The following is a 56196-nucleotide window of genomic DNA, read 5'->3' on the forward strand; positions in this document are numbered from 1 at the left end:
CCGCCACCTACAGGCGGGCTTTCGTTTATCAGGATCGCCGACATGGGGCAGCTCTTAGGGCAGCTATCCGTCTACGCGATCGGCCTAAGCGGCCTTTTTCTGCTGATCGGCTACGTTATGATCCGCTTGAAAAAGCGCACCTGGCATATGCGCTTTATGCTTGTGGCCACGGCCTTTGCTGCATTGTTTTTGGTTTTCTACCTGCTCAAATGGGGCCTTTACGGAACCACGCGATACGCAGGTCCGGAGGCCTGGCGTCTGCCTTACTACGTTTTGCTCTTTCTGCACACCGTGCTGGCTGCGGCCAACGGCCCGATGGTTATCGTGCTCCTCGTGCACGCCTTTCGGGGCCGTTTTGAGCGGCACCGGCGCTTGGCCCGTTGGACTTTTCCGATATGGTTGTTTGTGGCCGTCTCGGGCTGGGTTATCTACTGGGTCCTGCAAGCTTACGGGGAGCCGGCCGGCGCGATCCGATTTTGAGCTCTTCTTTGCCCACTCGAGCACTCTGGTCGTATCTTGAGGCGTCATAGCGGAGGTGGCGGAATCCGGTAGACGCGCCAGACTTAGGATCTGGTGGCCTCCAGGCCGTGCGGGTTCGAGTCCCGCCCTCCGCACAATCGCCATCCCATCTGGGGAGCTGATCAGAAGCCATAAAGCGCGGTTCCCACGGGGCAGTGTAGGCAGCCGCCCTCCGAGCAAAAGCGACCAAAGAGGTGCTGTAGGGCCTGTGCGTCAGCCTCTGTTTGTGCGCTTAAGGGGGAATGCGCAAAGCGCCGGCTGATGCGGTTGTACCCCCTCAGCGGCACAGAGCGATATAGAGCAAGCAAGCGCGCAAACCAGTCGAGCGGCTGTGCCTCCTCGCGTAGCGCACACAGGGCCGGCAAGACGGCGTTTACCAACAGCACATCCAGGCGCTCTCGGCCAAGCCCAAGACGAGACGGCTGTCGCAGCCTAACGCCCCAGGTTCGATGTTCTTGCCAATACGCGGACACCGGTGTCTGCAGCAGCCGGCGTAGCGCCGGCAACCCCTGCTGCGCGGCCTGTTGCAAGCGCGGCGCAAAGGGCGCCTCCAGAAGACGTTCTGCGAGCGCGGCGGCCTGGGCGATGCGGGGCACGGGATGGTTAGCGGGCCGCACCCGAGCTGTGCGCCATAACGTGCCGGGTATGGGCTCCGGGAGGTCCGCAAGATGCTCCCAGGCGGCGCGTACAGCTTGGGCATAGGCATCAAGGCGAGCCTGCTCGGGATCCGGCAGCCAGCCCGCCACCCCGAAAAGCAACGCCTCGCGGCTTATGCGATCAGGTAGGCTCCTTAGCCGCTCCAGCGGAACCCTTTCGGCCAGCAGGCGCATAGGCTCTCGGTTGGCGGAGTATCCCAGGGCTTCGGCCAAGGCGCGCCAGAGCGCCTCATCCCAGGATGCTATCTGGCGTGTTCGGAGGCGCTCGCTATCGCGCCGAAACCGGGCTGTTTTGTCCAGCAGCCGCGCCCTCTGTAGCGTGTCCAGTATCCGACGCGCCTCTTCTGGCCGCAATCTGGCTAGCTCGGGCTTGCAGTAGGGGATCCGTTCCAGATCGGGATGCTCTAACGTTCGTAAAGAGGCAGGTGCTAGGGGTTGCAGCACAAGCTCAGGAAGCCGGGATCCGTCGGCTCGGTATAGAGCGCCTGTACACGGATCGGCCCGCCAGATGAGGTGCAAGATGACGGCGTTGTAGCGGGGGTCTTGGTGGTGTCCGTGTCGCACCCAGTCGGCCGATCGCCAGTGGAACTCAAGAGCGCCTGCCCAACGCTGCTCCCCTATGAACAGTTCGGCCCCCTCTATGTCTGGCCCTTGATCCGGATTGGGTCGGCCCAGCCGCACCACGCGCACGGGGAGGCCCTCTACGGTGCGAAGCGCATGCGTCTCGAAGGCGCCGTACAGCCAAAGCGCATGCAGCAGCCGCTCCGATGGGGCAGGTCGCATTTGCGAACATCCAGCGGACAGGACCTCGCGGTCCAGGCCGCCGTTACACCGATCGATGGGCCCAGAGCAGCTGGCGCAGTGTCTCGGCTTGCTTGCGGGCCTGTTCGGCGAAGTCCGGGCCCGAGCCCGCCTCCAGAACGCTCCGGCTCACGTTGATCAGGACGCAGCCTCCGCCGGCCGTTCCGTACCGAACGGCCTCGGCCAGGGCCCCGCCCTGGGCTCCTATGCCGGGGATGAGCAGCGGAAGCTCGGGGGCCTTGTGGCGCACGTTCCGGATCGCCTCCGGTTCCGTGGCGCCGACCACAAGCCCCAGGTTCAGGGATCGAGCGCGGGCCCAGGCGTTGACTTGGGCGGCCACCTCTTGGTAGAGGGAGTGTCCCGCTTGCAGGCGCTTTTCCTGTAGCGTCTGCGCCCCCGGATTTGACGTGCGGCAGAGCACGAAGACCGCTTTATCTGGGTAGGCCCAAAACGGTTCCAGGGCTTCAAGCCCCATATACGGGGAGGCCGTCACGGCATCCGCCCGCGGCATGCGCCCCAGGAGGGCTTGCGCGTAAAAGCGCGCGCTATGAGGGATATCGGCCCGCTTGGCGTCCAGGATCACCATCGGACCCGGTGGCACGCTCGATACGAGCGCCTCCAAGGCCGCCCAGCCCGCCGCTCCGTGCGCTTCATAGAAGGCCGTGTTGAACTTAAAGGCGCAGACCACTTCCTCCGTGGCGGCGATCAGGGCCGAAACAAACCGGTAGATGGCCTCTACGGGGTCGCGCTCCGGATGTAGCGCAGCCGGCAACCGTTCCGGATCCGGATCCAGGCCCACGCACAGAAGCGAGCGGCGGGCCTCCTGCAAGGCCCTTAGGCGATCCAGCCAGCTCATATGGAAAGCCATTCCGCGTTCAGGTACGGAACCAAGACCTCCGGCACGCGTACGCGTCCCTCCCGGGTCTGGTAATGCTCCAGAAGGGCCGCCACCACGCGCGGCAGGGCCAGACCGGAGCCGTTGAGTGTATGCACCAGACGGGGCCGGGATCCATCCCGGGGCCGAAAGCGCAGGTTCATGCGGCGGGCTTGAAAATCCTCGAAATTCGAGACGCTGGAGACCTCCAGCCATCGGCTCTGTGCAGGGCTCCAGACCTCCAGGTCGTACTTTTTGGCCGGCGTAAAGCCCAGATCGGCTGTGCACATAAGCAAAACCCGATAGGGAAGCCCAAGTAGCTGCAGCAGCCGTTCGGCGTCCTCTCGCAGGCTTTCCAGTTCCGCGTAGCTCTGTTCCGGATGCGCGATCCTAACCAGCTCGACCTTGTCGAACTGATGCAGCCGGTTAAGCCCCCGTACGTCTCGGCCGTAGGAGCCGGCCTCGCGTCGAAAGCAGGGCGTGTAGGCGCAAAGCCGTATAGGCAGGGCGTCCTCCTCCAGCAGCTCGTCTCGGTAGTAGTTCGTCAAGGGGACTTCGGCCGTGGGAACGAGGTAAAGCTCGTCGCGCTCGATTACGTACATCAGGTCCTCTTTGTCGGGAAGCTGGCCCGTGCCGCGGGCGCTGGAGGCGTTTACCAGCAGCGGGGGCTCCATCTCCAGATAGCCCCGCCGGGCCGCCTCGTCCAAGAAGAAGGCGATAAGCGCCCGCTGCAGACGGGCCCCCATGCCGACGTAAAACGGAAAGCCGGATCCCGACACCTTGGCTCCGCGGGCAAAATCGATGATCCCCAGCGCCTCGGCGATCTCCCAATGCGGCCGCAGCCCCTCAGAGGGGCGAGGGTCTCCCCAAATGCGCACGACCTGGTTGTCTGAGGCCGACCGCCCAACGGGCACCGAGGGGTGGGGGGGATTGGGGATCTGCAGCAGAAGCGCCTCTTGCTCGGATTCGATCGCCTGCAGGCGCTCTTCAAGCTGCCGGATGCAGTATTTGAGCTCCGCCGTCTGGGTCTTGATCGCGCTGGCCTCCTCTTGACGACTCTGCCCCATGAGCTGACCGATTTGTCGAGAGAGCGCATTCAGCTCAGCCCGCAGACGATCGGCCTCTGCTTGCAGGCGGCGCCGCTCCTCGTCCAAGCGCAGGATTTGATCCACCAGTGCCGGATCGCCGGCTTGCTTAAGCAAAACAGCCTGCCGGATCCGCTCTGGGTCTTGTCGCAACAGCCGAATATCGATCATGCTTTGCAGAACGGGCTATGCGGCCGCCAAGCTACACCTTTTGCCGCGGCTGGCGCAATCGGTTGCGATCCGATCGCGTCCCGCTGTACCTTTGTTCAGGATGCATAGCAAGCGAAGGTAGCAACATGAAGCCCGGTATCCATCCCGAGTACCGCGAAGTAACCGTGCACTGCATCTGCGGCAACAGCTTCAAGACACGCTCGACGGCCAAGCGGGACATCAAGGTCGAGATCTGCGCGGTCTGCCATCCGTTCTACACGGGTAAGCAAAAGTTCGTCGACACCGCAGGCCGCGTCGAGAAGTTCATGCGCAAATACGGCCAAGCTTACAACCCGCAGTAGGACATAAGCGTGTAGCGTGCACACAGGCGGGGCGGCCACATAAGGTCGCCTCTGTTTGTTTTTGGGCCGGAGCTCGGCGCATGACCCAGATCGTTTATCTCGTGGAGGATGCCCAAGTAGCGCGCCTGCTTCCGCTGGTGTGGACCCGACCTGTTTTCGAGCTGCGCGTGGGCGTGCGCACGCTCTGGGAGAAGCATCGTCGGCTCTGGGGGGGCGGTGTGGAGCTGCGGGCCTGGGTGCGGCCCTTCCTGGCGCCCTGGACCGAGCAAGCCTACGACATCGCGGCAAACCGGTGGAGGCCCGCGGATGTCATTTTTTGGGTGAACGCCCGCTGGATCCCCACAGAGACCCAGGTACGCGCCATGAGGGATGCGCGGGGGCCGCAGAGCTGGTGGTCGGGCTCGCAGTGGTTGGCTCTGCGCCTGGAAGGCGAGGCGCTGCTGAGGTGGGATCCCGAACAGGGGGACCCGAACAAGGCCTCCGAGGGATGGCCCCGCACCGATTGGGAGGGGGTTCAGCTCCTGCGGAGGCTAGGGGATGTGGTTTACGAAAGCGCGGCCGAGTTGACGCGAGAGCTCAGCGATTTCCCCCTAGGCCGCTTTGAGGGTCGAATGCACGCAGGCGCCCTTGGGCTTACACCGGAGCGCATATACCTGGCCCCCGGATCGGTGGTTTATCCGGGCGCGGTGCTCAATGCGGAATCCGGCCCGATCGTGGTCGACGAGGGGGCTGAGGTGGGAGAGTTAGCCGCCATCCGCGGGCCATGCTACATCGGCCCGCATACGCAGGTGCGTATGGGCGCGCGCCTGTATGGCGGCACAAGCATTGGGCCCGTCTGTAGGGTGGGGGGAGAGGTCGTGATGACGACTTTCCAGGGCTATGCCAACAAGGCCCACGACGGGCATCTGGGGCATGCCTGGATCGGCGCATGGGTCAATTTGGGGGCCGGCACGCAGAGCTCCAATCTCAAAAACGATTACCGGCCCGTGCGCATCTGGGATGCGCTCGAGGGTCGTTTTGTGGACACGGATCGGCAGTTTTTGGGGCTATTTGCTGCCGACCACGTCAAATCCGCCGTCGGAACCACGTTCAATACGGGCACGGTCGTGGGGGTGGGGGCCAACGTATTCGGGGCCGGTTTTCCCCGAACGGTCATCCCGTCGTTTAGCTGGGGAGGGGCGGCGGGCTTCAGCACCTATCCCCTGGACCGCTTTTTGGCCGCAGCCGAGCGCGTGCTTGCTCGTCGAAATCGCTCCCTATCGGAGGCGGACCGGGAGCTGTTGCGCTACGTCTACGAGGCCACACGCCCAGAGCGCACTTGGGAATCCTGATGCCGCGCCGATCTGCGATTCCACGTCCGGCGCCACAGGCGCCGATGCGCCAGTGGGCCTTATATGCGCTGCGGCGCGTAGCAGAAGAGGGGGCTTTCGCCGCCCGGTTGGCCGATGCCGAACGGCTTACGATCCCCCAACGCCCCCAAGTCACGGAGCTGGTTCAGGGGGCGCTGCGGTGGCGCCGCTATGTGGACTTTCTGCTGGCGCGCTGGTACCGTCGCGCCGATCGTCTGGAGCCCGCCGTGCGGGCCATGCTTTGGATCGGGCTATACGAGCTGCGTTTTACAAGCGCCCCGACCCCGGTCGTGGTGAACGCCTGGACTGAGATCGCTCGAGAGTATCTTCATGAAGGCGCAGCCAAGCTGGTGCACGCTCTGCTGCGCCGTGCCCTGCGCGAGCCGCGCTGGCCGGAGCCGGATGTCGAGGATGCCGTGCAGCGGCTCGGGATTCGGTATTCGTACCCGGATTGGATCGTAGAGGGCTGGCTGCGCTGCTGGGGGCGCGAGCGTACAGAGGCCTTGTTGCGCTGGGGTAACGAGCGGCCGCGTTTTGCTGTGCGCCTCAACCCCCGCCGGGTGCGCTCTTGGCAGGACCTGGGACTGTCTTCGGAGACGCTGGAGCGCCTGCGGCCGGAGCCCGTAGAGGGGTTAGAGCGGACCTTTTGGGTGCACGCTCTGGCGCCGCTTCGAGGTGCCCTTCTGCGAGGCATGCTCGCAGTACAGGATCCGGCCTCGGCTTGGGTGGTGCGGTTGTTGGATCCCCAACCCGGGGAGCGCATCTTGGACCTTTGCGCCGCCCCAGGAGGGAAAACCTTGCTCATTGCCGAGCTGATGGCCGATCAGGGGGAGGTTTGGGCTATAGAGGTTCACCCTGGTCGGTCGCGTTACCTGGAGGGCGCCGTCGGCCGGTATGGCGCCCGATGCGTGCGCGTGTTGCAGGCGGACGGTCGACGGTGGCGACAGGGGCTTTTCGACCGGGTTCTCGTAGACGCCCCCTGTACGGGCCTGGGTGTGCTCGCCAAGCGAGCCGATCTGCGCTGGGCGCGGCAGCCAGAGGATGTGCCTAAGCTGGTGGCTCTGCAGCGGGAGCTTTTGGAGAACGCCGCCCAACTCGTCCGGCCCGGCGGGGTGTTGTTGTACGCCACTTGCACGCTGTGGCCCGAGGAGAACGAAGAGCAGGTGCAGGCCTTTTTAGCCCGACATCCGGAGTTTACGCTGGAGTCCGCATGCGGCTGGGTGCCTGCCGGTTGGGTTCAGGAATCGGGCTGGATGGTGAGCTTTCCCCCCGATACGGGCGCCGATGGGGTTTTCGCTGCGCGGTTGCGCCGGCATCGCTAGGCGGGAATGGAGCGGCCCTCTTTGCTGTTGAAAGGCTCGGAAAGATTTTAGATTTTCGCTATTCGAAGGTGCATTTTGCGACGCCCCCGTTGGCCTCAGAGTGCGGAGGACGGCATGAGATGGTGGGAGCTGCTCTTTCGTTATAAAATGCGCGTGGGCATGCTGGCCTGGCTCTTTCACCGCATCAGCGGCCTGGCCCTCGTGGGCTACATTATTGTCCACGTCTACGGGCTTCGGACCCTAACGGATCGCGATCAATTCAACGCCCTGATCGCGGGTTATCATCATCCCCTCTTTCGGGTGCTGGAGATCTTCCTTTTGGCTGCTGTGACGTATCACGCGCTAAATGGGTTGCGGATCGTGCTCATTGATTTTCTGGGATGGTCTCCCCAGCAGAAACGGCTTTTCTGGACCCTTTCAGGAGCCGCGGTGCTCATCATCGGGCTGGGGGCCTATCCTATCTTGCGGATGTTCTTTTAAGGAGCGCACGAGACCATGAGGCATCTATATCAGCCCTCGCCACGTCCCCGGGCATTTTGGTGGTTTTTCCATCGGGTCTCGGGAAGCGTGCTTGTGATTATGCTCATCGTGCACTACTGGGTGCAGCATTATGATCCGGCCACGGCCACGATGACCTCCGAGCTGCTTTCTGAGGGGGAGCTACCCCGCTACGGAGAGGCCGCGCAAGCCCGCACGGGGCTAGTAGAGCCGACGCCATACGATCTGGTCATGGCCCGACTGGCCGATCCTGCTTATGCGTGGTTTTGGAAGACCTACAACCTGCTTTTTCTGCTCTTCGCCTTACATCATGGCTTTTACGGGCTCTCCAACATAATCGGAGACTATGTTCGCCACGACATGGCGCGGCTGCTGCTGACCGTGCTGGCCTGGTGTGTGGCTCTGTTTTTGCTCGTGGTTGGGGCCTATTCCGTGATCACGGCGGGCTGGAATTACACTCCCCCCAAGCCCGGCTGACATCCGAAAAGGGGGATAATCGGGTATGGCGGTCTTTGAGCATGAGGTCGTCGTAGTGGGCGCAGGGGGCGCGGGGCTCATGGCGGCTCGTTATGCCGCCGAGGGAGCCGATGTGGCCGTGCTTAGCAAGCTGCATCCGTTGCGCTCCCATACCGGGGCCGCTCAGGGCGGCATCTGCGCTGCTTTGGGCAACGAGGAAGAAGATCACTGGATTTGGCACGCCTTTGATACGGTCAAGGGCTCCGATTATCTGGGCGATCAGGACGCGATCGTGGTCATGTGCCAAGACGCGCCCCGGACCATCATCGAGCTGGAGCACGACGGCGTGCCGTTTTCCCGCACCCCAGATGGCAAGATCGCCCAGCGGCCCTTTGGCGGGCATACGCGCAACTTCGGGCAGGCCCCTGTACGCCGGGCCTGTTACGCGGCCGATCGAACGGGCCATGTGATCCTGCACACCCTCTATGAGCAGTGTCTGAAGCGCAAGGTGCGCTTCTATAATGAGTTTCAGGTGCTGGACTTGCTGATCAACCCCGATGGCGAGACGGCCGGTGTGGTGGCCTACGAGATTCGAACGGGTGAGATCCACACATTTCGCGCTAGGGCCGTTGTGCTCGCCACCGGCGGCTACGGCCGCGTCTACAAGACGACCTCAAACGCGCACGCCAACACGGGCGATGGGTTCGCCCTCGCCTTGCGAGCCGGCATCCCGCTAGAAGACATGGAGTTTGTGCAGTTTCACCCCACGGGCATGTACCGGCTGGGCATCCTCATCACGGAAGGTGCCCGCGGCGAGGGCGGCGTGCTGCGTAACCGCTATGGGGAGCGCTTCATGGAGCGCTACGCCCCGACGGTCAAGGATCTGGCCCCGCGCGATGTGATCAGCCGCTGTATCTACCAGGAAATCCGCGAGGGCCGCGGCATAGACGGCAAGGACTACGTGTATTTGGATCTCACCCACCTGAGCCTTAAGGAAATCGAAACGAAACTTCCCGAGATCGCCACGTTTTCGAAGATTTACCTCGGTATCGACCCGTCACGGCAGCCTGTGCCCGTGGCCCCCACCTGCCATTACGCCATGGGGGGCATTCCGACGGATGTGGACGGACGCGTCTACCGGTCCGTTCGGTTGCTAGACGGTCGAGACGGAAACTATCAGGACGCAAAGGGCCATTGGGTCACCCCGTCTTTTGAGCTAGAGTACGTTCCGGGCTTGTATGCGGCTGGAGAGGTGGCCTGTGTCTCCGTGCACGGCGCCAACCGGCTGGGCACCAACTCGCTACTGGATCTTGTGGTCTTCGGACGTCGAGTGGGCAAGGCCATTGTGCGCGAACTCGAAACAGGCGGGCGCAAGCTGCCTGCGCTTCCGGATAACCCCGAGCAGCGGGCTCGGCAGGTGTTGGAGGCTATCTTGAGCCGCACCGAGGGGGAGTCCGTGGCTCGGGTGCGGGCCGATCTGCAGCAGATGATGATGGATTACGTTTCCGTCTTCCGCACCGCCGAGACCTTGGAGAAGGCTCGCCAAGCGATCGCCGAGATACGCCAGCGGGCTGAGCGCGTGCGCATCGACGACCACGGCAAGCAGTTCAACACCGATCTTATGGAGGCCTGGGAGCTGCTGTCCTTGGTGGACGTAGCCGAATCGATTATCCACAGCGCCGAAGCCCGCACGGAAAGCCGCGGCGCCCACACCCGAGAAGACTATCCCAATCGGGACGATCAACGTTGGCTCAAGCACACGCTCTTTTACCGACACCCGGATCAGTCCACAGAGCTGCGCTATCGACCCGTGGTCATCTTGCCGGCGGAGCAGTATCCTTTCTTCCAGCCCAAGGAGCGCAAGTACTGATGGACAGCTGGTCGACGATGTCCCTGATCTGGGCCGTGGCCCTGAGCATTCTAGCTCTACATGGGGGGCGTCGGGCGTGGATGCGTTATCGCAACGGGGACTATGACTTGATTAGGCTTCTGGGCCTTTGGGGCGGATTGCTCCTGGGGTGTGCCCTCTTGTGGCTAGGCTACTGGACCATTCGCGGAGCCATCTGAAGGCGAGGAACGACCCATGCAGGTGACAGTCAAAATCAAGCGCTTCAATCCCGAGACCGACTCGGCGCCGCACTGGGCAACCTACCAGGTGCCGGCTGATCCCATGGATCGGGTTCTAGACCTGCTCAACTACATCAAATGGAACATCGACGGCACGCTCACGTATCGACGCTCCTGCGCCCATGGCGTATGTGGGTCCGACGCCATGCGGATCAACGGGGAGAACAAACTGGCCTGCTCCGTGCTCGTCAAGGACTTGGGCTCTGAGATCACCATCGAGCCTCTGCCCGTGCTTCCGGTGATCAAGGACCTGGTCGTAGACATGAGTGCTTTTTTCCGGAAGTACGAAGCCGTCAAGCCCTGGCTCATCAACGAAGACCCCCCGCCGGAGCGGGAGCGGCTGCAAAGCCCTCGGGAGCACGCCCTGATCGAAGAGGCCACCAAATGCATCCTGTGCGGGGCCTGCACCCAAAGCTGCCCTTCGACCTGGGCCGATCCCGACTACCTGGGCCCGGCCGCCCTGCTTAAGGCCTACCGGTTTGTGTTCGACTCCCGGGATCAGGGCGCGGAGGAGCGGCTGCGCATCGTCGACAGCAACGAAGGCCTCTGGAAGTGCTACACGATCTTCAACTGCGTGCAGGCCTGCCCGAAGGAGATCGACATCACGCGCTGGATCTCCGCGCTGAAGCGGCGCGCCGTCACCGCCCGCTATTGACCCGATCGTTCCTTGCTGCATTACTTGGAGTTGTCCAAAGACCTAATCTCAACCCACACCACTTGCCAGGCGCGCGTCCCTGAGAGGGCGACGCGCCTGTTTGTTTTCTTGACTTTCGCGGCCGTTTTCCGTAATTAGCGGCGCCCCGAAGATCTGCCGCATCCGAATCGGATGTTTTCGGAAAGCGCACACAGCGGGTCGCCTTCTGCTCGCAAAGCGGGATCGATCCGCAAGTGAGGATCTTCGGGTCGATTGGCGACGGCGTGCGGTTCTGCTGGGGTTTCTTGTGTCCCATTCCGAGCCGGGCAAGCCGCCGCAGAGGCACATCTACGGGAAGCGTCGCAACCAATGATGCGGTTAGCCGTTTTCGTATCCGGTCGCGGGTCGAATTTACGCGCCCTCTGGGGGGCTATTCGGTCAGGCTATGTACCGGCGGAGCTCGCTTGCGTGGTATCCGACCGGGCTTGCGCGGCCTTGGGCTGGGCCCAAGAGCAGGGCATTCCCGCTCATGTAGTGCCCTTTACGGAGGACGCAGAGGCCTTCGCCCAAGCCCTGCAGGCCGTGCTATGGCCCTACGGGGTTGAGGGCCTGGTTTTGGCTGGATATCTGCGGCCGATCCCCCCGGCCGTGGTCTCGGCCTATCGAGACCGGATCTTAAACGTGCATCCGGCCCTGCTGCCGGCCTTTGGCGGAAAGGGCTTCTACGGACGGCGCGTGCACGAGGCTGTGCTCGCCTCCGGGGTGCGCTGGACGGGGGTTACGGTGCACCTGGTAAACGAGGCCTACGATGCGGGTCCCATTGTAGTCCAGGAGCCCGTGCCCGTGCTGCCCGAGGATACGCCTGAGTCGCTGCAGGCGCGCGTGCAGGCTGTAGAGCATCGGCTGTTGCCGCTTGCCGTGCGTTGGCTAGCCCAGGGGCGTATTCGTTTGCAAAACGGACGGGTGCAGCTTCTACCTCCTGAGCCCGTTTTGGAGCAGGAGCTTCAGGTTCGACGGGCGTTGCTGTCCGTTTCCGACAAGACCGGTCTGCTGGAGCTGGCCCGTGCGCTGCAGGAGTTGGGCGTGGAGCTGCTCTCCACGGGGGGGACGGCGCGCGCACTGCGAGAGGCTGGCCTAGAGGTGACGCTCGTAGAGGCCTACACGGGCTGGCCGGAGATGCTCGGGGGGCGGGTTAAGAGCCTGCATCCGCAGCTGCACGCCGCGATTCTGGCCCGTCGGGATCAAGTGGCGGACCTAGAGGCGCTGGAACGCTGGGGGGTGGAATGCATAGATCTGGTGGTGGTCAATTTCTACCCGTTTCCGAAGGCGTCCGCTCAAGCCCTAGCGACGCAGGAGGAAGCGATAGAGCAAATAGATATCGGGGGGCCGGCCCTGGTGCGCGCGGCGGCCAAAAACCATCAATGGGTGGCCGTGCTGACCGACCCGGCTCAGTATGCGGAGATTCTGGAGGAGTTGCGCGCCTCCGGCGGGCGGCTTTCGCTTCGGACCCGAAAGCAACTGGCTCAGGCCGCTTTCGCCCGCACGGCGGCCTATGAGGCGGCTATAGCTCAGTACTTTGCACAAGAGCCATGGCCCACATGGTGGGCGCAGGCCTGGCCCTTGGCGCAACCGCTTCGCTACGGGGAAAACCCTCATCAGCGGGCGGCCTTTTACGGCGACATGGCCGCTTTTATCGAGTTGCTTCACGGGCGGGAGCTTTCGTACAACAACCTGCTCGACATCGACGCGGCGCTTCAGCTGGCTGAGGAGTTCGCCGAGGACGCGATGCTATGCGCCATCTTCAAGCACACCAACCCCTGTGGGGTGGCCTTGGGCGGCAGTGCGCGCCAGGCCTGGGAGCGGGCCCTGCGAGCCGACCCGCAGGCCCCGTTCGGGGGGATCGTGATTTTTACCCACCCCATAGACGACGAGGCGGCGCAGGCCGTAGATCAGCTGTTTACGGAGATTATCCTGGCGCCGGACTTTACGCCGGAGGCTCTGGAGCGACTAAAACAGAAGCGCCATCGTCGGCTCATTCGCTGGCGTCCGGCCCAGAGGCCCCGCTGGCAACTGCGCTCCGCGCTCGGGGGGGTGCTGGTGCAGGAGCGCGACACGGGCGCGGATGCGGACGTATCTTGGTGGGTTCCCACCCGGCGCCAGCCCACAGAGGCCGAATGGAGGGCGCTTCGGTTCGCCTGGCGCGTGGTGCGGCATGTAAAATCCAACGCGATCGTCGTGGCCGAGGAAGGGGCCACTTTGGGCATAGGGGCCGGCCAGATGTCCCGCGTTGACGCGGCGCGCTTGGCCGTCTGGAAGGCGCAGCAGGCCGGTTTCGCCCTTCGGGGTGCTGTGGCGGCTTCGGACGCCTTCTTCCCGTTTCCCGACGGTTTAGAGGTGCTAGCCGAAGCCGGTGTGCGGGCCGTCATACAGCCCGGCGGTTCGATTCGAGACGCCGAGGTGGTGGCGGCGGCCGATCGGATGGGGGTGGCGATGGTTTTCACCGGAACAAGACACTTCCGACACTGAAGGGACGTAGGCATGGGGTTGTTGGATTTTCTCTGGATCGACGTGGCTATCGACCTGGGTACGGCGAACACGTTGCTGTACGTGCGAGGCAAAGGTATCGTGCTTAATGAGCCCTCTATCGTGGCCGTACACCGCTCCACGCGCAAAGTGATCGCCATCGGTCATGAGGCCCTGCAGATGCACGAAAAGACCCACCCCGAGATCCAAACGATTCGGCCGCTGCGCGATGGGGTGATCGCGGATTTCGAGGTGGCCGAGCAGATGATCCGTGGGCTTATCCGCCGGGTTCAGAACCGATGGTACACGTCCACCCGCCGGATCGTGATCTGCGTGCCAAGCGGGATCACAGAGGTCGAAAAGCGCGCCGTGCGGGATTCGGCCGAGCAAGCCGGCGCGCGCGAAGTATACCTGATCGACGAGCCCATGGCGGCGGCCATCGGGATCGGGCTCAACGTGCACGAGCCCGTGGGGAATATGATCGTCGACATCGGGGGGGGTACGACCGAGATCGCTGTCATCGCCTTAAGTGGGATCGTCTTGGCGGAATCCATCCGCATTGGCGGTAACGAGCTCGATGAGGCCATCATCCAGTACTTCCGCAAGCACCACAGCTTGCTTATCGGAGAGCGCACAGCCGAACGCATCAAATGCGAAATCGGGTCCACCGTGGAATTGGATCCTGAGCTAGAGATCACGGTGCGGGGCCGAGATCTCATATACGGCATTCCCCGTACGCGTACGATTAGCTCCATCGATGTACGGGAGGCGATCCGGGAGCCCGTACAGGCCATCGTGGAGGCTGTGGTTCGTTCGCTAGAACGCACGCCCCCGGAGTTGGCGGCCGATATCGTAGAGCGCGGCATCATGCTCACCGGCGGGGGCGCCCTGCTAAGGGGGCTAGACCGACTCATCCGAGAACGTGTGCAGCTTCCGGTGCACGTGGCCGATGATCCCCTTACGGCCGTCGTGCGCGGAACGGGCAAGGTCTTGGATGACCTGGATACCTACGCCAAGGTCCTCTCGTAAGGCGTCTTCCCCATGGCAGGCTTCTGGCGCATCTGGGGGCGGATCCGCGACCACGTGTTGCTCGCGGTCCTGCTCAGCTTGAGCCTGCTTACGCTGTTGCATCAACAGAGCGAACAGCTTCGTTTGCTCCGTCTGTTGGCTTTAGGGGCCACGGCTTGGGTGCTCGATTACACGGATCGGGCTTTAGGGATCCTCCGGCTGGCCGGGGAAAATGAGCGGCTGCGCCAAGAAAACCTGCGCCTTTCAGGGGAGCTCAGCAAGCTTCGCACGGCGGAGGTGCTGTATCAACGCCTGGAGGGCTGGTGGCGGGCCCCCGATTCCCTGTTTCGCGCCTGGCCCGCCGTGCCGGCCCGTGTGGTGGGGAAGGATCTTACGGGCCTACACAACCGGCTTGTACTCGGCATCGGGCGCTCCTCTGGCGTTGAACCCGGCATGCCTGTCGTGACCCCCGAGGGGCTAGTGGGCAAAATCCTCGTAGTGGGGTCCCGTTATAGCTTAGCCCAGGCGTATTTGAACACGGACTGGCGCGTGAGCGCCGTGTTGATGCGGCAACGAGCCCTCGGTGTGGTGCGCTGGGATGGTCGTAGGCCCGATCGGCTGCTGCTTGATTACATCGTTCCGAGCGTAGAGGTGCGCCCCGGGGATTCGGTCTTGACCTCGGGTCTGAGTTTGGACTACCCGGCGGGGATTCTGATCGGGCGCGTGCATAGCGTGCGTGCTGATCCGCGTCGACCCTTTTGGCACATCGAGCTTGAACCCGCTGTACCGTTGTGGTCGCTTGAGGCGGTTTTCGTGCTGCGTTTTCGGGCCGATCCTGAGCGCGTGGCGATCGAACGCTCCGGATTTAGCGCAAGATGATCGCGCGTTGGTTGCGCTACATAGGGGGCCTTCTAGGGATCGGATTGGCGCAGGCGATCCTCTTAGAGCGCTTGATCCTCTGGGGGGCGGTGCCGGATGCGCTTTTGCTCCTGGTGGCCTGGGTGGCGCTTCGGCGGGGGCGACTAGAGGGTTTGCTGGTGGGGTTTATGGCGGGCCTGCTGCTTGATGCCATCCGCGACAGCTGGGGCCTGCAGATGTTCACCAAGACCCTTACCGGCTATCTTATCGGCCTCTATCCCATAGAAGACCGAGCGGGATTCGTCTTGCGCTCGCAGGAAGCCGCTTTAGTGGCGTTTTTGTCCGCCCTGCTGCATAATACGTTTTGGGTGGGGTTGTTGGCTCTTGGCCAGCCTGTGTCATTGGGTAGACTGGTTGGCTCGGTATGGCTAGGCGGAGCGCTGTATACGGCCCTCATAGCCTGGATCGGGTTTTTGTTCTGGAGGCCCCATCGTGTCGCCTAATCCCCCCATAGCGCCCGAACCCGTAAGTAGGCTTCGGCTGTTGCGGTTTGCCATACTGACCCTCATGGGCCTGCTTGCGCTGCGGCTTTTCTGGCTGCAGGCCATAGAGTACTGGCGACACGCGGAAAGTTCCCGTCGAACTACGCTGCGGGCCCAGCCGGTTGATCCTCCCCGGGGCACCCTGTATGATCGCAATGGGGTCGTGCTCGTCGATACGGAGCCGGCCTTTACGGTCACCCTTACGCCCGTTGACTTCGACACCCGGCAAATTCCAGGGCTGGCTCGTCTGCTAGGGGTGCCGGATTCGCTCCTCTGGGCTCGCTATCGGCAGGCGCGCGCTTATAGCCTCTATCGCCCCTCTCGCTTGCTTCGGGATCTCGACGCCCGGCAATTCGCCCGGCTGCAGGAGAACCTATATCGCTTCCCCGGTATTGATCTGCAGGTGGAGACCCGTCGCCGGTATCCGGCCGGTGTCCGGGGGGCGCACGTATTCGGGTACGTCCGGGAGATTTCGGCCGGGGAGCTGGCCCGGCGCCGGCCCGTATACCAGATGGGCGACCTGATAGGGCATACAGGCCTGGAGCGGTTTTACGAGGCCGAGCTGCGCGGACAGCGGGGCCAACACCTGGTGCTGGTAAACGCCTTGGGTCAGGCTATAGGACCTTATCGGGAGGGCGGTGAGGATGTGCCCCCGCAAAGCGGATTTGACCTGGAACTGGGTCTAGACGCCAACCTGCAGGCGCTGGCCGAGTCGCTCATGACCGGGCGTCAGGGCGCGGTAGTAGCTATAGACCCCCAGAACGGAGAGATACTGGCGCTCGTTTCCAGTCCGGATTTCGATCCGAAGGCGCTTACCGGTGTGGTAGACCCCTCGCTTTGGAGAGACCTCAACACGGATCCGGCGCGGCCCTTGTTCAATCGGGCCATTCAGGCCGAGCAACCTCCCGGTTCCACGTTCAAGCCTTTTATGGCTTTACTGGCGTTGCAAGAGGGGATAATTACGCCGCAAACGACCGTACGCTGTGGAGGGGGGTTCTACTTCGGCCGCTTTTTCCGTTGTTACGGCGGCGCTCACGGGCCCGTGAACGCGCAGCGCGCCGTGCAGGTCTCCTGCAACACGTTCTTCTACTGGCTGATGACCCGCCTAAACCTGCAGCGCTGGCATTGGTACGGCCGGCAGTTCGGCTTCGGTCGGCCCACGGGCATCGACCTGCCCGGAGAGCGGGGCGGTGTGCTGCCGGATAGCGCCTACTTTAACCGCCTCTACGGGCCAGGCCGCTGGACGATGGGCTACCTGATCAGCCTCGGTATCGGCCAAGGCAACCTGACCGTTACACCCCTGCAGATGGCGGCCTACTGCGCGGCCCTGGCCAACGGGGGCTGGTACTACACCCCTCATGTGGTGCGTCGGATGCGCAATCCGCAAACCGGACAAGAACGCCTTTGGCGTGAAGCGCCCAGGCGTATACCCATAGATTCGACCTATATAGCGCTTATTCGAGAGGGTATGCGTCTGGCCGTGGAGGCCGGAACCGGAAGGGCCGCGCGCGTGCCCGGGATCGCGGTCGCGGGCAAAACGGGCACGGCGCAGAACCCTCATGGGCGCGATCACGCCTGGTTTATCGGCTTTGCCCCGTTTGAGAAGCCCCGCATCGCCGTAGCCGTGTTGGTGGAGAACGCTGGCTTCGGTGGGGTTCACGCCGCCCCGATCGCGCGGGCGCTTTTTGAGCGCTATCTTCGAACCCGGTCTGTTCGGCCGCAGACGGTCAGCCGTCCGCTCAGCTTGCGCTAGGGGCTCCCTATATGGGCTCTCTTTCCAAGCGCTCCTGGATGCCTGGATGGGCCTGGTACGCCGTGCCGGGTGCGGCTCTGCTGCTCATCCTGTGGGGGCTTTTGGCGATCTACAGCACCACACACGGGGTCGCCGCCGAACATTTGAGCCCGATCCTGAGGGCTAACTTTGAGCGGCAGCTGCTCTGGTTCGTCCTAGCCCTGCTTTTGGTGGGTTTCGTTTTCTTGCTCCCGGAGGAGGCCTACTACCAGCTAGCCTATCCGATCTATGGGGTTACGCTGCTGTTGGTCGCGGCCACGGTGCTATGGGGGCGAGAGGTCAACGGCGCCAAATCGTGGCTCTACTTCGGTCCAGTGGGCATCCAGCCGGGCGAGTTCATGAAGATCGGCACCCTCTTGGCCATGGCCCGTTATCTGAGCGGGCTTCGACAGCGCAACACGTTCGTTTCCTTTGCGCGCCTCCGGCCCCGGGCGCACTGGCTACAGCGCTACTATCCGCTGATGGGGCGGTTGCGCGATGGGATGCTGCCCGTATTGTTGGTGCTGGCGCCCGTAATACTACTCATCGCACAAAACGATACGGGCACGGCCCTCGTCTTTCTCATCCTCATCCCCGCCCTGCTTTTCGGCTCGGGCCTGTCTTTGGGCGTTACGGTATCCATGATCATCCCTGTCTTGGTGCTCTATCTGGGGTTGCTTGATCTCCGCATAGCCACGGGGGTGGCGATAGGGGGCGCGCTGCTTGTGGGGATGCTCGAACGGGATCGCCGCCTGGTGTTCTTCGGGGCTTTATTCAACGGGACCGCCCTGGCCGGCGTCTTTGCGCTGCCTTATCTGCTCAAACCGCATCAGGTAGCCCGACTGGAGGCCTTTGTGAACCCGGAGCTTGACCCGCGCGGGGCGGGCTGGAACGTGCTTCAGGCGCAGATGGCCATTGGCTCCGGTGGCATATGGGGTAAGGGCTTCCTCCAAGGGGCTCAGACGCAGGCGGGGTTTGTGCCGGCTCAGTCGACGGACTTCATCCTCTCCGTAATCGGGGAGGAGTTTGGTCTTGTGGGCACTTTGAGCGTTTTGGCGCTCTACGCCGTATTGTTGCTGGGTTTGCTCCATATGGTCGAACGGGGAGGCTGGTTCACGCGTCTGGTTGGCATCGGGGTGGTGAGCTTGCTGCTTGTGCACATCGTGATCAACGTGGGCATGAACACGGGTCTAATGCCCGTTATCGGAGTCCCGCTGCCGTTTGTCAGCTACGGGGGCTCGGCGCTGCTGACGAACATGTTTCTGGTTGCGCTCATCATGCGCCTGTATCGGGAGCATCAGCAGCGGCTGCGGTTTCGCCAGCTGTAGGTTTGCTCGGCCTTCGAGCGAAGACGTAATTTCCGCACATCAAAAGCAAGGGGACGTGTTCGATCATGAAAGTCAGCATCGTAGGGGCCGGCAACGTGGGGGCTACGGTGGCCGACGTGCTAGCCCGTATGGATCTGGTCCAAGAGGTCGTGCTCGTGGACATCAAAGAGGGGCTACCCCAAGGCAAGGCGCTCGACATCGCGCAAAGTGGCCCGATTGCGGGCTTTGACACCCGTCTTATCGGCACGCAAGACTACGGCCCCACGGAGGGCTCGAACATCTGTGTCATCACGGCGGGCCTGCCCCGCAGGCCCGGTATGAGCCGGGACGATCTACTGGACGCCAACTCGCGCATCGTACAAGAGGTCACGGAAAACCTCGTGCGGCGCTCTCCGGATGCGATCCTGATCGTCGTTTCCAATCCGCTGGACGTCATGACCTACGTGGCCTACGAGACGAGCGGCTTTGAACCTCAGCGGGTCTTCGGTATGGCCGGGGTCTTGGATACGGCCCGCTACCGGGCCTTCATCGCCGAGGCCCTCAAGGTTTCGGTGCGCGACGTTCAGGCGCTCCTGCTGGGAGGGCACGGGGATACGATGGTTCCCCTGCCCCGTTATACAAGCGTGGCGGGGATCCCGGTAACGGAGCTGTTAGATGAACGGACCCTGGCCCAGATCGTGGAACGCACCCGATACGGCGGCGGGGAGATCGTAAACCTGCTGGGCACCAGCGCCTGGTACGCCCCTGGAACGGCCGTGGTCGAGATGATCGAGGCCATCATCAAGGACAGCAACCGGATTCTGCCCGTCGCGGCCTGGTTAACGGGTCAGTACGGGATCCGCGACCTCTTCCTCGGGGTCCCTGTCAAGCTCGGCCGAGGAGGCATCAAGGAGGTGATCGAACTCAAGCTGACCGAAGAGGAGCGGAGGCTTTTGCATCGATCGGCCGAACATGTTCGCGAGCTCCTGGAAGCCTATAAACGCATTGCCGCGACGCGGACGTAGGCCCTTCACCAAGCCGCTGAGGCCTCGGCTAAGCGCGGACGGTGTCTTGCTATTTAAGGGAGCAGGCCATGAAGAGCATACGCTACGGTGCCTGGTTGCTAGCAGCCCTTCTGGGGCTGGGTTGCGGAAAGACCGAAAAGCCGTATTTCTCCGGCTCCATCGGGGCCACCTGGACTTACGACGTCTACAGCTTTCGGCAGGCCAACGAGGCCGATCGCACCAAAACGGGAGAGCGCACCACGCAGAACGCAGCTGAGGTCTCCATCGGCGGGCGCTCGGCTATCTTGCAGCGCAATGTTACGGGTTCGGCTGTAGACACGACGTACGTGCACCTGGATGGGGATGGCAACCTCTGGCGCTACTACCGCAGCCCTCGAGAGGTACTAGGAGCCCTGACCGCCTCGATTCGCGTCACGGGAGGTTTCAGCCCTAGCTGGCAGCCCTTTATCCGTTGGGATGCCGGGGCCTCTGGCTATAGCTTTTTCCCGTCAGGGCCCTACCAGGTGCAGGGCGTCCTGAGCGGGCTCAGCTTCACGGGCACTTTACAGGTCAACTCCACCGGCCGCCAGGTGGGCATCGAAACCGTCACAGTGCCAGCTGGCACGTTTCGCGATGCGGCCAAGTTTGTGCTCAACGCCGCCCTGCAGGGCAACCTGCAGTCGCCCGCGGGCCCGATAAACGTCACCGTACCCGTTACGATCACCGTTTGGGTCGCCCGGGGGGCGGGGATCATACGCCAAAGGACAGATCCCATTACGGTTTTCACCGAAACCCTGGCGGGCACCATTTGGGAGCTACGTTCCGTATCGGGCTTTTAGCTGCTTTCAGGGGCCGGAAGCGCGAAAAAAAGCAGCCGCTGAGGGTGTCCCTCGTACACGCCAAAGTTCTCGCATAGCAGCCAGCCGCCCCACCACGGGCTTTGGGGCGTACGGAAGACGAGCTCTAGCTCCCGCAGCTGAGGCCCGATTTCGGCCGTCGAACCGGGCCAAGGTCGGTAAGGGGCGGGGCCAACGAAGAGCAACACGCTCGATTCAACGGGTCGGATGAGATGAAACGGATTAAGCGGCGGTTGCACACAAGAGCTCGTAGCTGCGCATCGGATGCGTAGCCGCACGATGGCCCAGAGGCTGCCTGGCTGAGGCCTCCAAGGGCCTCCGCCCTCTACGGGCAGGGCGCGTTCAGTCAGTTCTAAGCCGATCACGCTGAACTCCCAGCCGTTATAGAGCCGAACGGAGCTTCCCACAGGCAGAGCCGTATCCGGTAGAAGCCCCTCCAGACCGGGATGCTTAGTGCCCAGGTACACAAGCGCTACAGGTCGCAGCTCCGTGTAGCGGGTAAAGGGAAACAGGGGGGAAACCCCCTCTCGGAAGCTTCCAAGCCGCAGATATATCGGAACGTAGCCACTGCGCACGGCGAAACGCACCCGCATGCGGCGCTCCCATCCTGGGGGCTCTTGTCCTGTCGTCCCGGGTATGCCTGGCTGACCGTCCACCTGCCCATTCCATAGGGCCCGGAAAAGGCCCCTACCGGGGTCAAATACCACAAGCATGAGCCCGATTCCTTGGTTAGAGCCAGCGGGAAAGAAAAAGGGGTTCATCCAACCTTCTCCGGCCTCCGGACCAAGCCGACGCAGCGTGACGGAAACCTCCACATGGGGTCCGGTCAGGGATACGTGTTCGATTCGGATCACGTAAGCCCCTATACGCGTCGGCGCCTCCCGAGGCAGGCGCGGCAGGGATTGCACCTCCTGAAACTCTAGCTCCGCCTCTAAGAGCGCGGGGTCGCTTTCCGGCTCTACGAGTGGCGTTACGCGATCGCAGGCGCTGGCGACGAGAGCCAATAGCAGGTATCCGAGGCGCTTCATAGGCGGATTCTCCTCAACTAGATATCCAAAAACAATTATCCGGAAGCTCAGCGCGTCAAGCGTTCGGCAAAAAGACCGGGTCTTTTCGGTTGCGCTTCTATCGCGAGTGCGGGCAAATTCGATCCGTCATGTGCCAAAACGATTCCGCAAGCTAGCCGCCCGAGCGCGCAAGGCACACCCCATATCCAGGTAGATCGCGGACGAACGCTCTCGATGTCGGATTTTTGCAAAACTAGACAGAGAATGTCTCGGTTGCTCAGTTTTCCGTAGGCACTGCGAATGGCGAGGTGCGATGGTGCCCGCCTTCCTTTAGGATTTGGCAGCATAGGCCGGTTGAAGGGAAACGCTCCGTTTGTGAAGTCGGTATGATCGTGGCCGTTACGGGCGCCACAGGGCTAGTGGGCTCCCACGTGGTTCGGGCGCTTCTGCGCAGGGGGCTAAAGGTGCGCGCCCTCGTTCGCCGTCCGGATCGCCTGGATGTGCTCTCCGATTGCCTTTCTTCCGTGGAGTTCGTCCCCGGAGACATAGAGGATCCAGAGGCTCTGCGGGCGTTGCTCAGGGAAGCCGACGCGGCTGTGCATGCGGCGGCCCTGGTGGCTTTTCATCCGCGCTGGCGGGCGCAGATGCGGCGCGTAAACGTGCGCGGCACCGCTTGTCTTGTCGACGTCGCCCTGCAGACCGGGCTTAAGCGGTTGGTGCATCTCAGTTCCGTGGCCGCCCTGGGGCTTCCAGAGGATGAGGAGCCGATCGATGGCGCGTTACGTTTCGGATTTCCCGCATGGTCCTCGTATTACGGCTACACGAAATACCTAGCTGAGCTTGAGGTGTATCGGGGCATCGCCGAGGGGCTTCCGGCCGTCCTGCTGAATCCGGCTTTGGTTTTCGGACCAGGGCGCATCCGCGAGGGGACAGGACGGCTCTTTTGGGCCCTCCATCGGGGTTGGATTCGTTGCTATCCTCCGGGCCGGGTCGCCTCCGTAGACGCCCGGGATGTGGCCGAGGCCGTCTGCTTGGCCCTGGAGAAAGGCACGGTAGGCCGCCGCTACGTGCTGTCGGCGCAAGAGCAGTCGTTTCGAGAGCTTTTGGCGGAGATCGCCCACGCGCTAGGACGGCCTGTGCCTGAGCGCCCCATAGGGGCGCACGCGCTGCGCTGGCTCGGCTGGATTGGGGAGGCATGGGGGTGGATTAGCCCCAAGCCCGTAGGACTGACGCGAGAGATCGCGCAGGCCGCTTGTCGGACCCCACGCTACGACGTTCGAATGGCTCAAGAGGAACTGGGGGTGGTCTTCCGCCCCTTTTCCGAAACCGCGGCCGATACCGTAGCGCATTACCGAACCACAGGGCAGCTTTAGGCGCGATCGCGCACCCGAGATGCCTATTTGCCGAACGCCTCAACAAGCAGGGATCACGTCCATATGGCCTCACGCGTTCACAAATCGCCTGCGCACCCCGAATCCGCAAGCGCTCGCACCTTGGCCACGTATATCAACGCCGGCACAAGCCGGGAAAAGATCCCCGTGCTCATCTTCGAAGACCCCCATCAGATGGCCGTGCAGGTCGCCAAGAAGATCGTGCGCTTGATCGAGGAGAAACGCGCCGTCGGCGACTGGGCTGTCCTGGGTCTGCCCACCGGCAGCACCCCCATCGGGGTTTATCAGGAGCTTGTGCGCCTGCACCGGGAGGAGGGCGTGGACTTCTCGAACGTCGTCACGTTCAACCTAGACGAATACTACCCGATGCACCCCGACTCGCTGCAGAGCTACCACCGCTTTATGTGGGAGAACCTCTTTGAGCATCTCGATATCCCCCCCGATCAGATCTTCATCCCGCGAGGGGATATTCCGCGCGAGGCCGTCGAGGAACACTGTCAGTGGTATGAGCGCATGATCCGCAAATACGGCGGGCTGGATCTGGTGCTGTTGGGCATCGGCCGCTCCGGGCATATCGGCTTCAACGAGCCCGGATCGGACCGTTCCACGCGCACGCGCCTGGTCGTACTCGATGAGATCACGCGCAAGGACGCTGCCAGCGACTTCTTCGGAGCTGAAAACGTGCCCCGAGAGGCCATCACCATGGGGGTGGGTACGATCCTGGAGGCCCGCGAGGTTATCCTCATGGCCACCGGGGAACACAAGGCGGCCATCATCCAGCGCGCGGTTGAGGGGGAGATCTCCCGTCAAGTGCCGGCCTCCTTCCTGCAGGAGCATCCGAGCGCGTTCGTCTACGTCGACCGGGCGGCTGCCGCGGAGCTGACGCGCGTCAAGACCCCCTGGCTCGTCATGGACGTACCGTGGGACGATGCGTTGGCCAAGCGAGCCGTGATCTGGCTCTCCAAGCAGGTGGGCAAGCCCATCTTGCATCTGGAGAGCGCCGATTTCTACAACCACCACCTGCACGCCCTCGTGCACCGCTACGGGGACGTGGACCGGCTCTGTCTGCGGATTTACGAAGACCTCCGGAGCCGGATCTACTACGCCGACCGGCTGCCGAAGCGCAAGCGCTTGATCGTTTTTAGCCCCCATCCCGATGACGACGTCATCTCCATGGGCGGCACGCTGCGCAAGCTCGTCGAAAACCATAACACCGTGGTCGTGGCCTACATGACCAACGGCAGCGTGGCTGTTTTCGACAACGACGTGCGCCGGCATCTGCGCTTCGTGGAGATGGCCTCTGGCATACTGGGCATCACGGGCGAAGCCCTAGAGCGCCTGCGCCGGGAGCGAGATCGGATCTTCGAGTTTTTCCGCCGCAAGCGGCCCGGGGAGGTAGACCTGCCCGAGGTGCAGGCCCTGAAGGCCTACATCCGATACTCGGAAGCCATCGCGGCCCTGGAGACGATCGGTTTGGGCCCAGAAGCGGCTCGCTTTCTGGACATGCCGTTTTACAAGACCGGTCAGGTGCGCAAGCTCCCGATCAGCCAAGCCGACATCGCGATCGTACTGGGCCTTCTGCGAGAGCTGGAGCCATATGCGATCTTCGTCGCAGGCGATCTTTCCGATCCCCACGGCACCCATCGGATGTGCTATAACGCCATCATGGCCGCCCTGGAGCAGTACGAGGCCGCAGGGTACGCCCGCCCCCAGGTCTGGCTCTATCGAGGCGCCTGGCAGGAGTGGGGGTTGGAGGAGGCGACCGTGTTCGTGCCCATGTCGAAATCCGAGCTAGAGTGGAAAATCGAGGCCATCTTTAAACACGAAAGCCAAAAAGATCGGGCTATGTTCCCGGGCGCTTACGATGATCGGGAGTTCTGGCAGCGTGCGCGCGATCGCAACCAGGGCACGGCCCGTGAGCTGGATCAGCTGGGCTTGCCGGCCTTCTACGCCGTGGAGGCCTTCCTTGTGCAAGGCCTCTAGTTTCCTTGACTTTACGCGCCGAAGCCGGCTATTTTTGCGCGCTCTCTTTATAGGCAGCCGGAGTCGCGGTGCAGATGCATAAGACATATCAAGCCAGGCCAGGCGAAGTGGAGCGCAAATGGTACCTAGTCGACGCCGAAGGCAAGACCCTGGGTCGCCTGGCCAGTCGGATCGCGGCGATTCTGCGGGGCAAGCATAAGCCCCAATATACGCCCCACGTGGATGTCGGCGATTTCGTGGTCGTTATCAATGCCGATAAGATCCGGCTCACGGGTCGGAAGTGGACGCAGAAGCTCTATTGGCGTCACAGCGGCTATCCCGGTGGGGTGAAAACGGAGACGGCGCGGGACCTGGCGCAGCGGCGGCCGGAGCGGCTCTTGGAGCTTGCTGTCCGCGGGATGCTGCCCAACACGGTTTTGGGGCGGGCGCAGTTTCGGAAACTGAAAGTGTACGCCGGGCCGGTCCATCCGCATCAAGCCCAGCAGCCGGAACGGATCGAACTGTGAGGGGGCCATTATGGCGTTGATCCAATATCAGGCCGTTGGCAGACGCAAGACGAGCACAGCACGCGTGTATCTGCGGCCCGGCACGGGGCAGATCACGGTCAACAAGCGCCCCTTTGAGGTGTACTTCCCCCTTGCTTGGCATCGGGAAGAGGTCCTGCAACCGCTCAAGTTAACCGGCACACTGGGCCAGTTCGATATAACGGCGACCATCCGCGGCGGGGGCACGACCGGACAGGTCGGTGCGATGCGCTTGGGCATCGCGCGCGCCTTGGTGCGGTACAACGAAGCCTTCCAGGAGCCCCTGCGCAACGCAGGTCTGCTCACCCGTGATCCGCGCATGGTGGAGCGCAAGAAGTACGGCCAACCCAAGGCCCGCAAGCGCTTCCAGTTCAGCAAGCGGTAAAAGGCGCTTTCCCGCATACAACCTCTGCCTGGGCGCATTCAGCTGGATGTGCAGGCGGAGAGCACACATACGTCTGGACCGCCGCGGTGGAGTGTCCCGCCTCGGGGCGGGATGGCCGGGCGGGAGGAAGGGCGTAGAGGCGAAACTCCAAACCGAAAGGATGGGTCATGAGCGTTGTTGCCGAACCCCGCGCGCATCGGGTCAGCCTGGAGGAGCTTCTACAAGCGGGCTGTCATTTTGGGCACTTGACGCGCAGGTGGAATCCCAAGATGCGCGACTTTATCCTCATGGAGCGCAACGGGATCCACATCATCGATCTGCATCGCACGCAGCAGTTGCTCGACGAAGCCTACGAGGCCGTTGTCGAAATTGTCAAATCAGGCAAGCAAGTCCTGTTTGTGGGCACCAAAAAACAGGCCCAAGAGATTATCCGCCGTGAGGCCGAGCGCTGCGGCATGCCTTACGTCGTGGAGCGCTGGCTGGGGGGTATGCTTACGAACTTTGCCACCATCCGGCGTGCTATCAAGCGCATGGAGCTGATCGCCCGCATGGAGACCGACGGAACCTTCGAGAGCATCACCAAAAAGGAGCGCCTGATGCTCATCCGGGAGCGCGAAAAGCTCGAGAAGGTCTTCGCCGGCGTGGCGGAGATGACCCGGCTTCCCGGCGGTGTTTTCGTCGTCGACACCAAACGCGAACACATCGCCGTATCCGAAGCAAACCGGCTGGGCATTCCCGTCATCGCCATGGTGGACACCAACAGCGATCCAGAGCTCATCGACTACCCCATTCCCTCCAACGACGATGCGGCCCGGGCCATTGAGCTCATCACGCGTTTGATCGCGGATGCCGTCTTAGAGGGTCAGGCCGCGCGCAAGCGGGAGGAGGCCATCGCCCGTGCCGAGCGCAGCAAGCGCGCCACGGGACGGGATAAGGCCGGGGCCGAGTCGGATATGCCCGAAAACGAGGGATCTTCGCTATGATCACCGCTGCGGACGTAAAACGACTCCGGGACCTGACCGGAGCTGGGATGATGGACTGCAAACAAGCCCTCGAAGAAGCAGGGGGCGACATCCAGAAGGCCATCGAGATTTTGCGCAAAAAGGGCCAAAAAGTGGCCGCTAAGCGCGCCGAACGCGTGGCCTCCGAGGGGGTTGTGGTGGCTCGGGTCAGCCCGGACGGCAAGCGAGGGGTTTTGGTGGAGGTGAACTGCGAGACCGATTTCGTGGCCCGCAGCGAGGACTTTGTGTGCTTTGCCGATCGCGTGGCGGAGCTCGCGCTGGCCCACGCGCCTGCGGATCTGGAGGCCCTGCAGGCCCTATCCTATGGGGAGGGGCGCACGGTGGCCGAAGCGCTACACGAACTCGTAGGCAAAATAGGCGAAAAGATCGAGATCGCCCGCTTCACCGTACTCCAAGCTCAGGGCGTGCTGGTGGCCTACGTGCACCCGGGCAATAAGCTGGCCGTTCTGGTGGACATCGAGGCCAGCGGGGAGCTGCTTCAGAGCTTGGGCCGCGACATGGCCATGCAGGTGGCCGCGATGAACCCGGTGGCCCTGGACCGGGAGTCTGTGCCCGCCGAGATCCGGGAGCGGGAGCTGGAGATCGCCCGGGAGCAGGCCCGGGCCGAAGGCAAGCCTGAGGCCATTGTGGAGCGCATCGCCCAGGGGAAGCTGGAGAAGTTCTACAAGGAGCATGTGCTTCTAGAACAGCCCTTCATCAAAGACGGGGAAAAGACGGTATCTGAGGTGCTGCGTGCGCACACAGGGGCGCGCTTGTTCCGCTTCGTGCGCTACATGCTCGGTGAGCGCCAACTAGGCTAAGGCTTCCGTTTCAGGATGAGGCGACCCCCGAAAGGTCGCCTTTTTTGTAGCCTTCGAAGGTGGTCTTTCTCAGGGGCAACACGCTATTTTCCCCGCTGGAGGCAGGCTATGGGCTCGTTGCGGTACCGCCGGATCCTGCTTAAGCTCAGTGGTGAGGCCCTCATGGGCCAGCAAGGATACGGCATCGATCCGGAGATGCTGAGGCGCTTCGCACACGAAATCTACGAAGTGCACGCCTTGGGTTGTCAGGTGGCCGTCGTCATCGGAGGAGGCAACATCTTCCGGGGAAGCCAGGCTCAAGCCCTCGGCATGGATCGCGTGCAAGGGGATTACATGGGCATGCTGGCCACGGTGATCAACGCCATGGCCCTGCAAGATGCGCTGGAAAAGCTAGGCGTGCACACGCGCCTGCAGTCGGCTATCAAGATGGAGCAGATCGCCGAGCCCTTCATCCGCCGGCGCGCCATCCGACACCTGGAAAAGGGTCGGGTAGTGCTCTTCGGCGCCGGCACAGGCAATCCATATTTCACAACGGATACGGCCGCAAGCCTGCGCGCTATGGAGATCCGAGCTGAGGTGATCCTCAAGGGGACCCGGGTGGACGGGATTTACGATGCCGATCCGGAGCGGAATCCGGCAGCTGTGCGCTTTGAGCGGATCTCCGGCGCGGATGTGATCCGGTTGGGCTTGGAGGTGATGGACCTGACGGCTTTCACCTTGTGCCGGGAAAACAATATTCCGATCATCGTCTTTAATATGCATGTACCCGGCAACCTGCGTCGCATTGTGCAGGGTGATTCCGTAGGTTCGCTCGTCTACTGGGGCGAGCCGACCCCGGTACTGTAAAGACTAGTTTTAGAGGAGGCCGGAGTATGCTGCCGCTTCCGGAAAACGCCTCGGCGGTGCTGCGGAACGCCGAAGAGCACATGAAGAAGACCTTGCAACACCTGCAGCATGAGTTGCTGCATATCCGAGCCGGTAAGGCCACACCAGAGCTGTTAGACGGCATCAGGGTCGAGTACTACGGCACCTCCATGGCGATCCAGCAGCTGGCCAGTATCTCTACCCCCGATGCGCGGCTGATCGTGGTGCAGCCTTGGGACAAAGGTGCCATCACGGCCATCGAACGGGCCATCCAGAGCTCCGGCCTGGGGCTGAATCCCTCTAATGACGGCAATGTGATCCGCATTCCCATCCCGCCGTTGACGGAAGAACGGCGTCGTGAGCTCGTTAAGCGGGTCAAGCGCATCGGCGAAGATGCCAAGGTGGCCGTGCGCAATATTCGGCGCGAGGCCATCGAGGAGGTGCGCGCACTGCAGAAAGAGGCCCATCTGCCCGAAGATCTGCGGTATGCGGCCGAAGAGGAGATCCAGAAGCTCACCAACCGCTACATCGAACGCATCGATCAGCTGTTAGCAGCTAAGGAAAAGGAGATCCTGGAAGTCTAACTTCCCCAAGGATCCAACCAGGGGGCAGGCGCGCTCGTGCCCTCGTTGATTTCGCAAAGCGCCCTATGGCAGAATTTGTACACCTGCACTTGCATACGCAGTACAGCCTACTCGATGGCGCCTCTCGGATCGAAGACCTTATGCTTCGGGCCGCGGAACTGGGCATGCGGGCCGTAGCCATCACGGATCACGGCAACCTATTCGGCATCCCGGAGTTCGTCGCTGCGGCCAAGGCCCGTGGCATCCGCCCCATACTGGGCTGCGAGTTTTATTTGGGACAAAAAAGCCGCTTCGATAAGACCGATAAAATCCGCTATCATCAAGTGCTGTGGGCCAAAAACGCGCAGGGCTACCGCAACCTGGTGCGTCTGGCTACGCTGGCGTATCTAGAGGGGTACTACTACAAGCCCCGCATCGATAAAGAGCTGCTGCGCGAGTGCCGGGAGGGCCTGGTGGCGAGCACCTGCTGCCTGCAAGGCGAGATCCCCCAAACGATCCTGCGCCACGGAGAAGAGGAGGCCCGGAAGGTTTTTGAATGGTGGCTGAATCTTTTCGGAGAGGATTTTTACGTCGAGCTGCAACGGCACGGGATTCCGGAGCAGGAGCGGGTAAACGAGGTGCTTCTGCGCTGGGCGCGCGATTACGGGGTGCCCGTGATCGCCACCAACGACGTACACTACATCCGGCCCGAAGATCACGACGCGCAAGACGTGCTTCTGGCGCTGCAGACGGGCAAGGATCTGCACGATCCCAATCGGCTGCGTTTCGAACAGCGCGAATTCTATTTCAAAAGCCCGGAGGAGATGGCCAGGCTATTCCAGGACGTACCGGAGGCGCTGGAAAACACGCTGCGCCTGGCCGAGTCCTGCACCTTCGAGCTCCGCTTCGGGGATGTGCTGCTGCCGTATTACGAGCTTCCTCCGGGGTTTCGGAGCATGGACGCGTATCTGGAGCATTTGGCCTTCGAGGGCGCCCGCCGTCGTTATGGGGAGATTACTCCGGAGATTGCGGAGCGCCTCCGCTATGAACTCAAGGTCATCAGCCAGATGGGCTATGCGGGCTACTTTTTGATCGTGCAGGACCTGACCAACGAAGCCCGCCGCCGAGGCGTTTGGGTGGGGCCTGGACGCGGTTCGGCTGCGGGATCGCTTGTGGCTTATGTCATCGGGATTACGAACGTCGATCCGCTGCGCTACGATCTGCTCTTTGAGCGTTTCCTCAACCCCGAACGCGTCTCGATGCCTGACATCGACATCGATTTCGACGATCGGGGACGGCAGCTGGTCATCGATTACGTGGTGGAAAAGTACGGACGGAATTCAGTCTGTCAAATCATCACCTTTGGCACCATGGGCGCGCGCGGCGCCATACGCGATGTGGGCCGCGTGCTGGGGTTAAGTCCCAAGCAAGTGGATGCGATCGCCAAACTCGTTCCCGAGGGGCCCAAGGTCTCGTTGCGCCAAGCTCTACAAGAGGTCCCTGAACTGGCCCAAATGGCCAACGGGCCGGATCCCACGCTGCGCAAGCTGTTTCAATTCGCTCAGGTGCTGGAGGGCTCTCCGCGTCATACGGGGGTGCACGCAGCGGGCGTGATCATCGCCCCTGGGGATCTCATGGAGTACGTGCCCTTATATCGGGCCGAAGGCGGGGTCGTGACCACCCAGTTTGAGGGAGCCTGGGTCGAACAGTTCGGCCTGCTTAAGATGGATTTTTTGGGGCTGGATACGCTGACGATTCTCAAAAACGCCGTGGCCATGATCCGGGAAAACCACGGCGTTGCGATCGATCTGGATCGCATTCCCCTGGACGATCCCAAGACCTACGCGCTCTTTCAGCGCGGCGAGACGATCGCCGTCTTCCAATTTGAATCCGAGGGCATGCGCCGCTACCTGCGCGAGCTCAAGCCCACCTGCATCGACGATCTCATCGCCATGAACGCGCTCTACCGGCCAGGGCCCATGGATTACATCCCCGTCTACATCCGCCGCAAACACGGCCTGGAGCCGGTTGAGTATCTGCACCCCATGCTAGAGCCCATTTTGCGGCCTACCTACGGGATCGCTGTCTATCAGGAGCAGATCATGCGCATTGCGCAGGTCATGGCCGGCTACAGCTTGGGACAGGCCGATCTGCTTCGGCGCGCGATGGGCAAGAAAAAGCCCGAGGAGATGGCGCAGCATCGGGATCTCTTTGTGCGTGGGGCCATGGAACGGGGCGTAGACCGGGAGACGGCGCTGCGCGTCTTCGAGATGATGGAAAAATTCGCCGGCTACGGCTTCAACAAAAGCCATGCGGCGGCCTATGCCATTTTGGCCTATCAGACCGCGTATCTGAAAGCGCATTATCCCGCGGAGTTTATGGCAGCTGCCCTTACGGCCGAAATCGGAAAAGCCGATCGCATCGCCTTCTTGCTCGAAGAGTGCCGCCGCATGGGCCTGGAGATCCTGCCTCCCTCTGTAAACACAAGCCGGGCGCACTTCTCCGTGCAGCGCGGCGCTATCCGCTTCGGGTTGGCCGCCATCAAGGGGGTAGGGGAGAGCGCGGTGGAGGCGATCCTGGAGGCCCGCTCCCGAGGCGGGCCGTTTCGGACACTGTTTGAATTTTGCCGCCGCGTCGATCTGCGCTCGGTCAACCGGCGTTGCCTGGAGGCCCTCATCGTAGCCGGAGCCATGGACGAACTAGAGGGCACGCGGGCGCAGAAACTAGAGGCGGTGGAGGCCGCCATTCGCTATGCGCAGCGCGTCCAAGAGGCCCAACTGGTCGGCCAAAATAGCCTCTTTGAGGCCCCCAACGGCGAATCTGGTCTGATGCCGCCTGAGCCCCCCTTGCCGGCCCTTCTTCGAGACTGGAGCATCATGGAAAGGCTACGTCGGGAGCGCGAGCTACTGGGGTTTTACCTGTCGGGGCATCCTTTGCATCGCTATCAGGATGAAGCCCGGGCGCTAGCCACGGCTTTCTTCGGACAGCCGGATGGCATCCAGGACGGACAGAAAGTGCGCGTCGTGGGCATCGTTGTCGAAGTCCAGCGTCGCACAGACCGCCGGGGCAACCCCATGGCGTTCGTTACGCTAGAGGATCTGACGGGCTCCGGAGAGGTCATCTGCTTCGCCGAAGCCTTTCATAAATACCAGGCCTATCTAGAACTCGACCAGGTATTGGTCGTCCTCGGTATTGCCGACACCCAGACGGGTGCGCTTAAGATCCGCGTCCTGGAGATCTGGCCGATCGCCTTAGCCCGCGATACCCTCATCGAGGGCGTGGTACTGCATCTTGGGCTTGATCAGCTCGCAGAACCTCTCGTGGAGGACCTATACGCCGTTTGTCAGCGCTACCCCGGTCAGCGTCGGTTGGAGTTTCTGTTGCATTGCCCCGAGCGATCCCGACCGCAGCGGCTGCGTGCCCGGCGCGTGCTTATCGATCCCGTCCCCGAGCTAGTGGCCGAGTTGCGCCAGCTGCTGCCGTCCGAATCCATCCAGCTTCTGGTTCGGACCAACGGCCTGTAGAGATTGCGCTTGCCCGGCCCCTCAGCTACCTTGTGCCGGTTACCGGAGGAGGCGCGCTATGCGGTCTAGGATGTACCCGTGGCTTGTTGCACTCTTGTGGGCAGGCCCCTCGGCTTGGGCGCAGGGCGATGCGAGCCTGGCGCGTCTGGAGCGCGAAATCGCTCGTCTGGCCTCCATAGCCGGAGGGCGAGTGGGGGTGGCGGCCGTGCACATCGAGACCGGTCGTTGGGTCGCGCTCAACCCGCAGGAGCGCTTCCCGATGGCCAGCACCTACAAGGTCCCCATCGCGATCGCGCTCTTAGAGCGGGTCGATCGCGGAGAGCTGCGGCTTGATGCGCTGGTGCCGATCGACACATCGGACGTAAGCCCCGGATCCGGCACGTTGGCCGATCTGTTTCAGCACCCCGGCGTGGCGCTTTCGGTGCGCAACCACCTAGAGCTCATGATGCTCATCAGCGACAACACGGCCACCGACGTATGCCTGCGCCTAGTCGGCGGCCCCGAGGCCGTAACCGAGCGCCTGCGCGCCTGGGGGATCGAGGGAATCGGCGTGCACCGGCCCACCAAGCGGCTAATCGCCGATTGGCTCGGGCTGGAGGATCAAACCGCGCCTTGGTCTATAGCGCGTTTTCGCAGCGCGCAGGCCCGCCTGAGCCCAGAGGCGCGCCAGGCGGCCGCGGCGCGCTTCGATGCGGACGAACGCGACACGGCCACCCCTGTGGCCATGGCCGAGCTGCTGCGTAAGCTTTTTCTGGGGCACTTCTTAAGCCCGGGCAGCACCGCCTTGTTGTTGGACATCATGTACCGGTGCCGAACGGGTCCGAACCGGCTTCTTGGGCTACTGCCTGCGGGCACGCGCGTGGCGCACAAGACGGGCACCATCGGGGGTACGCTAAATGATGTGGGCATCATCGCCCTGCCCGACGGGGCCGGACACGTGGCCATCGCCGTCTTTATCAAGTCCTCCGACCGGGACACGGCCACGCGCGAGCGGGCCATAGCCGAGATCGCCCGAGCCGTGCACGATTATTTTCTGTTTGTGCGCCCCTAAAGCCGAGAGGTCCGCTATGGGAGAGCTGGAGCGCGCCCTGCGCACGGGCGATCTTACCCTGCTTGTGGTGGGCTTGGTCATCGGATCGGGCATTTTTCTGGTCCCCGGTGTGGTCCTGCAGCAGGTCGGAGGATACGCGGGATTGGCGCTCGTTGTGTGGATAGCAGGGGGGCTGCTTTCGCTTTTGGGCGCCCTTACGTACGGTGAGCTCAGCGTTCGGCATCCGCAGGCCGGAGGGCTGTACGCGCACCTGCGCCAAGCTTTCGGGCCCCTTGTGGCTTTTCTGTACGGATGGACGCTGCTACTGGCTATCGCCTCTGGGGCGCTGGCCACGCTTGCGGTGGCCTTTGGGGAGTATCTGGCCCACCTGGTACCGTTGGGTGCGCTCGGGCAGAAGGTGGCGGCCGCCGGGCTCATCCTGTGCGTGACGGCCGTCAACGTGCGCGGGGTACGGCATGGAGCCCGGTTGCAGAACGGCACCACGCTCTTTAAAATCGCCTCCCTACTGGGCCTAAGCCTGCTTCTGTTGTGGCTCTCAGAGGGCTCAGGGCTTAGGGAGCAGCGTGCACAGTGGTGGCCCGCCACCTGGGATCCGGCCTGGCTTAGCGGGGCCGGACTAGGTCTGATTGGTGTCCTATGGGCTTACGAGGGCTGGCAGTATGGAACCTTTAGCGCCGGGGAGGTCCGAAACCCCCGGTGCGCTTTTCCGCGGGCCTTCAGCGTGGGGCTTCTTGTGCTTATCGCGCTCTATAGCCTGGCCAACTTGGCCTATCTTGCCGCCCTGGGCTCGGCGCGCATGGGGGGCTCTGTGAGCGTGGCTGCCGAGGCCGTATCCCACGTATGGAGCCCCGCGGCCGGCCGTTGGGTGGCCCTGGCCATTCTCGTCTCCATTCTGGGCGCGGCCAACGGGCTCGTGCTTACGGCTTCACGCGTCTACTACGCCATGGCTCGAGACGGGTTGCTTTTCGCCTGGCTCGGTTGGGTGCATGTGCGATACCGTACGCCGGTTCCGGCGCTTTTGGTGAGCTCAGCCTGGTCTCTGCTGCTGGCCCTGCTGGGCACTTTCGAGACCCTCTTGACCTATGTTGTCTTTTCGGGCTGGCTCTTCTACGGGCTGGGGGCGCTAAGCCTATTTGCGTATCGACGTCGGGATCGGTCGAAGCCTTCGGAGGCTGTTTATCGGGTGCCGGTATATCCGTGGACGCCCGTGCTTTTCGCGCTAGCCGCATTAGGGATTGTGCTCAATACGCTTTTGGCCCGGCCCGCTCAAGGGGCGGTGGGGCTGTTGATCGTCGCCACAGGCCTGCCCGTATACGGGCTCTGGCGCTGGCGCGCCCGCCGAGTTGCGGCTTCCGCCGAGCCTGAGGCTTCCCGGTGAGCTCACTGGCTGGCAGGAAAGGGGGATACAATGGACCACTACGCGGCCTACCGTCGGTTGCGCTTTGAGCGGCCCGAAGAGGGGATTCTGGAGGTGATCTTGGACGTTCCGGGTCGGCTCAACGCCGCGGATGCCGAGCTGCATCGGGAGCTGGCCTACGTTTGGCGCGCGATCGACGAAGACCCCCGTGTTCGGGCCGTGATCGTGCGCGGCCAAGGGGGGGCTTTTTCCGCCGGCGGGGACTATACGCTTATCGAGTCCATGATGCAGGACTACGGCACGCTGGTGCGGGTTTGGAGGGAGGCTCGGGATCTGGTCTACAACGTGATCAACTGCTCAAAGCCTATCGTCTCGGCCATCGAGGGCCCCTGCGTGGGCGCCGGTTTGGCGGTGGCCCTGCTGGCCGATGTTTCGATCGCGGGGCGTTCTGCCCGCATGCTGGACGGACATCTTCGCCTGGGCGTGGCCGCGGGCGATCACGCTGTGCTGATTTGGCCGCTTTTGGTCGGAATGGCCAAGGCCAAGTACTACTTGCTTCTAAACGAGCCCATATCGGGGGAGGAGGCTGAGCGTATGGGCTTGGTATCCCGATGCGTAGACGACGACCGGGTCTACGAGGTGGCGCTTGAAGTGGCGCGGCGCTTGGCCCAAGCCAGCCCCACGGCCGTGCGGTGGACGAAGTACGCCCTTAACAACTGGCTGCGGCTTTTCGGGCCGGCCTTTGACACCTCACTTGCCCTGGAATTTCTGGGCTTCCTGGGCCCGGATGCTCGTGAGGGGCTCAACGCGTTGCGCGAAAAGCGGCCCCCCCGTTTCGAGCGGGAGGTGCCGCTTTAACGGAGGGCCTCCTCAAACCAGACGGCGAGTTGAAAGCCCGCTCCCGCTAGCCCCGCGTTCTGCATGTTTGCGATCAGCGCCACCACCACGCTCGTTTCGGGCCGCAGCAGCAAAATGGCGCTTCCGCCCACGGCCCCGCCCGTATGCCAGACCGTGCGGCGTCCTGCGCGTTCCCCGGTGGACCAGCCGATCCCGTAACCCGTGGGCCGGCCGTCGCGGGTGCGTTGCGAGCTGAAGAGCAACTCCACGGTCTGCGGCCGAAGCAGACGGCCTTCGAGAAGCCCGGAGCCGAAGCGCACCAGATCCTCGGCTGTGGACAGAAAGCCGCCTCCGGCCCACTTGACCGAATTATCCACATACGGGGCGTTGAGAATTCGGCCCAGGGAGTCGCGCACGTAAAAACGAGCCCGGCCCAGGATGAGGCTGTCCGTGTGTTCGGCTACCGTATAGCGCATGCCGAGGGGCTCGAAGACGCGTCGGCGCATGAGGCCCAGGAACTCCTCGCCTGAGGCACCCTCGATGACGGCGCTTAGCAGGTTCCAGCCGTAGCTGGAATAGCTATACCGGGTGCCGGGTTCAAAGAGCAGGCTGTCGTCCTGAAAGACGCTAAGCGCCTCCAAGACGCTGCGGTAGCGGCGGCTGCTCAGAAACTCTTGACCCCGATAGTGCCGGATCCCGGCCAGGTGCCCGGCCACCTGACGGACCGTAATGGGCCAGCGTTTGCGCGGAAAGGAGGGCACGTAGCGCTGCACCTCAGCGTCTAGGTCCAGCCGCCCCTGCTCCCAAAGTAGCCCCAATGCGGCCGAGGTAAGGGCCTTCGATACGCTGGCCACCCGAAAGCGCGTGCTGGGCCAGACGGGAACGCGGTTTTCCAGGTCCGCCCAGCCAAAGCCCTCCGACCACACGATGCGTCCCCGGATGGCCACGGCCACCTGTAGTCCCGGTATGGCCCGATCCCGCATAAGCGCAAGGAGCGAATCGCGCGCCCGTTCTATTACGGGCGCAAACCGGCCCTCGACGGCCGGCGCTTGCGCCAGCGGCAGCGCCTGCTGCGCCGACACCCGAAAGGCGACCCCAAGCAAAAACAGCAGCGCCAAAACCCTCTTCAACATGGCGGTCCTCCTCTGCCATGGCCGTGTCGCGTCGCTAGACTCCAGATAACGCCTGCTCCAGGTCCGCTATGAGGTCCTCAGGATGCTCGATTCCGACCGAAAGCCGCAGCAGGTTTTCCGGTGCGCGCGTGCCGGGCCCTTCAATTGAAGCGCGATGTTCGATTAGGCTCTCTACCCCGCCCAGGCTAGTGGCGCGGATAAACAGGCGCGTGCGCGCCGCCACGGCCAAGGCCTCCTCGGCTGAGCCGCGCACCAGAAAAGCGACCATGCCTCCGAAGCCGCCTGCCATTTGGCGTTTGGCGACCTCATGCCCCGGATGGCTCTCGAGGCCCGGGTAGAAGACGGCCTCCACCCGCGGGTGGGCGCAAAGAAAGCGGGCCACGGCCAGGGCGTTTGCCGAGTGCGCGCGCACGCGATAGGGCAACGTTCGGATGCCCCGCAGCAGCAGCCAGCAATCAAACGGTGAGGGCACGGCCCCGCCCTGGATTTGGATAAAGCGGATGCGTTCAAAAAACGCATCCGCTTCGCGCGCGATGACGGCGCCCCCCGTTACGTCGGAATGGCCGCCGATGTACTTCGTTGTGGCGTGCACGACGAGGTCTACCCCGAATTCCAGCGGACGCTGCAACACGGGTGTGGCCCAGGTGTTGTCGCATGCGACGCGGGCTCCAATCTGGTGGGCGATGCGCACCGTTTCGGCGATGTCCGTGATGCGCAGCAAGGGATTTGAAGGGGTCTCCACCCATACCAGGCGCGTATTGGGCCGCAAGGCGGCGCGCAGCGCATCCGGATCCCAGACGTCGGCGAATGTAACCGCTAGCTTCCAGTCCACAAAAAGCCCGCGCAGCAGTTTCGCCGTGCCGTGGTAGACGTCTTGGGGCACGACGACGTGGTCTCCGGCCTGAAGGGCCTGGAAGACGGCCATAATGGCCGCCATGCCCGAGGAGAAGACGGCCGCTATTGAGCCGCCCTCAAGCTGGGCTAAGGCCTCCTCAAGCTGAACCCGATTGGGATTGTTCAGGCGGCTGTAGATGTACCCATGCGGAAAGGAGCCGTCTGGGGCTCGTTCAAAGGTCGTCGACAAGTATATGGGTGGAACCACCGCCCCTGTCGTGGGGTCTGGATGTAGGCCTGCGTGTACGGCCAGCGTCTCTAAGCGCATTTTGGGTTTCCCGTTTCTCTAAAGGCACCGCTTACGGGCGGCGGTAGGTGATCCGATAGATCGCGCCCGCGTGATCATCGGAGACCAGAAGCGAGCCGTCAGGCATCACGAGCACGTCCACAGGCCGGCCCCAAACGGAGCCATCCGGCCCCAGCCAGCCCTCCGCGAAGACCTCGTAGGAAACGGCTCGATTGCCCTCCAGACGCACAAGCGTAAGGCGGTACCCGATGGGGGTGCTGCGGTTCCAGGATCCGTGCTCGGCGATGAAGATCTGATTGCGGTATTCGGCCGGAAACAGGGAGCCGGTGTAGAAGCGCATACCTAAGGCGGCCACATGAGGGCCCAACTCTTGAACCGGGGGCACGAAGGCCGAACAAGGCCGCCTGCGCCCGTATTCGGGGTCCGAGATGTTGCGGCCGTGGCAATACGGATAGCCAAAATGCAGGCCCGGACCCGGGGCTCGGTTGAGCTCATCTGGGGGTAGATCGTCGCCCATCCAATCCCGGCCGTTGTCCGTAAACCAGAGCTCCCGCGTTACGGGATGCCAGTCGAAACCGACCGTGTTGCGCACCCCGCGGGCGAAAACCTCCACGTTCGATCCATCCGGATCCATGCGCAGAATCGTGGCATATGGGTCCTCGCGCTCGCAGATGTTGCAGGGGGCGCCTACGGGAACGTAGAGTTTCCCGTCGGGCCCGAAGGCGATGAATTTCCAGCCGTGATGGCGATCCGAAGGCAGTTTATCCGTCACCACCACGGGCTGAGGGGGGTTCTCGAGGCGGTTTTCGATGTTGTCGAAGCGCAGGATCCGGTTGACCTCGGCCACGTAAAGGGAGCCGTCGCGAAAGGCCACCCCGTTGGGCATGTTGAGCCCCTGGGCGATTGTGTAGACGCGATCGGCACGGCCGTCGCGGTTTTCGTCCACCACGGCGTAGACCCGGCCGGCGGTTCGGGTGCCCACAAACAGGATCCCGCGAGGGCTTAAGACCATGGAGCGGGCGTTAGGCAAGTTGTCGGCGAAAACGCTGATCACAAATCCAGAAGGAAGCTTGATACGCTCAAGGGGAAGCCTAGAGGCGGTCTGCCTTTGTGGATCCTCCCCTCCGGAGGAGGGGGCGGAATCAGGGGCACAGTGGCAGCCGATTCCGAAGCTCACAATCCAGCTAAGCAACAGCATGCATCGCACTCCTATGTGGTTCGCGGCACGCACGGCATAGATGGTACACAATCACGCCTTATGGCGCAACGTCGGTTTCTTCATTCGAGGACCAGACAGAAAAGCACGCGGCGGTTTTGGGCGTAATAAAGCCGGCCCCGCCGAAGCAGACACGCATCGGATTCAGGAGCGCGGACCTCGTGCGAGATCTGATCGCTCCAGAGCCGCCTTCCATGCGGACCGTCCCAAACCTCCAGCCAGGTGCCCCGGTCCGCTCGAAACGCGACCCCAATCCACCAGCGTCCCCAAGAGAGCGCCTCCAAATGCCCCGGATCCGCCTCCAGGAGGAACGGGGCTTGGAGCACGGGCTCGGGAAAGCAGGCATCCTGATGCGAAACCGGGGGTTTCGCCTCCGGCCGCAGCGCCTCCACGAGGCGACGATCCGAACCGAGGGCACGCCGGAGCCGGCCGCTAGCCGGATCGAGAAGCTCGTAGAGCAGCTCAAGCCCCTGACGACGATATGCGCAGAGCCCCTGTTCGGGATGCCAAAACAGCAAGCTATGCGCAGCCGAACGCCAGCGCTCTCGCCCCGTCTCGAGCTCAAGCGCGATCAGACCGCGGTGCTCAGGCAGCCTCGGGTCGGCATAACCGTGCACGAGCACCAGGTTCTCGCCTACGGCCTCTAGGCCCAGCCACCACGGCTCTTCCGGGTTCTGCCATCTCCAGCGCAGTTGGCCGGTTTCGGCCTCCAGAGCGACCAGGTGCGCCGTCTTGCGCTCTGGATCCCGGACCTCGGCGATCAAGAAGGACCCTTCGAAGGCGATCCGCCACAGGCGGGCGCCGCTATCGAAGCTCCAATATCGCATGGTCCGAGACTAGAGGCAGGCCAAGAGGGCTTTAACGCAGTCGTTCGTATATGGCGCGCCCGATCACGGCGGGGCTGCGCACAACCGTGACTCCGGCCGCTTCGAGAGCGGCCATTTTTTCGGCCGCTGTTCCGGAGCCTCCGGAGATGATCGCGCCCGCATGCCCCATGCGCCGGCCCGGTGGGGCCGTCTGGCCGGCTATGAAGGCCACGACGGGTTTGCTTACGTGTTCGCGTATGAAGGCCGCGGCTTCTTCTTCGGCCGTCCCCCCGATTTCGCCGATCAGCACGATCCCCTCGGTTTCGGGATCCTGTTCGAAAAGCGCAAGCGCATCGACAAACCGGGTGCCGATTACGGGGTCGCCGCCGATGCCGATGCAAGTCGACTGGCCCAGTCCAAGCTGAGTGAGCTGATAGACGGCCTCGTAGGTGAGCGTGCCGCTGCGGCTGACGACCCCGATGGAGCCGGGTTGGTGGATAAAGCCCGGCATGATGCCGACTTTGGCTTTGCCGGGGGAGATCACGCCTGGACAGTTGGGCCCGACTAGCCGCACACCGCGCTTGCGCACGTACTCATAGGCCCTGAGCATATCCCGGGTTGGGATCCCCTCGGTGATGCAGACAATGAGCGCGATGCCTGCATCGGCGGCCTCCATGATGGCATCGGCCGCAAACGCCGGAGGCACGAAGATGATCGACGTGTTGGCGCCCTCCTGGCGGACGGCTTCGTAGACGGTGTTGTAGACCGGTCGCTCCAGGTGCCGTGTACCCCCTTTACCGGGGGTGACCCCGGCGACGACCTGGGTGCCGTACTCGATCATCTGTTGGGCGTGAAAAGTCGCTTCCCGTCCCGTAAAGCCCTGTACGAGAAGGCGGGTTTGCTCGGAGACCAGTATGCTCATGAACCGCGCACCCCCTTTTTTAGGCCGGCTCCGAATATACGGCCCCTGCTGAGCGAGGGCCAAGTGTGGCCCCCTGGGAGCAGACGGAGAGCAGATGGGCAAGGGGCAAATCCGGATCTCCCAGATTCGCAAGCAGTCCTTCAAGCGCCGCTAGCAGCGCTTTCATGTCCAGGCCCCGGTAGGAGCTTGGCGCCTGAGCCAGCCGAGCTCGGCTTCTGGTGAAAAGGGTGTAAGCTCCCTTCGGGTTGCCTCGCTGAAGATGCAGGCAACCTGCCGCCAGCTGCGCCCAGCCCTTCCAGAGCGCGCGCTCCGGTTCCCGGGCCGAGCGCCAGCCCCTCTCCCAAGCTTCGTGCGCCTCCAAGAAGGCTTCTTTTAGGAAACACGACAGGCCCTCTTGCCAGTATGCCTCTAAAGTATCCATCATTTAGCAGGCCAAGAGGCGCTTGAGGTATCGGCTCCGCTCTCGGCTGGCGATAAGCTCCCGACCGTCGAGTAACACAACTTTCAGGCGGCCGCTAAACCAGGGAATGAGCTCCCGGATTGCATCCAGCCGCACCAAAGCGGAGCGGCTGATGCGCAGGAATCGCTCCGGATCCAGACGCGCCTCCAGTTGCTCCAAGGAGCTGCGCAGCAGGTATCGGCGCTCTGGGGTGTACAGGTACGTCAGTCCGTCGTGAACTTCCACGGAGAGCACCTCCTGCAACGACACCAAGACCAGGCGGTTGCGGTAGGGCACCGCCAAATGCTGAGGGGCGGGGGAGGCGGAGGGCCGGCGCTGATGCGCCTGCACGAACAGCCGGGCCCGCTCTAGGGCCTCCGAGAGGGCGCGCAGCTCGACGGGCTTAAGCACGTAATCGAGGGCTCGGACCTGAAAGGCGCGCAGGGCGTAATCGGGGTAGGCCGTAACGAAGATCACGTACGGCGGGCGGGCCATTTGCGCGCGCAGGCGTTCTGCCAAGGCCAGACCGTCTTGCTCCGGCAGCTGAATGTCCAGCAAGATCACATCAACCGGTTTTTGCTCAAGCAGGCGGAGTGCCTCCTCGGCGTCGGCCGCTTCGGAGACGAGCTCCACGGCCTGCATACGGCTTAGCAGCCGACGCAAGCGATGTCGGGCCGGCTCTTCGTCCTCCACGATCAACACGCGCAGCGGATTCGGCTCCATGGCCGCTCTCCTCCAACGGACGAGGCAGGCGCAGGCGCGCGCACGTGCCTTCGGCGTGGCTGTCGAACTCCAGAAGGCCAGCCAGGCCGTACAGATGCGCCAAGCGCTGGGCCAAGTTGGTTAAACCCGTGCCGAAAAAATCGGTTCGGTCTGGCTCAAAGCCCGAAATGCCCGGCCCGGTATCCGAGACCTCCACCCAGAGTGCCTCTCCGTCAATCCAGGCGCGAAGGCGCACCGTTCCCCCACAAGCCTGACGGGCAACCCCATGCTGCACGGCGTTTTCTACAAGCGTCTGCACGGCCAGCGTGGGCACGGGCCAATCGAGGGCCTCGGTCGCGATATCGTATTCGACGCGCAGCCGCCGGCCCAGGCGCGTACGCTCTATGTCCAGGTAGCTGGTGACCAGCTCCAGTTCCGTCTCCAGGGGTACGAGCGCCTGTCCGGCGTGTTCGAGCACATGGCGGAACAAGTGCGCCAGGCGCTCGACAGTGGCCTCGGCCTCTTGCGGGCGGTCCTCGATGAGCGCCGCAATCGTGTTGAGCGTGTTGAATAGAAAATGCGGATTGATGCGCGCGCGCAAGGCGGCCAGCTCCGCTTCGGCCGTGCGGCGCACCAGGGCTCGTTCGCGTTCCAGAAAGGCCCATCGCTCAGCGGCTTGCGCTATATAGGCTGCCCAGGCGCGGGCTCGCTCTATGTCGTCCAGGTTGAACACGCGCCTCCGGCGGCCCAAGGCGAGCAGGCCCCAGGTCTGGTTTTCGGTTCCTATCGGCACAAGCAGGCCCGTGTGGCGCGCCTCCAGAGCGCGTTCAAGCTCCCCAGGCAGATGAGATCGCGGCAGCACCGGAGAGGGCATCCAGAGGCCGTCTTGGGGGGTGGTCCTGTAAAGCGCGCGCCAAAATGACTCCGGGCCTGGGTCCGAGGGCCAACCTTGCAAGATCGCGGGGCGCTCTGGAGGAAAAAGAGCCAGGGCGGCCCAGGGGGTTTCGAAGAGTTCTGCGCTGGTGCGCGCGGCCTCCTCAGCCATCCGGGCCAGATCCCCGTAACGACTCAAGGCTTCGCCAGAGCGGCGCAGGCGTGCCCAGTAGGCGCGCTCATCGGCCAGCAGCGTTCGTTCCAACACCCGATAGGCGATCGGAGCGATCGTGGCCAGCGCCGCAGCCGCTAGCCAGTCCCTGGCCGGCACGGGCAGGGGGCCAGAGGGGTCCCAAAATCCGCGCAGCAAACTATAGCCCCACAGCCCTACAAGGAGCGTCCCCAGGCCCGCTACGGCTCGGCGCATCACCACGGATACAGGTCCGTACTTAAGGGTGCTATAGGTGAGCAGCAGTACGGGAAACAGGCTCAATACCTGCACCAATAGCACAAGCCCCACGGTGAACCGATCGGTCGTGTAGGCTACTTCGGGTAGTATCCCCAAAACGGCCATGAGGGCTAGCAGACACAGGGCCAAAAACAACCCCGTGCCCATGCGGCTCATCCAGCCCGGGCCGGGCTCTAATGGGGGCCCCATGAGCAGAAGTCCTGAGGCTCCCATCATGTACGCGCTTACACACAGCAGCAGAGAGGCGGTGAGGGTGTTGATCGTAAACCCCCCTGGCCAGCCGCTGAAAAAAGCCGCGCTAAACAAGAGCCCTGCATAGAGGCTCGGTGGGACAAAGCTCCACAGGCTTAAGGGAAGGGGAACGGGCCACACGGTCCGCGCTGCACGCCAGAGCAGAAGGCTCGGAAAGGCGAGCCAACCCAGTACGGCTAGAAACGTTAGCCCGGGCAGCAGGGCCGGCGTAGGACCCTCAAGGGGTCCCCAAAGGGACAGGAGCAGGATGCGAGCGGTGTTGCCGCCAAACCACAGCGCTCCGAGCGCGATCAGGCCTACGTCGATCCAGTGGCGGCGGTTGCGCCAGGCCAACGGCAGCAGGATGAACAATCCAACCCCGTGCACCAAGAAGCCGAATCCAAACCCCCATCCGGCTGCCGCCCACAGCACAGGATCGATGGGATACAGCAAAGCGGGATACTCGGTGATGCGCACGGTAACGGAGAACAGGCGCTCTCCTCGAAGCAACTCGTACAAGACCTCTGAGCCCGGCTTAATGCCCCGTATCGCCTGGTCTACCGCTTCGAGACTAAAGAGGGCGCGGCCTTGTATGCGCACCAACCGATCGCCTGCTCGGATGCCGGCCCGGTCCGCGGGTCCGCCGGGAAACACAAAACCCGCCTCCGGACCTCGGCCTTGGTCGCGCCAGTGCACCCAGTCGTAGCCGCGCGTCTGGGGAAAGTGCGGCTCCCCAAAGGCGCGAAAGCGAGCCCAGTCCAGCCCGATCTGATACAAGGGCACCAGGGCCCAGGCCGGCACCAAAAGCAACACAAGTTTTGCTGCGGTCGCGCGGGCCACGAACGCAAAGTACGCCCCTAAACCCAAAAAGCCAATCCGGCAATCGCGCCCTTGTTTGCCCCGTCCGCTTTAGGCAGCTAATTTTGGCGTTCCTGACATGACGGCTCGCGACGCCTATATCAAGGCCTATCTTGAGCTGCTGGTGGAGCGCTACAATCGGCCGGAGTTCATCGGATCAGACCCCGTAGCTTGCGTGCACGCCTTTGATGATCCCCGAGATCAAGAAATCATAGGGCTCTTCGCGGCCCTTTTCGCCTGGGGGCGGCGCGATGTGGTTTTGCGCAAGCTCTTTGAGCTCTGTGAGCGCCTGAACCTAGCCCCTCGTTGGTATGCGCTCACCTTCGAGCGGCATGAGGGGGAGAGCTTGCGGGGCTTTGTCCATCGTACGTGGTCGGAACACGATCTGTGCGCGTTCTGGCGAGGTTTAGGTCGGATCCTGCGGCGTTATGGATCCCTGGAAGCCGCCTTTTACGCGGGCTACGAGCCACAGGCTCCTACCGTGGAGGGAGCCCTAGAGCGCTTCATCGGCCTTCTGGAGCAAGAGGTGGGCAGAAACGCAAGGCGGCACCTGAGGCGTCCTTCAGAGGGCTCCAGCTGTAAGCGTCTCAACTTGTATCTGCGCTGGATGGTGCGTCGGGATCGCATCGTGGATCTGGGCATTTGGGCTGAGGTAAATCCAGCACAGCTCATCATACCCCTCGACGTGCATGTGGGCCGCGTGGCTCGGGCCCTGGGCCTGTTAAGGCGCAAAAGCACCGACTGGCGTGCGGCCCGAGAGTTGACCGAGCGCTTGCGCGTCTTTGATCCGGAAGATCCAGTGCGGTATGATTTCGCGCTGTTTGGTCTGGGGGTGTTCCGGGAGCCCCTGCCTGATCTAGAGGGCGCTATGGCATGAAGCGCGCGCCGCTTTGGGTGCTGTTTCTGACGGTGCTCATCGACCTGATCGGCTTTGGGATTGTGCTACCCCTTTTACCTTTTTACGCCCGTCGGTATGGGGCGAGCGAACTTGAGATTGGCCTTCTGTATAGCGTCTATTCCCTGATGCAGTTTCTGTTCGGGCCTCTCTGGGGTAGGCTCTCAGACCGGATCGGCCGTCGGACCGTGATCTTGGTTAGCGTAGCGGGATCGGTGGGCTCATATCTGCTTTTTTCGTGGGCGCGTTCGGTGGAGCTGTTGTTTTTGGCCCGCCTCTTCGCCGGTGTGGCGGGTGCCAACCTAGCCGTTGCGCAGGCTTATATCGCCGACGTGACCCCGCCGGAGGCGCGTGCCCAAAACATGGCCTTAATCGGCGCCGCTTTCGGCCTGGGTTTCGTGTTAGGGCCTGCTATCAGCGGCACCTTTATGCCCCTGGGTTACGCGGTGCCCCCGCTTATCGCGGCTGGGCTTGCCGCTATAAACTGGCTGATGGCTTTTCTCCTGCTTCCGGAGCCGGAACGCCGTACGGACCTTCCGGAACAGCATCGCCTGCCGGCGCTCAAAAGCCTTGGCGGGCTTTTGCGTCGGCCCCGGCTGGGGCCCCTGCTTGGGGGTGCATTTCTGCTTTCCTTCGCGCAGGCCAACATGTACGGGATCTTCCCCCTGCTGGGCTCTGAGGTGTTGGGCCTTGATGAGCGTCAGGTGAGTTACCTGTTCATGTACTTGGGCCTGCTTTCGGTGTTCGTACAGGGGGTCTTGGTGCGCGTGCTCGTCCGGCGTCTGGCGGATCGACATCTTTTCTATTACGGAGTTGGGATGAGTGCGGTGGGATACGCGCTGTTGCCTCTTTGGCATGATCTAGCGGGCGCTTTGCTCCTGTTGGGCCTCCTTGCAGTCGGCAGCTTGGCCGTGCCCGCTCTAAGCGGCCTTATCTCGCGCTCGGCGGGTCCTCAAGAGCAGGGACTAGTCCTCGGCGTAGCGCAAAGCCTAGGCAGCCTGGGCCGCACTTTGGGACCTGCCTGGGGAGGCCTATGCTACGGTCTGCATCACGGCCTGCCGTTCTGGAGCGCCGCGGGTGTCTTGGTGTTTGCCTTGGTGCTCAACCGGTCCCTTTTCAGAATCTCACACCCCCCATCCGTCTCGCGTTCCGATATATGAAGGATCGCCGCTTGACCCGATTGCGTCGGTACCTCCTTACGGGGCTTTTGGTGTTGGCCCCGACGGTGATCACGTATCTCGTGTTGCGCTTTCTGTACGAGACCCTGGAGGGGCTACTCGGCCCGAGCCTGCGTCGGCTGCTCGGGGTGGAATTGCCCGGAATCGGCATCCTGGGTCTGTTTTTATCGGTGCTGTTGCTGGGCGCTTTTGTCTCGCGCGTCGTAGGCTATAGCCTTTTTCAGTGGTGGGAGCGTCTTTTGCACCGCATGCCCTTGGTGGGCGCTATCTACAGGGCCGCTCAGCAGACGATCGGGATCTTTGCCCGGCCCTCTGAGGAGTCCTTTCAGCGCGTCTGCTTGGTTCCTTTTCCCCTGGAGAGCGACTCTTGGGCGCTGGGCTTTGTAACGGGCCAATCGGAGTTGGACGATGGGCAGCTGTGGCTGCACGTTTTCCTCCCCACCCCTCCGATCCCGTCCAACGGCATGCTGCTTTTCGTCAAGCCAGAGCGAGTGCGCTATCTGAGCTGGAGCGTCGCCGAGGCGATGCAGTTTGTGGTCTCCTTCGGCAGCCTAAGCCCGGGGGGCGCTCGTCTGGTTCTGCTAAGCCCCGAGGAGGCCTTCGGCTCCAAAGCGCGGCCGTCGGCCTCTGCGGGATCGGCGCAGGGTTAGCCCTCCTCCGGTTCTCCCCCGCTTCGCGTCGGCGTCCGCCTGGGCGCGGGCCGAATCTCCAGGGGTATGCTGCTGCGATGGGAGCCGGATGCGAACTCTAGCCTGTAGCGACCGGCGCGCAGGTAAATCTGTCCGTCCTGAGCCGGCTGCCAGCCGAGGCCAGCTGCTTGCACTAAGCCGGGGTCAACGGCCAAATCCCACGTGTGTACGTTAAAGCCCCGATCCGCCGAACCCCGCAGCACCTTCAAGGGTCGGCCCTGAGCGTCTAGGACCGTGATCGCCGAAGAGTCCGTTCCAGCCTCGCGCAGCCACCAGACCAGGCGCACAGAGGGCCGGATCGGATCGCGCCAGTTTGGCCTGCGGCCCCAATTGGGGTTTTCTGGGATGGGCTCCAGGGCGAAGGCGTGGATCGGTTTGGCCAAGACGGAGTCCACAAGCTGCTGCACCTCTTCCAGGTCCAGCACATAGATGCTTCTTCCGTGGGTGGCCACGACTAGGTCTTTGTCGCGCGCCTGAATTTTGATGTCGTAGACGGCCACATCCGGAAGCCCGCCCATGAGGGGCTCCCAGCTGCGGCCCTGATCCAGGCTGATGTAGAGGCCGTCCTCGCCCCCTAGATACAGGATGTTCGGGTTTACCGGATCCTCCCGGATCACGTTAAGAGCTAGCCGGCGCGGCAGCCCCCTTGACAAATCAACCCATGTCTGGCCGTAGTCCGTGGTCTTGTACACATACGGGGTGAAGTCGTCCTCCCGATAGCCGGTCAAGGTCACGTAGGCCGTACCCTCCTGATAGCGGGAGGCCACAACGCGCGTAACCCACTTGCGCGGGGGTACGGTCGCGTTGCGGTTGCGCGGCCTGGGGGCGTTTACCTCGGTCCACGTCATCCCGCCGTCGCGCGTCACCCAAATGCGTCCGTCGTCGGTACCTACCCAGATGAGCCCGAAGCGCAGCGGGGATTCGTCGATCGTCGTAATGGTGCCATAGGGCACATCGCCCTCGCGGCGGCCGAAGGTGAGATCCGGGCTGATGGGCGTCCAGCTGCGGCCTTGATCCAGAGAGCGAAACAGGCGGTTGGCCCCAAAGTAGATGATCTGTTGGTTGTGCGGGGACGGGATCACGGGAGTGAGCCAGTTGAAGCGCAGAGGCTCTTCTCCCAGCTTGTGCCGGGGTCGGATCGGGGCTCGCTCGCCGGTTCGGCGGTTGATGCGAAAATAGTTGCCGAACTGAAAGCCGGCGTACACGAGCTCGTTGTTCGACGTATCGGGCTCTGTGTACATCCCGTCGCCCCCCAGAAGCCGGCGCCAGCCGTCGCGTTCCTCGCGCTCCCAGACGCGTTCGATCGAGCGCCGTTGCCCATACCAGACCCCGTTGTCCTGCAGTCCCCCGTAGATGTTATAGGGGCGAGCGTTATCCACGGCGACCGTGTAAAACTGGCCTACGGGGACCGTGTTGAGCACCTGCCAGGAGACCCCGCCGTCGTAGGTCACGTTCACCCCGCCGTCGTTGCCGTTAATCCAGTGCAGCGGGAAGGCGGGGTTTTTCCAGAGCGCATGGTGATCTACGTGCACGTTGGGCCTGTCCACGGCCCGAAAGCTCTTGCCCCCGTCCTCGGAGTACAGCAGGGGCACCCCGGCCACGGCGAGGCGATCCGGGTTTTGCGGATCGACCCAGATTTTGCCGAAGTAGTAGCCGTACGTGAAAAAGACGCCGTCCAAATATGCCGTATGCGTTTTGCGCCAGCTGCGGCCGCCGTCATCGGAGCGGTAGATCTCAGGCCCGATGATGGGGGTTTCAAACAGGGCCCGATTGGCGTCCCCGCCCAAGTACTCGTAGAGCGTTCTGGGGCTGATCTCGCCCTTTTGGATGAGCTCCCGGATGCGCGCGGCCGTGTACTCGGCCGGAAAGTCATTGGCGCGCAGAAAGGCTTCCAGCGTATCGATCGGCACGGCCAGGAAGGCCTCTCGCGTCATAGTGGCCAGTTTCCGCACCGTAAGGATGCGCGTCGCTTCGGCCGGTTGCCCCTCCTCTGGCCGGTGGGTTTGGTTATCGATCACCGCGTAGAGCACGTTCGGATTGCTGGGTGAGATGGCAAGCCCGATGCGGCCCACGTGTTCCCCCTGGGGTAGGCCGTTGCCCAGGCGTGTCCAGGTTTCCCCGCCGTCGGTGGACATCCAGATGCCGCTGCCCGCTCCCCCTTCGACGAAGTTCCACGCCCGCCGCTCCCGCTCCCAGGTGGCCACATAGAGGATGTTGGGGTTTTGAGGGTGCACGACGAGATCGATGGCCCCCGTGCGGGGGTTGACGTAGAGCGTTTTGCGCCAGCTGCGACCGCCATCGGTGGATTTGTACACCCCTCGGTGCTCATCTTGGCTGTAGAGCTTGCCGATCGCGGCCACCCAAACGATATCCGGATTCTGCGGATGCACCCGAATGCGGCCGATCCGATGCGTTTCTGCCAGGCCTACATACTGCCACGTTTTGCCTCCGTCTGTGGATTTGAACACGCCCAAACCCGCATAGGAGGAACGGCTGGAGTTGTTCTCCCCGGTTCCTAGATAGAGCACGTCCGGGTTGCTTGGTGCCATGGCTAGATCCCCCACGACCTGCGTGGGAAGCTCCTCACTCAGAGGCGCGAAGGTGGTCCCGTTGTTGCGCGTCTCCCAGACGCCTCCGGAGGCGTAAGCGACCAGAAACCGAAACGGGTTGCGGGGATCGACCTCGATGTCCACCACGCGCCCGCCCATCTGCACGGGCCCTACGTTCTCGAAACGCAAGTTTTTAAAGCGGGACTCGGCCTTGCGCCGCAGATGTTCCTGCACCGGTTCCGGCAGGCTTTGAGCCCAAGCGGGCCAAGCCACTAGCAGCCACAGCCAGGCATGTCGCATGGGAAACCTCCTTGCCCCTTCGACGTGCTAAAGAAACGGAAGGGTTGTGTTTCGGTACAGGTGGGATCATCTAACTTTCACCAGACCGTAACACGGAGTCTCAACGGATCTTGCTTTTGGTTTGGAGTTGCGCCTATTGTGAACAACCTGTTCTTGAGAGGTTTGTCCATGAGAGCCGCGATCTTAAGCCTGCTGTTTTTGGGACTGGGGATGGGATGCGGACTTCTAAGGAGCCCCGGGGGCGTGCCGGAGCCTGAGGAGCGGACGGGTTTCTATCCGACCCTGCGCCGGGTGCCGCATCCGGATTCCACCTACCACTTGAATTTGAGTTTCACCGAGGTTGAGCCCCTGTGGTCGGTGGGGTTCGTGGATATTCGAAACGGCCGTCTATTTCGTACGGCCTATCGGCAGACCTACGCCACGCTCTGGGCCCGCGAGGTGGCCATGACCTGGGTGGCGGCTTTGGTCAAGCAGGAGCAGATGACGCGCGAACAGGCGCGTCAGCTGGCCGACGAACAGGCTGAGCTGCAGAGCAAGTACTTGACCATCGTCGTGCATGTCTTTACCAACGATCGATACCGGGACGCCTTTTTCGCTACGGATCTAAACCGATTCGGGTTCGATTTCGAGCTGCGCGATGATCGGGGGCAGGTTTATCGCCCTGTGAGCGTCGAGTCGGAGTCCACGCATCCGATCTGGAGCCCATCAGGAGGGCGCCTGGACGCCTTCTACCGGATGAACGTGCTGCGCTTTGCCCGCTATCAGAACGGACGCGACATTCTCTCCGGCGTTCGCCGGCTCACGCTTGCGATGCGCAGCGTGACGGGCCCCGGTTTCCAGCTGCAATTCCGCTGGGAGATCGAACCGAAAGCCTTCGCCACCGCCCGAACGGATGCGTAGGCGGTTTCGCTACCTGGCCTTCTACAAACCCTACGGGGTGTTGAGCCAGTTTACCGATCCGGCGGGCAGACCTACGCTCAAGGCCTACATCCCCGTGCCGCGCGTCTATCCCGTCGGCAGGCTTGATCTGGACAGCGAGGGGTTGCTGCTGCTTACGGACGACTTTGGGCTGCGGCATCGGCTCATGGACCCCCGCTATGGGCATCCCCGCACCTATTGGGTGCAGGTGGAGCGGATCCCCACCGAGGCGGCGCTGCGTCAGCTCGCCCAGGGGGTGGTGATCTCAGGCGGTTATCGAACCCGTCCGGCCCGCGTGCGCATAATCCCGGAGCCTGCGCTTCCGGAGCGGCCCGTTCCGATCCGGTATCGCAAAACGGTCCCCACTTGCTGGTTGGAGCTGGAGCTGCGGGAGGGCAAAAACCGACAGGTGCGGCGCATGACGGCCGCGGTGGGGCATCCGACCCTGCGGCTTGTGCGCGTGGCCGTTGGGCCTATTACGCTAGAAGGGCTTAGTCCGGGTCGATGGCGCGATCTTAGCCCGCAGGAAGTGCGGCGACTGCGAGAGCTAACGGGGCTTGAACGGGAACGCTTACAAACCGGCTAGCCGGTCCGTGTTGGATCCCGTCAGGACGACCACTATGGGCTCCCGGTCCGGCAAGCGCCGAAAGCGCAGCGCGGCCAGCGCCACGGCCGCAGAGCCCTCCAGGCGTTCCCCGAGCTGATGATAAGCCCAGTGCATGCTGTCCCAGATCTCAGGTTCGCTGACCAAGTAGATCCCCTCAATCAGCTTGTGCAGCAGCCTTACGGTGATCGCTTCGGCCTCAACGCCTCCGGAGAGCCCCTCGGCCAGCGTAGGTCGTTCAGGCAGGTGCGACCCGTAGAGGGCGTTGTACAGGCCGGGGGTGCAGACGGACTGCGCACCCCAGATCAGCGTCTCGGCTCGATGGGCCCGAATCCAGAGGGCCATCCCGCTAAGCAGCCCGCCGCCTCCGACGGGGGCTAAAAGCATCCCGAGTTCCGGAGCCTCTTCCAAGATCTCTAGACCGATCGTGCCCTGTCCGGCCACCACAAACGGGTCGTTGTAGGCCGAAACGTAGACGCCTCCAAGCTGCGCCGCGGCCTGGCGTGCAGCCTGCTCGGCCTCCGAAAAACCGGAGCCGCACAGGCGCACCTCGGCTCCGAGGTCCCTTAGCTTGTGTAGCTTCGCGCGCGGGGTGTTCTCTGGGACGAACACCCAAACGGGTCCCGCCTTAAGAAGGCCGGCCGCATAGGCCAGGCCGATGCCGTGGTTGCCCGCCGAGGCCGTAATCCAGGGACCCCGAAGCCCTTGCTCTCGATAACCTACTAGAGCCGCTAGGGCCCCTCGAACCTTAAAGGAGCCCGTCTGTTGGCGGTTTTCGAGCTTCGCGTACACCTGTCGGCCCTCAAGCGGAAGCCGTCGCAGGGGTGTGCGCACAAGGTGCGCGCCTATGGCCTGGGCCGCCCATCGCACCATGTCGGGCGTCACTGGGAGCGCCCCCGGGCTATGATGGGCCACCGATCGCATACCCGCAGTTCCTCTTCCACGACGTATTGATCGAAGAGGTTGGCCACCACACAGGCGTGCACGGGGAAGATGCGCACCCGGCTGCCCACGCCCAGCTTCAGATGCCGCGGGGCCCGGATCCAGCCGTGTTCTTCGGAGAGCGCCTCCAGGCGCACCCCCGGATATGGGGATCGCGTCTCGGGATCGGCCACTATCCCGTAGCCTTCTACGAGCCGGTGCGTGTCCGTGGTGAGCGCTTTTTTGCCGGCATCCACGTACAGGCGGGTTTCTTGGCCCTCCTCATGGCGCGCTACCACCGTGGCCAGGACCGACAGGGCTACCTCATCGAGCGCGCAGCTGCCCAAGGCGACCTGCATGGCGTCGAAGAAGACGTAGTTGCCGGGCCGCATCTCGGTCACCAGGGGCCGCCCGGAAGGCCTAAAATGCACCGCCGTGGGCGTGGAGCCGACGCTGACCTCCTGAACCGGTAGGCCGCGAACCTGCAGGGCCCTAGCCAGGGCCTCGATGCGGTCTCGCTCCTCATCGCTTATCCGTTGGGCCCAGGCGCGGCTGCTGAGCGGATCCTGAGCCCCTTGGTAGCTATGCCCGGCGTGCGTAAGCACCCCCTCTGGCTCTAGGCCCGCAAGCGCATGCAGGCGCTCGTACAGGGATACGGCCTCCGGCGCATCCCATCGAACCCCCGTGCGTCCGTAGCCCACGTCGACCTCAAGCAGCACCGGAACGCGGCGGCCGCGGGCTCGGAAGAAGTCCGAAAGCAGCTGAGCCCCCTCCGGACTTTCCACCAACACCCGCACCCGAGCACGCTCCATGAGCCTTGCCAAGCGCTCGTGGGCGGCATCTCCCACGACGGGGAAGGCGATCGTGATGTCCGAAAAGCCGTTTTCAACAAACGCTTCGGCTTCGCTCACCTTGGCGGTTGTAAGCCCCGATGCGCCCAAAGCCAATTGGCGCCGGGCGATCTCCGCGCACTTGTGGGTTTTGGCATGGGGTCTTAGCCGCACCCCAGCCCGAAGGGCCCGCTCCTGCATGGTCTGCAGGTTGCGCTCCAAGCGCACGGCATCCACGAGCAGAGCCGGCGTGGGAAGATCGAAGATCGTCATGGCGTCTCTTTCGGCATCTTGATGCGAGAGCAAAGCTCGTATTCGATAGCGGCCGCGGGCAAGGCGCGCACAACGGCTACTTAAGTGGCAGGGTGTATGTTACAAGAAACGGCTCTCCCCCCAAGGCCTCCCAAAAGGCTCGGGAATGAGGGTTGCGGTAAAGCGTGTTGAGTTCCACTTGATGTGCCCCGCGGGTGCGTGCCCAGGCGCAGAAGGCCTCCACGAGGGCCCTGCCGTGGCCCCGGCGCCGGTGCGCGGGCTCCACATACAGCTCCTGAATAAAGCCCATAAGCGCCTCCCCCCAGACCGGAGGCCGACGCACGAGAAGGCCATGCAGAAACCCCACCGGCTCTTCGGCCTCAAGCGCCAGCCAGAGGGCCCGATAGGGGCCCTGCAGGCCCTCCTGCAACTCCCGCTCAAAAAGCTTCGCCGCGCCCGGCACGGGCTGCGCGCGCGCATCGTAAGGCTGTTGCTCTCGATGAAGCGCCTCAAAGAAGCGCACCAGCGTGGGGATGTCCTTTGCGCGCGCAAGCCGAACGGCCATGGGGCACTCCGCCTTGTCGTAAATTAGCTCTGGCTATGGATCGCATCGCAACGTTGCTTGAGCGTCTGGAGGCGCGTTACGGGCGCCCCGTGTGGCGGCCCCGTATGGGGGTCCTGGAGGAGCTAGTACATTGCATCCTCTCGCAACACACCTCGGATGCGAACTCCTTTCGCGCCTTCGAGGCCCTGCGACGCGCATATCCGACTTGGGAGGCCGTTTTGCAGGCCCCTGAGGAAGAGCTCGCAGCCGTGATCCGATCCGGGGGGTTGGCCCGCCAGAAGGCCAAGCGAATTCAGGCGGTCTTGGCGCGCATTCGCGAAGACCAGCCCGATCTGCGGCTGGAGCGCAGGCTAGCGGGCCTTTCAGACGCCGAGGCTCGGGCCTACTTGATGGCCCTTCCGGGCATCGGGCCCAAATGCGCGGCCATCGTGCTTTGCTTCGCGCTGGGCCGGCCTGTGCTGCCCGTTGATACGCACGTATTTCGGGTCTCCTGGCGCCTAGGGCTTATTGAGGAGCGCCTGGGCCCGGATCGCGCACATGAGGCCCTGCAGGGGCAGCTCCGGCCGGAGCTCGTGTACCGATTTCATGTGGCCCTTATTCGACATGGCCGCGCCATGTGCAAGGCGCAGCGGCCTCGCTGCGCCGACTGTCCCCTGCTAGCGCTTTGCTCCTACGGACAGACTGCATTGAGCGCGGGGCAGACTCCAGCCGCACCCTCCCCGGAGGCCCAGGCCTGAACCTCCTCGCGCAGCATCCGCCAGAAGCTTGCGCTGATCGCGCACACGTAGCGCCCCTTACGGAAAAGGCCGCCCACAGTGCGCCGCGGAGTGGGATCCACAAGCCGAACGGTACGCAAACCCTCAGCAAGGGGGTTATGCCGAGCTAACTGCGGCAAAGCCGTAGCCAGATCCACTCGATGGGCAAGCCGCAAAAGCCCATCGATCGTGTTGAGCTCGGCTGCGACCACAGGCTTTAGGTCCGCCTCGGCCGCGCAGCGATCCCAGAGCCGGCGCGTGCAAAACGACGGCGGCAAAAGCGCAAGCGGCACCCCGTCAAGCTCACATAAGCGCACCTGCGCTCGCCCGGCCAAGGGATGGCCGGGACGCACAAAGAGCACGAGCTCCTCCACAAACAGGGGCTCCACCTCCAGGCCCGCAAGATGAGGAGGCACAAAGGAAAGCCCCAAATCCAGCTGTCCGTCGATTACGGCTCGCTCGATCTCGTCGGCGGATAGCTCGCGGACCCGAAGGCGCACCTTGGGATGCCGCGTCCAAAAACGCGCTAGCGCGGAGGGGATCAGGTAGGCGTTTACCGTCTGCACAGCCCCTACGGCGAGCTCCCCCCGCTCCAAGCCCACAAGCTCCCGAATGGCCGATCGGGCCTCCTCTAGCTCCCGCAACGCGCGCCGCGCGCCGCGCACCAGCAGCTCTCCGGCCGGCGTCAAGCGCACCCGCCGACCTGAGCGGTCCAGGAGCGCCACCCCCAACTCCCGCTCTAGCAGCTGAAGCTGCTGCGACAAGGCCGGCTGCGTCACGTAAACCCGCTCCGCCGCGCGCGTAATCGAACCCTCCTCCGCCACGGCAAGCAGATAGCGTAGCTGGCGTAGTTCCATAAGTGTAGCTAATGTATCAATCAGAAAAAAGTATTTTCGCTGATCAATATAGCCGCTTACTTTGACTGGGGCAACCCAAGGG

52 protein-coding genes, 1 tRNA gene and 1 pseudogene are annotated in these 56196 nt (G+C 63.2%); 37 read left to right on the forward strand and 17 right to left on the reverse strand.

The features are described 5' to 3' along the window. Window positions 1-42: 42 nt before the first annotated feature. A complete protein-coding gene (locus tag NZ993_09225; protein MCS7155967.1) occupies window positions 43-480 on the forward strand; it encodes a DUF420 domain-containing protein in 438 nt (145 codons plus the stop codon). A gap of 49 nt (window positions 481-529) precedes the next feature. Next, window positions 530-614: transfer RNA gene (locus NZ993_09230), tRNA-Leu, on the forward strand. A gap of 27 nt (window positions 615-641) precedes the next feature. Here NZ993_09230 and NZ993_09235 read toward each other — a convergent pair. Genes NZ993_09235 through serS form a run of 3 tightly spaced genes read right to left on the reverse strand, consistent with a single transcriptional unit; the run spans window position 642 to window position 4106 of the window. Beyond that, on the reverse strand, window positions 642-1958 hold the full coding sequence (locus NZ993_09235) for a DUF2851 family protein (GenBank protein MCS7155968.1): 1317 nt from the start codon (window positions 1956-1958) through the stop codon (window positions 642-644). A 43-nt stretch (window positions 1959-2001) separates the two neighbouring features. After that, window positions 2002-2832, reverse strand: coding sequence for an orotidine-5'-phosphate decarboxylase (gene pyrF, locus NZ993_09240; protein MCS7155969.1), 831 nt, complete (start codon window positions 2830-2832; stop codon window positions 2002-2004). Further along, window positions 2829-4106 (reverse strand): serine--tRNA ligase, encoded by a 1278-nt coding sequence (serS, locus tag NZ993_09245; protein ID MCS7155970.1) that lies wholly within the window; start codon window positions 4104-4106, stop codon window positions 2829-2831. Before serS ends, pyrF begins: the two co-directional genes overlap by 4 nt. Window positions 4107-4231: 125 nt before the next feature. Here serS and rpmE point away from each other — a divergent pair, with 125 nt between their 5' ends. The 17 genes and pseudogenes from rpmE (at window position 4232) to NZ993_09330 (ending at window position 20685) form a co-directional block, all read left to right on the forward strand. Next, window positions 4232-4447: a 50S ribosomal protein L31 gene (rpmE, locus tag NZ993_09250; GenBank protein ID MCS7155971.1), complete on the forward strand. Its 216-nt coding sequence runs from the start codon at window positions 4232-4234 to the stop codon at window positions 4445-4447. 80 nt (window positions 4448-4527) lie between these two features. Continuing rightward, window positions 4528-5778 carry a putative sugar nucleotidyl transferase gene (locus tag NZ993_09255; protein ID MCS7155972.1) on the forward strand — a complete coding sequence of 417 codons (1251 nt, stop codon included), beginning with the start codon at window positions 4528-4530 and terminating at the stop codon, window positions 5776-5778. Next, window positions 5778-7118, forward strand: coding sequence for a 16S rRNA (cytosine(967)-C(5))-methyltransferase RsmB (gene rsmB / locus NZ993_09260; GenBank protein ID MCS7155973.1), 1341 nt, complete (start codon window positions 5778-5780; stop codon window positions 7116-7118). Before NZ993_09255 ends, rsmB begins: the two co-directional genes overlap by 1 nt. Before the next feature lie 114 nt (window positions 7119-7232). After that, a complete protein-coding gene (gene sdhC / locus NZ993_09265; protein ID MCS7155974.1) occupies window positions 7233-7598 on the forward strand; it encodes a succinate dehydrogenase, cytochrome b556 subunit in 366 nt (121 codons plus the stop codon). 15 nt (window positions 7599-7613) lie between these two features. Continuing rightward, on the forward strand, window positions 7614-8093 hold the full coding sequence (locus tag NZ993_09270) for a succinate dehydrogenase (protein ID MCS7155975.1): 480 nt from the start codon (window positions 7614-7616) through the stop codon (window positions 8091-8093). A 25-nt stretch (window positions 8094-8118) separates the two neighbouring features. Continuing rightward, window positions 8119-9942, forward strand: coding sequence for a succinate dehydrogenase flavoprotein subunit (gene sdhA, locus NZ993_09275; GenBank protein ID MCS7155976.1), 1824 nt, complete (start codon window positions 8119-8121; stop codon window positions 9940-9942). After that, window positions 9942-10139: a hypothetical protein gene (locus tag NZ993_09280; protein MCS7155977.1), complete on the forward strand. Its 198-nt coding sequence runs from the start codon at window positions 9942-9944 to the stop codon at window positions 10137-10139. Before sdhA ends, NZ993_09280 begins: the two co-directional genes overlap by 1 nt. A gap of 16 nt (window positions 10140-10155) precedes the next feature. Further along, window positions 10156-10854 carry a succinate dehydrogenase iron-sulfur subunit gene (locus tag NZ993_09285; GenBank protein ID MCS7155978.1) on the forward strand — a complete coding sequence of 233 codons (699 nt, stop codon included), beginning with the start codon at window positions 10156-10158 and terminating at the stop codon, window positions 10852-10854. 351 nt (window positions 10855-11205) lie between these two features. Continuing rightward, a pseudogene (gene purN, locus NZ993_09290) lies at window positions 11206-11772 on the forward strand (phosphoribosylglycinamide formyltransferase). A gap of 51 nt (window positions 11773-11823) precedes the next feature. Then, window positions 11824-13359, forward strand: coding sequence for a bifunctional phosphoribosylaminoimidazolecarboxamide formyltransferase/IMP cyclohydrolase (gene purH / locus NZ993_09295; protein MCS7155979.1), 1536 nt, complete (start codon window positions 11824-11826; stop codon window positions 13357-13359). A 12-nt stretch (window positions 13360-13371) separates the two neighbouring features. Further along, a complete protein-coding gene (locus NZ993_09300) occupies window positions 13372-14385 on the forward strand; it encodes a rod shape-determining protein (protein ID MCS7155980.1) in 1014 nt (337 codons plus the stop codon). A 12-nt stretch (window positions 14386-14397) separates the two neighbouring features. Continuing rightward, window positions 14398-15243, forward strand: a complete 846-nt coding sequence (locus NZ993_09305) for a rod shape-determining protein MreC (GenBank protein ID MCS7155981.1) — start codon at window positions 14398-14400, stop codon at window positions 15241-15243. Continuing rightward, window positions 15240-15725, forward strand: a complete 486-nt coding sequence (mreD, locus tag NZ993_09310) for a rod shape-determining protein MreD (GenBank protein MCS7155982.1) — start codon at window positions 15240-15242, stop codon at window positions 15723-15725. Before NZ993_09305 ends, mreD begins: the two co-directional genes overlap by 4 nt. After that, the gene (gene mrdA / locus NZ993_09315; protein ID MCS7155983.1) at window positions 15715-17517 is read left to right on the forward strand and encodes a penicillin-binding protein 2; all 1803 of its coding nucleotides are present in this window, start codon (window positions 15715-15717) and stop codon (window positions 17515-17517) included. Before mreD ends, mrdA begins: the two co-directional genes overlap by 11 nt. 11 nt (window positions 17518-17528) lie before the next feature. Next, on the forward strand, window positions 17529-18863 hold the full coding sequence (locus NZ993_09320) for a rod shape-determining protein RodA (protein ID MCS7155984.1): 1335 nt from the start codon (window positions 17529-17531) through the stop codon (window positions 18861-18863). A 65-nt stretch (window positions 18864-18928) separates the two neighbouring features. Continuing rightward, a complete protein-coding gene (gene mdh / locus NZ993_09325; GenBank protein MCS7155985.1) occupies window positions 18929-19867 on the forward strand; it encodes a malate dehydrogenase in 939 nt (312 codons plus the stop codon). A gap of 68 nt (window positions 19868-19935) precedes the next feature. Then, the gene (locus NZ993_09330; protein MCS7155986.1) at window positions 19936-20685 is read left to right on the forward strand and encodes a hypothetical protein; all 750 of its coding nucleotides are present in this window, start codon (window positions 19936-19938) and stop codon (window positions 20683-20685) included. On the opposite strand, the gene NZ993_09335 is transcribed toward NZ993_09330, so the two are convergent. Continuing rightward, window positions 20682-21731 (reverse strand): hypothetical protein, encoded by a 1050-nt coding sequence (locus NZ993_09335; GenBank protein ID MCS7155987.1) that lies wholly within the window; start codon window positions 21729-21731, stop codon window positions 20682-20684. The two genes, NZ993_09330 and NZ993_09335, sit on opposite strands and share 4 nt — an antisense overlap. A 365-nt stretch (window positions 21732-22096) precedes the next feature. Between NZ993_09335 and NZ993_09340 the strand changes: the two genes are divergently transcribed. The 12 genes from NZ993_09340 (at window position 22097) to NZ993_09395 (ending at window position 36032) form a co-directional block, all read left to right on the forward strand. Continuing rightward, a complete protein-coding gene (locus NZ993_09340) occupies window positions 22097-23083 on the forward strand; it encodes an NAD-dependent epimerase/dehydratase family protein (GenBank protein ID MCS7155988.1) in 987 nt (328 codons plus the stop codon). Between the two features lie 63 nt (window positions 23084-23146). Then, window positions 23147-25084 carry a glucosamine-6-phosphate deaminase gene (gene nagB / locus NZ993_09345; GenBank protein MCS7155989.1) on the forward strand — a complete coding sequence of 646 codons (1938 nt, stop codon included), beginning with the start codon at window positions 23147-23149 and terminating at the stop codon, window positions 25082-25084. 74 nt (window positions 25085-25158) lie between these two features. Beyond that, window positions 25159-25590: a 50S ribosomal protein L13 gene (rplM, locus tag NZ993_09350; GenBank protein ID MCS7155990.1), complete on the forward strand. Its 432-nt coding sequence runs from the start codon at window positions 25159-25161 to the stop codon at window positions 25588-25590. A 10-nt stretch (window positions 25591-25600) separates the two neighbouring features. Continuing rightward, on the forward strand, window positions 25601-25993 hold the full coding sequence (gene rpsI, locus NZ993_09355) for a 30S ribosomal protein S9 (protein ID MCS7155991.1): 393 nt from the start codon (window positions 25601-25603) through the stop codon (window positions 25991-25993). 167 nt (window positions 25994-26160) lie between these two features. Further along, window positions 26161-26976, forward strand: coding sequence for a 30S ribosomal protein S2 (gene rpsB, locus NZ993_09360; protein ID MCS7155992.1), 816 nt, complete (start codon window positions 26161-26163; stop codon window positions 26974-26976). Next, complete coding sequence (gene tsf / locus NZ993_09365) at window positions 26973-27815, forward strand: translation elongation factor Ts (protein ID MCS7155993.1); 843 nt, start codon at window positions 26973-26975, stop codon at window positions 27813-27815. Before rpsB ends, tsf begins: the two co-directional genes overlap by 4 nt. A 108-nt stretch (window positions 27816-27923) precedes the next feature. Next, window positions 27924-28661, forward strand: coding sequence for a UMP kinase (gene pyrH / locus NZ993_09370; GenBank protein ID MCS7155994.1), 738 nt, complete (start codon window positions 27924-27926; stop codon window positions 28659-28661). Between the two features lie 26 nt (window positions 28662-28687). After that, window positions 28688-29263, forward strand: coding sequence for a ribosome recycling factor (gene frr / locus NZ993_09375; GenBank protein ID MCS7155995.1), 576 nt, complete (start codon window positions 28688-28690; stop codon window positions 29261-29263). A gap of 65 nt (window positions 29264-29328) precedes the next feature. Continuing rightward, entirely contained in the window at window positions 29329-32766 is a 3438-nt protein-coding gene (dnaE, locus tag NZ993_09380) for a DNA polymerase III subunit alpha (GenBank protein MCS7155996.1), read from the forward strand. Window positions 32767-32824: 58 nt separating this feature from the next. Further along, the gene (gene bla / locus NZ993_09385; protein ID MCS7155997.1) at window positions 32825-33817 is read left to right on the forward strand and encodes a class A beta-lactamase; all 993 of its coding nucleotides are present in this window, start codon (window positions 32825-32827) and stop codon (window positions 33815-33817) included. Window positions 33818-33833: 16 nt separating this feature from the next. Then, window positions 33834-35195, forward strand: coding sequence for an amino acid permease (locus NZ993_09390; protein ID MCS7155998.1), 1362 nt, complete (start codon window positions 33834-33836; stop codon window positions 35193-35195). Window positions 35196-35225: 30 nt separating this feature from the next. Next, entirely contained in the window at window positions 35226-36032 is an 807-nt protein-coding gene (locus tag NZ993_09395; protein MCS7155999.1) for an enoyl-CoA hydratase/isomerase family protein, read from the forward strand. On the opposite strand, the gene NZ993_09400 is transcribed toward NZ993_09395, so the two are convergent. The 8 genes from NZ993_09400 to NZ993_09435 all read right to left on the reverse strand — a co-directional run bounded on the left by NZ993_09400 (window position 36029) and on the right by NZ993_09435 (window position 44783). Beyond that, window positions 36029-37144 (reverse strand): beta-lactamase family protein, encoded by a 1116-nt coding sequence (locus NZ993_09400; protein MCS7156000.1) that lies wholly within the window; start codon window positions 37142-37144, stop codon window positions 36029-36031. The genes NZ993_09395 and NZ993_09400 overlap by 4 nt on opposite strands. 34 nt (window positions 37145-37178) lie before the next feature. After that, window positions 37179-38306, reverse strand: coding sequence for an aminotransferase class V-fold PLP-dependent enzyme (locus NZ993_09405; GenBank protein MCS7156001.1), 1128 nt, complete (start codon window positions 38304-38306; stop codon window positions 37179-37181). Window positions 38307-38337: 31 nt separating this feature from the next. Continuing rightward, window positions 38338-39483, reverse strand: coding sequence for a sorbosone dehydrogenase family protein (locus NZ993_09410; GenBank protein MCS7156002.1), 1146 nt, complete (start codon window positions 39481-39483; stop codon window positions 38338-38340). Between the two features lie 80 nt (window positions 39484-39563). Continuing rightward, entirely contained in the window at window positions 39564-40328 is a 765-nt protein-coding gene (locus tag NZ993_09415) for a DUF4905 domain-containing protein (protein MCS7156003.1), read from the reverse strand. A gap of 31 nt (window positions 40329-40359) precedes the next feature. Continuing rightward, the gene (sucD, locus tag NZ993_09420) at window positions 40360-41229 is read right to left on the reverse strand and encodes a succinate--CoA ligase subunit alpha (GenBank protein MCS7156004.1); all 870 of its coding nucleotides are present in this window, start codon (window positions 41227-41229) and stop codon (window positions 40360-40362) included. A gap of 19 nt (window positions 41230-41248) precedes the next feature. Continuing rightward, window positions 41249-41653 (reverse strand): DUF309 domain-containing protein, encoded by a 405-nt coding sequence (locus NZ993_09425; GenBank protein ID MCS7156005.1) that lies wholly within the window; start codon window positions 41651-41653, stop codon window positions 41249-41251. Beyond that, window positions 41654-42361, reverse strand: a complete 708-nt coding sequence (locus NZ993_09430; GenBank protein ID MCS7156006.1) for a LytTR family DNA-binding domain-containing protein — start codon at window positions 42359-42361, stop codon at window positions 41654-41656. Beyond that, complete coding sequence (locus NZ993_09435; protein ID MCS7156007.1) at window positions 42249-44783, reverse strand: histidine kinase; 2535 nt, start codon at window positions 44781-44783, stop codon at window positions 42249-42251. Before NZ993_09435 ends, NZ993_09430 begins: the two co-directional genes overlap by 113 nt. Before the next feature lie 97 nt (window positions 44784-44880). Between NZ993_09435 and NZ993_09440 the strand changes: the two genes are divergently transcribed. Genes NZ993_09440 through NZ993_09450 form a run of 3 tightly spaced genes read left to right on the forward strand, consistent with a single transcriptional unit; the run spans window position 44881 to window position 47524 of the window. Beyond that, a complete protein-coding gene (locus tag NZ993_09440; GenBank protein ID MCS7156008.1) occupies window positions 44881-45678 on the forward strand; it encodes a TIGR02757 family protein in 798 nt (265 codons plus the stop codon). Continuing rightward, window positions 45675-46856, forward strand: a complete 1182-nt coding sequence (locus NZ993_09445; GenBank protein MCS7156009.1) for an MFS transporter — start codon at window positions 45675-45677, stop codon at window positions 46854-46856. The genes NZ993_09440 and NZ993_09445 overlap by 4 nt, the downstream gene beginning before the upstream one ends. After that, window positions 46853-47524, forward strand: coding sequence for a DUF502 domain-containing protein (locus NZ993_09450; GenBank protein MCS7156010.1), 672 nt, complete (start codon window positions 46853-46855; stop codon window positions 47522-47524). Before NZ993_09445 ends, NZ993_09450 begins: the two co-directional genes overlap by 4 nt. Here NZ993_09450 and NZ993_09455 read toward each other — a convergent pair. Next, entirely contained in the window at window positions 47521-50412 is a 2892-nt protein-coding gene (locus tag NZ993_09455; protein MCS7156011.1) for a glycosyl hydrolase, read from the reverse strand. The two genes, NZ993_09450 and NZ993_09455, sit on opposite strands and share 4 nt — an antisense overlap. Window positions 50413-50580: 168 nt before the next feature. On the opposite strand from NZ993_09455, the gene NZ993_09460 reads away from it, so the two are divergent. Together NZ993_09460 and NZ993_09465 are read left to right on the forward strand one after the other, a co-directional pair. Beyond that, window positions 50581-51312 carry a hypothetical protein gene (locus NZ993_09460; GenBank protein ID MCS7156012.1) on the forward strand — a complete coding sequence of 244 codons (732 nt, stop codon included), beginning with the start codon at window positions 50581-50583 and terminating at the stop codon, window positions 51310-51312. Beyond that, window positions 51305-51916, forward strand: coding sequence for a pseudouridine synthase (locus NZ993_09465; GenBank protein ID MCS7156013.1), 612 nt, complete (start codon window positions 51305-51307; stop codon window positions 51914-51916). Before NZ993_09460 ends, NZ993_09465 begins: the two co-directional genes overlap by 8 nt. Here NZ993_09465 and NZ993_09470 read toward each other — a convergent pair. The 3 genes from NZ993_09470 to NZ993_09480 all read right to left on the reverse strand — a co-directional run bounded on the left by NZ993_09470 (window position 51902) and on the right by NZ993_09480 (window position 54502). Continuing rightward, window positions 51902-52858 (reverse strand): pyridoxal-phosphate dependent enzyme, encoded by a 957-nt coding sequence (locus NZ993_09470; GenBank protein ID MCS7156014.1) that lies wholly within the window; start codon window positions 52856-52858, stop codon window positions 51902-51904. The two genes, NZ993_09465 and NZ993_09470, sit on opposite strands and share 15 nt — an antisense overlap. Further along, window positions 52816-53958 carry an alanine racemase gene (locus NZ993_09475; protein MCS7156015.1) on the reverse strand — a complete coding sequence of 381 codons (1143 nt, stop codon included), beginning with the start codon at window positions 53956-53958 and terminating at the stop codon, window positions 52816-52818. Before NZ993_09475 ends, NZ993_09470 begins: the two co-directional genes overlap by 43 nt. A gap of 76 nt (window positions 53959-54034) precedes the next feature. Continuing rightward, a complete protein-coding gene (locus NZ993_09480) occupies window positions 54035-54502 on the reverse strand; it encodes a GNAT family N-acetyltransferase (protein MCS7156016.1) in 468 nt (155 codons plus the stop codon). A gap of 35 nt (window positions 54503-54537) precedes the next feature. On the opposite strand from NZ993_09480, the gene NZ993_09485 reads away from it, so the two are divergent. Beyond that, window positions 54538-55239, forward strand: coding sequence for an endonuclease III (locus NZ993_09485; protein ID MCS7156017.1), 702 nt, complete (start codon window positions 54538-54540; stop codon window positions 55237-55239). Here NZ993_09485 and NZ993_09490 read toward each other — a convergent pair. Next, the gene (locus NZ993_09490; GenBank protein ID MCS7156018.1) at window positions 55173-56114 is read right to left on the reverse strand and encodes a LysR substrate-binding domain-containing protein; all 942 of its coding nucleotides are present in this window, start codon (window positions 56112-56114) and stop codon (window positions 55173-55175) included. The two genes, NZ993_09485 and NZ993_09490, sit on opposite strands and share 67 nt — an antisense overlap. Between the last annotated feature and the right edge of the window lie 82 nt (window positions 56115-56196).

The sequence above is a fragment of the Bacteroidota bacterium genome, assembly GCA_025059945.1.
Lineage (GTDB): Bacteria > Bacteroidota > Rhodothermia > JANXDC01 > JANXDC01 > JANXDC01.

What these genes read in the sequence shown, in the direction of transcription:
- NZ993_09225 (MCS7155967.1), top strand. Translation starts at nt 43, where the DNA reads ATGGGGCAGCTCTTAGGGCAGCTATCCGTCTACGCGATCGGCCTAAGC.
- NZ993_09235 (MCS7155968.1), bottom strand. Translation starts at nt 1,958, where the DNA reads ATGCGACCTGCCCCATCGGAGCGGCTGCTGCATGCGCTTTGGCTGTAC.
- pyrF (MCS7155969.1), bottom strand. Translation starts at nt 2,832, where the DNA reads ATGAGCTGGCTGGATCGCCTAAGGGCCTTGCAGGAGGCCCGCCGCTCG.
- serS (MCS7155970.1), bottom strand. Translation starts at nt 4,106, where the DNA reads ATGATCGATATTCGGCTGTTGCGACAAGACCCAGAGCGGATCCGGCAG.
- rpmE (MCS7155971.1), top strand. Translation starts at nt 4,232, where the DNA reads ATGAAGCCCGGTATCCATCCCGAGTACCGCGAAGTAACCGTGCACTGC.
- NZ993_09255 (MCS7155972.1), top strand. Translation starts at nt 4,528, where the DNA reads ATGACCCAGATCGTTTATCTCGTGGAGGATGCCCAAGTAGCGCGCCTG.
- rsmB (MCS7155973.1), top strand. Translation starts at nt 5,778, where the DNA reads ATGCCGCGCCGATCTGCGATTCCACGTCCGGCGCCACAGGCGCCGATG.
- sdhC (MCS7155974.1), top strand. Translation starts at nt 7,233, where the DNA reads ATGAGATGGTGGGAGCTGCTCTTTCGTTATAAAATGCGCGTGGGCATG.
- NZ993_09270 (MCS7155975.1), top strand. Translation starts at nt 7,614, where the DNA reads ATGAGGCATCTATATCAGCCCTCGCCACGTCCCCGGGCATTTTGGTGG.
- sdhA (MCS7155976.1), top strand. Translation starts at nt 8,119, where the DNA reads ATGGCGGTCTTTGAGCATGAGGTCGTCGTAGTGGGCGCAGGGGGCGCG.
- NZ993_09280 (MCS7155977.1), top strand. Translation starts at nt 9,942, where the DNA reads ATGGACAGCTGGTCGACGATGTCCCTGATCTGGGCCGTGGCCCTGAGC.
- NZ993_09285 (MCS7155978.1), top strand. Translation starts at nt 10,156, where the DNA reads ATGCAGGTGACAGTCAAAATCAAGCGCTTCAATCCCGAGACCGACTCG.
- NZ993_09300 (MCS7155980.1), top strand. Translation starts at nt 13,372, where the DNA reads ATGGGGTTGTTGGATTTTCTCTGGATCGACGTGGCTATCGACCTGGGT.
- NZ993_09305 (MCS7155981.1), top strand. Translation starts at nt 14,398, where the DNA reads ATGGCAGGCTTCTGGCGCATCTGGGGGCGGATCCGCGACCACGTGTTG.
- mreD (MCS7155982.1), top strand. Translation starts at nt 15,240, where the DNA reads ATGATCGCGCGTTGGTTGCGCTACATAGGGGGCCTTCTAGGGATCGGA.
- NZ993_09320 (MCS7155984.1), top strand. Translation starts at nt 17,529, where the DNA reads ATGGGCTCTCTTTCCAAGCGCTCCTGGATGCCTGGATGGGCCTGGTAC.
- mdh (MCS7155985.1), top strand. Translation starts at nt 18,929, where the DNA reads ATGAAAGTCAGCATCGTAGGGGCCGGCAACGTGGGGGCTACGGTGGCC.
- NZ993_09330 (MCS7155986.1), top strand. Translation starts at nt 19,936, where the DNA reads ATGAAGAGCATACGCTACGGTGCCTGGTTGCTAGCAGCCCTTCTGGGG.
- NZ993_09335 (MCS7155987.1), bottom strand. Translation starts at nt 21,731, where the DNA reads ATGAAGCGCCTCGGATACCTGCTATTGGCTCTCGTCGCCAGCGCCTGC.
- NZ993_09340 (MCS7155988.1), top strand. Translation starts at nt 22,097, where the DNA reads ATGATCGTGGCCGTTACGGGCGCCACAGGGCTAGTGGGCTCCCACGTG.
- nagB (MCS7155989.1), top strand. Translation starts at nt 23,147, where the DNA reads ATGGCCTCACGCGTTCACAAATCGCCTGCGCACCCCGAATCCGCAAGC.
- rplM (MCS7155990.1), top strand. Translation starts at nt 25,159, where the DNA reads ATGCATAAGACATATCAAGCCAGGCCAGGCGAAGTGGAGCGCAAATGG.
- rpsI (MCS7155991.1), top strand. Translation starts at nt 25,601, where the DNA reads ATGGCGTTGATCCAATATCAGGCCGTTGGCAGACGCAAGACGAGCACA.
- rpsB (MCS7155992.1), top strand. Translation starts at nt 26,161, where the DNA reads ATGAGCGTTGTTGCCGAACCCCGCGCGCATCGGGTCAGCCTGGAGGAG.
- tsf (MCS7155993.1), top strand. Translation starts at nt 26,973, where the DNA reads ATGATCACCGCTGCGGACGTAAAACGACTCCGGGACCTGACCGGAGCT.
- pyrH (MCS7155994.1), top strand. Translation starts at nt 27,924, where the DNA reads ATGGGCTCGTTGCGGTACCGCCGGATCCTGCTTAAGCTCAGTGGTGAG.
- frr (MCS7155995.1), top strand. Translation starts at nt 28,688, where the DNA reads ATGCTGCCGCTTCCGGAAAACGCCTCGGCGGTGCTGCGGAACGCCGAA.
- dnaE (MCS7155996.1), top strand. Translation starts at nt 29,329, where the DNA reads ATGGCAGAATTTGTACACCTGCACTTGCATACGCAGTACAGCCTACTC.
- bla (MCS7155997.1), top strand. Translation starts at nt 32,825, where the DNA reads ATGCGGTCTAGGATGTACCCGTGGCTTGTTGCACTCTTGTGGGCAGGC.
- NZ993_09390 (MCS7155998.1), top strand. Translation starts at nt 33,834, where the DNA reads ATGGGAGAGCTGGAGCGCGCCCTGCGCACGGGCGATCTTACCCTGCTT.
- NZ993_09395 (MCS7155999.1), top strand. Translation starts at nt 35,226, where the DNA reads ATGGACCACTACGCGGCCTACCGTCGGTTGCGCTTTGAGCGGCCCGAA.
- NZ993_09400 (MCS7156000.1), bottom strand. Translation starts at nt 37,144, where the DNA reads ATGTTGAAGAGGGTTTTGGCGCTGCTGTTTTTGCTTGGGGTCGCCTTT.
- NZ993_09405 (MCS7156001.1), bottom strand. Translation starts at nt 38,306, where the DNA reads ATGCGCTTAGAGACGCTGGCCGTACACGCAGGCCTACATCCAGACCCC.
- NZ993_09410 (MCS7156002.1), bottom strand. Translation starts at nt 39,483, where the DNA reads ATGCTGTTGCTTAGCTGGATTGTGAGCTTCGGAATCGGCTGCCACTGT.
- NZ993_09415 (MCS7156003.1), bottom strand. Translation starts at nt 40,328, where the DNA reads ATGCGATATTGGAGCTTCGATAGCGGCGCCCGCCTGTGGCGGATCGCC.
- sucD (MCS7156004.1), bottom strand. Translation starts at nt 41,229, where the DNA reads ATGAGCATACTGGTCTCCGAGCAAACCCGCCTTCTCGTACAGGGCTTT.
- NZ993_09425 (MCS7156005.1), bottom strand. Translation starts at nt 41,653, where the DNA reads ATGATGGATACTTTAGAGGCATACTGGCAAGAGGGCCTGTCGTGTTTC.
- NZ993_09440 (MCS7156008.1), top strand. Translation starts at nt 44,881, where the DNA reads ATGACGGCTCGCGACGCCTATATCAAGGCCTATCTTGAGCTGCTGGTG.
- NZ993_09445 (MCS7156009.1), top strand. Translation starts at nt 45,675, where the DNA reads ATGAAGCGCGCGCCGCTTTGGGTGCTGTTTCTGACGGTGCTCATCGAC.
- NZ993_09450 (MCS7156010.1), top strand. Translation starts at nt 46,853, where the DNA reads ATGAAGGATCGCCGCTTGACCCGATTGCGTCGGTACCTCCTTACGGGG.
- NZ993_09455 (MCS7156011.1), bottom strand. Translation starts at nt 50,412, where the DNA reads ATGCGACATGCCTGGCTGTGGCTGCTAGTGGCTTGGCCCGCTTGGGCT.
- NZ993_09460 (MCS7156012.1), top strand. Translation starts at nt 50,581, where the DNA reads ATGAGAGCCGCGATCTTAAGCCTGCTGTTTTTGGGACTGGGGATGGGA.
- NZ993_09465 (MCS7156013.1), top strand. Translation starts at nt 51,305, where the DNA reads ATGCGTAGGCGGTTTCGCTACCTGGCCTTCTACAAACCCTACGGGGTG.
- NZ993_09470 (MCS7156014.1), bottom strand. Translation starts at nt 52,858, where the DNA reads ATGCGATCGGTGGCCCATCATAGCCCGGGGGCGCTCCCAGTGACGCCC.
- NZ993_09475 (MCS7156015.1), bottom strand. Translation starts at nt 53,958, where the DNA reads ATGACGATCTTCGATCTTCCCACGCCGGCTCTGCTCGTGGATGCCGTG.
- NZ993_09480 (MCS7156016.1), bottom strand. Translation starts at nt 54,502, where the DNA reads ATGGCCGTTCGGCTTGCGCGCGCAAAGGACATCCCCACGCTGGTGCGC.
- NZ993_09485 (MCS7156017.1), top strand. Translation starts at nt 54,538, where the DNA reads ATGGATCGCATCGCAACGTTGCTTGAGCGTCTGGAGGCGCGTTACGGG.
- NZ993_09490 (MCS7156018.1), bottom strand. Translation starts at nt 56,114, where the DNA reads ATGGAACTACGCCAGCTACGCTATCTGCTTGCCGTGGCGGAGGAGGGT.